A 57671-nucleotide genomic window follows, 5' to 3' on the forward strand; every position below is an offset into this window, starting at 1 on the left:
GGGTGTGCACCGGCCGCCCCTCACGCGGTCCTGCGGAAGTCCTGCCGAAGTCGTACGGGGCTCAGGCCTCGGCGCTCGCCGGCTCGCGGGTCGCGGTCGCCGTCGTCGTGACCTGGTGCACCGGGTGGGCTTCCTTCGGCATGCCGAGGCCCATCGCGCGCATGATGCCGCCGACGACACCGCCGAGGGCCACGATCACCATGCCGGCCCAGAAGCCGAGCGGCTCGGCCATCACCATGAACGCGCCCGCGACGGTGAACCCGATGAAGACGATGATGACACCGGTCCAGGCGGCCGGGGTGTGTCCGTGGCTGCTGCCCGCCATGACTTGCTCCTCATTGCTGTCTCTGTGTCCGTCCGAGCCGGACGCTCGTCGTCCATTGTCCCGTACCCGCGGGCGTGGCGGACGCTGGGGTGGCCTCCGGTCGCGTCTGATTCACCACATCGGGAACCGTGCGACCGGACGGGGACCGGGCTGCGCGCGGTCGGGTCAGGCGGGATCCGCGCCCGTCGGGTCCTCGCCCCGGTCCAGGGCCTTCCACATGTCCTCGGGCCGGTCCGGGTCGAGGGGCTTGGCCGCGCGCCGGGGCCGCGGGGTGCCGTCGCGTTCGTAGCGGCCGGACATCGCGGGCCACAGGCGGCCGTAGCGCAGGGCGAGCAGGCCGGCCAGGAGGATCAGGGCGCCGCCCGCGGCCGCGGCGTAGGGCCAGGCGGTGTGGGTGAAGGAGGCGACGGTCGCCGAGGTGTCGCCGGAGGCCCGGGCGGCCTGCTCGTCGAGCGCGGAGCCGTCGGAGGCGCCGAACAGGGAGGCGGCCGTGATGCCGGCGCCGGAGAGCGCGAGCAGCGCGGAGACCGCGAAGCGGCCGGTCCTGCGGACGGCGAAGACGGCGACGAGCGCGGCGAGGGCCGCTATGGCGAGCGCCGCGGGCACGCCCGTGACGTCGCTGCCCCTGGCGGTCAGCGGGAAGGCGCCGCCGGCCACCGTGGCCGTGCCCTCCGACCAGCGCTGCCGGGTGGACAGCAGGGTCACCGCCGAGCCCAGCGCGCCGAACAGCAGGGCGAGCGCGAGGCTCCGGCGGCCGGACCCGGCGGGGGCGGCGGCTTCGGATCGGGGGTGCGGAACGGCAGTCACGTACTCCACTATCGCCTGAACCCCGGGCGAACCGTCACCCGGGGTTCACGTGAGACGCGTCCTATCTTCGAAATCTGCCCCGCCCGTCCGCCCGGAAGCGCCCTATTTCGCCAGTCGGTTGGCGGTGTGGACGGCGCGCAGGACCGCCGCCGCCTTGTTGCGGCACTCCTGGTCCTCGGCGACCGGGTCGGAGTCGGCGACGATGCCCGCGCCGGCCTGGACGTAGGCGGTGCCGTCGCGCAGGAGGGCCGTACGGATGGCGATGGCGGTGTCGGAGTCGCCCGCGAAGTCCAGGTAGCCCACGCAGCCGCCGTACAGGCCGCGTCGGGACGGCTCCAGTTCGTCGATGATCTGCATGGCGCGCGGCTTGGGGGCGCCGGAGAGGGTGCCGGCGGGGAAGCAGGCGGTGAGGACGTCGAAGGCGGTGCGGCCCGCCGCGACCTTCCCGGTGACCGTCGAGACGATGTGCATCACGTGCGAGTACCGCTCGACGGACATGAAGTCGACGACCTCGACCGAGCCCGGTTCGCAGACCCGGCCCAGGTCGTTGCGGCCGAGGTCGACGAGCATGAGGTGCTCGGCGCGCTCCTTGGGGTCGGCGAGCAGTTCGTCGGCGAGGGCCTGGTCCTCCTGCGGGGTGGCCCCGCGGTGCCGGGTGCCGGCGATGGGGTGGACCATGGCGTGCCCGTCCTCGACCTTGACGAGGGCTTCCGGGGAGGAGCCCACGACGTCGAAGCCGTCGAAGCGGAACAGGTACATGTACGGGGACGGGTTCGTCGCCCGCAGCACCCGGTAGACGTCCAGCGCGCTCGCCGTGCACGCCGTCTCGAAGCGCTGGGAGGGGACGACCTGGAAGGCCTCGCCCGCGCGGATGCGCTCCTTGATGTCCTCGACGGCCCTCTGGAAGTCGGGGCCGCCCCACAGGGCGCTGTACTCGGGGAGTTCGGAGGGCGGGAGGACGGCCGGGGGCTGGGCCACCGGGCGGGAGAGGTCGGCCTCCATGGCGTCCAGGCGGGCAATCGCGTCCGTGTAGGCCTCGTCGACGCCCGTGTCGAGGTCGTTGTGGTTGATCGCGTTGGCGATCAGCAGGACGGAGCCCTCCCAGTGGTCCATGACGGCGAGGTCGCTGGTCAGAAGCATGGTCAGCTCGGGCAGCCGCAGGTCGTCGCGCTCGCCGGGTCCGATCCTCTCCAGGCGGCGCACGATGTCGTAGCCGAGGTAGCCGACCATGCCGCCGGTGAAGGGCGGCAGGCCCTCCTCGTGGGGCGTGTGGAGGGTCTCGATGGTGGCGCGCAGGGCGGCGAGCGGGTCGCCGTCCCGCGGGACGCCCACGGGCGGGGTGCCGAGCCAGTGGGCGTGGCCGTCGCGCGCGGTGAGCGTGGCGGCGCTGCGGACGCCCACGAAGGAGTACCGGGACCAGGAGCGGCCGTTCTCCGCGGACTCCAGCAGGAAGGTGCCGGTGCGCTCGGCGGCGAGCTTGCGGTAGAGCGCGACCGGGGTGTCGCCGTCGGCGAGGAGCTTGCGGGTGACCGGAACGACGCGGCGGTCGGTGGCCAGCTTGCGGAACGTCTCGAGGTCCATGGCGGCTGACCTTACTGATCCGTGGCGGGTACGCCGGAATCGGCGTTCTCGATCAGCACATCGGCGTCGAAGCAGGTGCGGGCGCCGGTGTGGCAGGCGGCTCCCACCTGGTCGACCTTGACGAGCACGGTGTCGGCGTCGCAGTCGAGGGACACGGACCTGACCCACTGGAAGTGGCCGGAGGTGTCGCCCTTGACCCAGTACTCCTGGCGGCTGCGCGACCAGTAGGTGCAGCGGCCGGTGGTGAGCGTGCGGTGCAGCGCCTCGTCGTCCATCCAGCCGAGCATGAGCACCTCACCGGTGTCGTACTGCTGGGCGATGGCGGGGACGAGCCCGTCGGCACCGCGCTTGAGGCGCGCGGCGATCTCGGGGGCGAGGTGACCGGACGGGGAACTGTGGGGCGAGGCGGGGGCGGTGGTGGGGCGACGGGCGGGCTGGGGCGTGCTGGTCATGTCTGCCATTGTGCCGCCCGCCACTGACGGTGACGGGCCGTGTCCACTGGGCGGACCTTCCCCTCGGTCGTAGGCTGACGGCATGTCGACTTTCGCCAAGCGTGAACGACTCCTTCTCGCCGACCTCTTGGAAACGGCGGGCCCCGAGGCTCCGACCCTGTGCGAGGGCTGGCAGACCCGGGACCTGGCCGCGCACGTGGTGGTGCGCGAGCGCCGCCCGGACGCCGCCGGGGGCCTCCTGATCAAGCAGCTCGCCTCCCGCCTGGACAAGGTGATGGAGGAGTTCGCCGCCAAGCCGTACGAGGAGCTGATCCAGCTGATCCGCACGGGTCCGCCGCGCTTCTCGCCCTTCCAGCTCAAGCAGCTCGACGAGGCGTCCAACACGATCGAGTTCTACGTCCACACCGAGGACGTCCGCCGCGCCCGGCCCGAGTGGACACCGCGCGCGCTCGACCCGGTCTTCCAGGACGCCCTGTGGTCCCGCCTGGAGCGCACCGCCCGCCTGATGGGCCGCGGCGCCCCGACCGGCCTGGTGCTGCGGCGCCCGGACGGCCGTACGGCGGTCGCCAACCGGGGCACGCCGGTCGTGACGGCCACCGGGGAGCCGTCGGAACTGCTGCTCTTCCTGTACGGCCGGCAGAGCGCCGCCGAGGTGGAGCTGGACGGCGAGAAGGACGCGATCACCCGGCTGCACGGCGGCAAGCAGCTCGGGATCTGAGAGGACCGCACATGATCAAGGTCGCCATGACGAGCGTGTACGTCGACGACGTCACGAAGGCCCACGCGTTCTACACCGAGGTCCTGGGGTTCGAGACGCGTCTGCACATGGATCTCGGCGAGGGCACGCTGTTCGTCACCGTGGGCGCGGCGGAAGGGGCCCAGCGGGATCTCCAGCTGCTGCTGGAGCCCGGCCAGGGCCCCATCGCGGAGCCGTACCGGGCGGCCCTGCGGGAGGCGGGGCTGCCGTGCATCGTCTTCTCGGTCGACGACCTCGATGCGGAGTACGAGCGGCTGCGGCGGCTGGGTGTGCGCTTCACCCATCCCCCGCAGGACCAGGGTCCGGTCGTCGCGGCCGTCCTGGACGACACGGTGGGCAACCTGGTGCAGCTGGCTCAGCCGAAGGCGTGAGGGGGTCAGCGGGGCAGTTCGGCACGGCGCAGGTGCCCGAAGCACAGGATCACCACGCCTCCGAGCCCGCAGACCACCGCGCTGACGACGAAGACCGGGCCGGTGCCCCAGACGCCGATGGCCGCGGCGGACAACGGCATGCCGAGGGGAGCGAGTCCGAGGCTGACCAGACTCGCGACGGCGGTGACGCGGCCCAGGTAGGCGGGGTCCGACCGGGTCTGCAGCAGGGCCGCGCACAGGGCGCCGCTGAGTCCGGCGAGCAGTCCGACGAGTACGGCGGTGCCGACGGCCGCGAGGACGCCCGGCGCGTAGGCGAGGGCGCCGATCGCGACGGAGCCCGCGAGGATCGCGTAGGCCGCGACCTGCCCGGCGTGCGGCACGCGCCCGCGCACGGCCAGCAGCAGGGAGGCGGTCCCCGCGCCGGCGCCGAACCCGGCGAGCGTCCAGCCCATCCCTGAGGCGCCCCAGCCGCGTTCGTCGGCGAGCAGGGCCAGTCCCACGTTGAGCGGCCCGACGAAGCCGAGGTCTCCGAGCGCGATGACCAGCATCAGCGGGGCGAGGACACGGTGGCCGCGGACATAGCGCAGACCGCCCACCAGATCCCGCCAGGCGGTGCCGCCGCGGGCCACCGCCGACTCGCCGGACGGATCGCGGGACCCGACGGCCACGGACTGCTCCTCGACGGACGGATCGCGAGGCCCGACGGCCACGAACTGCTCCTCGACGGACGGATCGCGCAGCTCGACGGCTTCCGCCCGGTCGGCGGCCGAGGACTCCCGCTCTCCGACGCCCCACCCCCGGTCGTCGCCCGGGAAGTCCCGCTCCCCAACACCCCGCCCCCGGTCGTCGCCCGGGAAGTCCCGCTCCCCAACACCCCGCCCCCGGTCGGCGGCCGAGGACTCCCGCTCTCCAACACCTCGCGCCCGGTCGCCGCCCGGGAAATCCCGCTCCCCAACACCCCGCCCCCGGTCGCCGCCCGGGAAATCCCGCTCCCCAACACCCCGCCCCCGGTCGCCGCCCGGGAAATCCCGCTCCCCAACACCCCGCCCCCGGTCGGCGGCCGAGGACTCCCGCTCTCCGACGCCCCGCGCCCGGTCGCCGGACAGCTCCCCCTTTCCGACGGCCCCCGCCGTGTCCCCGGCGGGCAGCTCCCCCGGCCTGTCGTCCGCCGGCAGTTCCCGCACGCGTACGGACACCAGCAGCGGTATCGACACGGCGATCAGCAGCGCGGCCAGCCCGAAGGCGGTCGCCGCACCGCCCAGGGCCACCCCGAGACCGCCGAGCGGGCCTCCGACGACACTCGCCAGCCGGGCCCCGAGGCCCCGCATGCCCTGCACGCGCGCGAGTTGGCTCCGGCCGGTCACGCGCGCGGGGAGAGCGCCCACGGCCGGTACGAACACGGCGTCGACCGTGCCGAAGGCCACGGCGAGCGCCGCCAGCGGCCACAGCCCGGGGTCGGTGGAGAAGCACAGGACGGCCACGGTGAGGACGGCCGCGCAGCGCACGGCGTCACTGCCGATGACCACCCGGCGCGGCCCGAACCGGTCGGCGATCACTCCCCCGCCCAGCATCAGCAGCGCCCGCGGCACGGCACTCACCGTCATCACCAGGCCCGCCTGCGCGGGGGAACCGGCTCGTACGGCCGCCCAGGACAGCGTGAGGTAGTAGACGTTGTCGCCGATCATCGATGCCGTGTAGGCGGCGAGCCAGCGCAGGACGTTGCCGTCGCGATGGGCGGGGCGCTCGGCGTCGGCCCGTGCGGGTGTGACAGGCGCGGTGACGGTCACGGAGGTGGTCTCCCTCAGATGCGGAACGGGACCTCGGATGCGGAGCGGGAATCCGTACACGTGCAGCGTGACGTTCTCCCGCCCCTCGGTGTCGCCCGCGGCGTCGGCGGCCCGGCCCCTCTCATGCGTCCCGGAAGTCCTTGTCGCGGATGCACACGCCGTACGAGGAAGGCTGCCCCCGGCGTTCCCGGCCGTCCGCGCTCTGCGTCCCGGCCTCCTCGATGAGGCTGTGCTGTCACCACTGCGCAAGCAAGAGCCCCGGCACCCGTCGGGCGACCGGGGCTCGCTCCGCAGCAGACGGCGTCACCTCACCGGGTGACCCGCCCCTCGCAGCGCGTCCTTGACCTGGCCGATCCGCAGATCGCCGAAGTGGAACACCGACGCGGCGAGCACCGCGTCCGCGCCCGCCTCGACGGCCGGCGGGAAGTCGGCGAGCTTGCCGGCGCCGCCGGAGGCGATCACCGGGACCGTCACGTGCCTGCGGACGGCGGCGATCATCTCCAGGTCGTAGCCGTCCTTCGTGCCGTCCGCGTCCATCGAGTTGAGCAGGATCTCGCCCGCGCCCAGCTCGGCCGCGCGGTGCGCCCACTCGACGGCGTCGATGCCCGTGCCCCGGCGGCCGCCGTGGGTCGTCACCTCGAAGGTCCCCGCGGGGGTCCGCCGGGCGTCCACCGAGAGCACCAGCACCTGGCTGCCGAACCGCTCGGCGATCTCCTTGATCAGTTCCGGGCGGGCGATGGCCGCCGTGTTGACGCCCACCTTGTCCGCGCCGGCCCGCAGCAGCTTGTCGACGTCCTCGGGGGCGCGCACCCCGCCGCCGACGGTCAGCGGGATGAAGACCTGCTCGGCGGTGCGGCGCACCACGTCGTAGGTCGTCTCGCGGTTGCCCGACGAGGCGGTGATGTCCAGGAACGTCAGCTCGTCGGCGCCCTCGGCGTCGTACACCTTGGCCATCTCGACGGGGTCGCCCGCGTCGCGCAGGTTCTGGAAGTTGACGCCCTTGACGACCCGGCCGTTGTCCACGTCCAGGCAGGGGATGACTCGTACGGCGAGGGTCATGCCGAGGACCCTCCTCGATAGGCCTCCACCTCGACCTCGACGACCAGGCTGGGGTCCACGAGGCCGGAGACGATGAGCATGGACGCGGCGGGCCGGACGGAGTCGAACAGCTCCTTGTGGGCGCGTCCGACGTCGTCCACGTCCCGCGCGTGGGTGAGGTACAGGCGCGTGCGCACGACGTCGTCGCGCCCGAGGCCCAGCTGCTCCAGCGCCGCGAACGCGACGTTGAAGGCGTTGACCGTCTGCTCGTACGGACCGCCGCCGGCGATCTCGCCGTCCACGATCGAGGTGCAGCCGGAGACCAGCACCAGGCCGTTCGGCAGCTCCACCGCGCGGGAGTACCCGAAGGTCTCCTCCCAGGGTGCGCCGGTCGTCACACGTCGGACCTCGCTCACTGGGCGACCGCCTCCAGCGCCTCTTCCAGGGTGAACGCCTCGGCGTACAGGGCCTTGCCGACGATGGAGCCCTCGACGCCGAGGGGCACCAGCTCGGCGATGGCCCGCAGGTCGTCGAGGGAGGACACCCCGCCCGACGCCACGACCGGCCGGTCCGTCACGGCGCAGACGTTCTTCAGCAGCTCCAGGTTCGGGCCCTGGAGTGTGCCGTCCTTGGCGATGTCGGTGACGACGTAGCGCGCGCAGCCCTCCTTGTCGAGACGCGCCAGCGTCTCGTAGAGGTCGCCGCCGTCGCGGGTCCAGCCGCGGCCGCGCAGGGTCGTGCCCCGTACGTCCAGGCCGACCGCGATCTTGTCGCCGTGCTCGGCGATGACCTTGGCGACCCACTCGGGGGTCTCCAGGGCGGCCGTGCCCAGGTTCACCCGGGTGCAGCCGGTGGCCAGGGCGGCGGCGAGGGTGTCGTCGTCGCGGATGCCGCCGGACAGCTCCACCTTGATGTCCATCGCGCGCGCGACCTCGGCGATCAGCGCGCGGTTGTCGCCGGTGCCGAACGCGGCGTCCAGGTCGACCAGGTGCAGCCACTCGGCGCCCGAGCGCTGCCAGGCGAGGGCGGCCTCGAGCGGGGAGCCGTAGGAGGTCTCGGTGCCCGACTCGCCGTGCACGAGGCGGACGGCCTGGCCGTCGCGGACGTCGACGGCGGGGAGGAGTTCGAGCTTGCTCACAGTGTTCCGATCCAGTTGGTGAGGAGCTGGGCTCCGGCGTCGCCGGACTTCTCGGGGTGGAACTGCGTGGCCCACAGGGCGCCGTTCTCCACGGCGGCCACGAACGGCTTGCCGTGCGTCGACCAGGTCACCTTCGGCGCCCGCAGCAGCGGGTTGTGCACGTCGAGGGACCAGTCCTGCACGGCGTAGGAGTGCACGAAGTAGAAACGCGCGTCCGCGTCCAGCCCGGCGAACAGCTCGGAGTCGGCCGGAGCGTCGACGGTGTTCCAGCCCATGTGGGGCACGATCCCGGCCTGGAGCGGCTCGACCGCGCCGGGCCACTCGTCGAGGCCCTCGGTCTCCACGCCGTGCTCGATGCCCCGCGCGAACAGGATCTGCATGCCGACGCAGATGCCCATCACCGGGCGCCCGCCGGACAGCCTGCGGCCGATGATCCAGTCGCCGCGGGCCTCCTTCAGGCCTCGCATGCAGGCGGCGAAGGCGCCGACGCCCGGTACCAGCAGCCCGTCGGCGTTCATGGCCGTGTCGAAGTCACGCGTGATCTCGACGTCGGCCCCGGTGCGCGCGAGGGCCCGCTCGGCGGAACGGACGTTGCCGAAGCCGTAGTCGAAGACGACGACCTTCTTCGGGCTTTTCGAAGCGGTGCTCAATTCCACACCTCCAGCCGCACGACGCCGGCGACGAGGCACATCGCGGCGCCGATCGAGAGCAGCACGATCAGGCTCTTCGGCATCTGTTGCTTGACGAACGAGTAGATGCCGCCGGCCAGGAAGAGGCCGACGACGATCAGGATGGTCGACAGTCCGCTCATGGCTCTACAGGGCGCCCTTCGTGGAGGGGAGGATGCCCACCGCGCGCGGGTCGCGCTCGCAGGCGTAGCGCAGGGCCCGGGCCAGCGCCTTGAACTGGCACTCCACGATGTGGTGCGCGTTGCGTCCGTAGGGCACGTGCACGTGCAGCGCGATCTGCGCCTGGGCGACGAAGGACTCCAGGATGTGCCGGGTCATCGTGGTGTCGTACTCGCCGATCATCGGCGCCATCTTCTCGGGCTCGGTGTGCACGAGGTAGGGCCGGCCGGAGAGGTCGACGGTGACCTGGGCGAGGGACTCGTCCAGCGGGACCGTGCAGTTGCCGAAGCGGTAGATGCCCACCTTGTCGCCGAGGGCCTGCTTGAAGGCGGCGCCGAGCGCGAGGGCGGTGTCCTCGATGGTGTGGTGGGAGTCGATGTGCAGGTCGCCGTCGGTCTTCACGGTCAGGTCGAACAGACCGTGCCGGCCGAGCTGGTCCAGCATGTGGTCGTAGAAGCCGACACCGGTCGACACATCGACCTTGCCGGTGCCGTCGAGGTTGATCTCGACGAGGACCGACGTCTCCTTCGTCGTGCGCTCTACACGTCCTACGCGGTTCATGCGCTCTGCTCCTTCGGGGGCGTGGGGGTGCCCCCCACGAAACACTGCAACTCACGGACCGCGTCGAGGAACGCGTCGTTCTCTTCGGGGGTTCCGGCGGTGACGCGCAGCCAGCCGGGCACACCGTTGTCCCGGACCAGGACGCCCCGGTCGAGGATCTGCCGCCAGACCTCGTGGGCGTCTGCGAACCGCCCGAACTGCACGAAGTTGGCGTCGGACGCCGTGACCTCGTAGCCGATCGCGAGCAGCTCGCTCACCAGCCGGTCCCGCTCCGACTTGAGCTGCTCGACGTACTTCAGCAGCGTCTCGGTGTGCTCCAGGGCGGCCAGCGCCGTCGCCTGGGTGACGGCCGACAGGTGGTAGGGCAGCCGGACGAGCTGGACGGCGTCCACGACCGCCGGGTGCGCGGCGAGGTAACCGAGGCGCAGGCCGGCCGCGCCGAAGGCCTTCGACATGGTGCGCGAGACGACGAGATTCGGCCGACCTTCGAGCAGCGGCAGCAAGGAGTCGCCGTGGCTGAACTCGATGTACGCCTCGTCCACGACCACCATCGACGGCCTGGCGGCCTGCGCGGCCTCGTACAGCGCGAGGACCGTCTCGGCCGGGACCGCGGTGCCGGTGGGGTTGTTGGGGGTGGTGATGAAGACGACGTCGGGCCGGTGCGCGGCGATGGCCTGCTCGGCCGCCGCCAGGTCGATGGTGAAGTCCTCGTCGCGGGGACCCGCGATCCAGCCGGTTCCCGTGCCGCGCGCGATGAGCCCGTGCATCGAGTACGACGGTTCGAAGCCGATCGCGGTACGGCCCGGTCCGCCGAAGGTCTGGAGCAGTTGCTGGATGACCTCGTTGGAGCCGTTGGCGGCCCACACGTTCGCCGGGCCGACCGCGTACCCGGAGGTGTCCGTCAGGTATTCGGCGAGCCGCGTGCGCAGCTCGACGGCGTCCCGGTCCGGGTAGCGGTTGAGGTTCCGTGCGGCCTCGCGCACCCGCTCCGCGATCCGCTCGACGAGCGGCTCGGGCAGCGGGTAGGGGTTCTCGTTGGTGTTCAGCCGTACGGGGACGTCCAACTGGGGCGCGCCGTAGGGGGACTTGCCGCGCAGCTCGTCCCGTACGGGGAGATCGTCGATTCCGAAGCTCACTTGCTCGTCGGTACCTTCCAGTCGAACCGCGCCTTGATCGCCGCGCCGTGCGCGGGCAGGTCCTCCGCCTCGGCCAGCGTCACCACGTGGTGCGCGACCTCGGCCAGCGCGTCCCGCGTGTAGTCGACGATGTGGATGCCCCGGAGGAACGACTGCACGGACAGCCCGGATGAGTGGCAGGCGCAGCCGCCCGTCGGCAGCACGTGGTTGGACCCGGCCGCGTAGTCGCCCAGGGACACCGGCGCCCAGGGGCCGACGAAGATCGCGCCCGCGTTCCTCACCCGGTCGGCCACGGCGGCGGCGTCGGCCGTCTGGATCTCCAGGTGCTCGGCGCCGTACGCGTCGACCACCCGCAGGCCCTCTTCGACGCCGTCGACCAGCACGATCGCCGACTGCCGGCCGGCGAGCGCCGGGACGATCCGGTCCTCGACGTGCTTGGTGGCCGCGACCTGCGGTTCCAGTTCCTTCGCGACCGCGTCCGCCAGCTCGGCGGAGTCGGTGACCAGGACGGCGGCCGCCAGCGGATCGTGCTCGGCCTGGCTGATCAGGTCGGCGGCGACGTGGACGGCGTCGGCGGTGGAGTCCGCGAGGACGGCGATCTCGGTCGGTCCCGCCTCGGCGTCGATCCCGATCTTGCCGGCGAAGTAGCGCTTGGCGGCGGCGACCCAGATGTTGCCGGGGCCGGTGACCATGTTGGCGGGCGCGCAGGACTCGGTGCCGTACGCGAACATCGCGACGGCGGTCGCGCCACCGGCCGCGTACACCTCGTCGACGCCGAGCAGGGCGCACGCGGCGAGGATCGTCGGGTGCGGAAGGCCGTCGAACTCGGCCTGCGCCGGCGAGGCGAGCGCGATCGACTCCACGCCGGCCTCCTGGGCCGGGACGACGTTCATGACCACGGAGGACGGGTAGACCGACCGGCCGCCGGGCGCGTACAGCCCGACCCGATCGACCGGCACCCACTTCTCGGTCACGGACCCGCCGGGCACGACCTGGGTCGTGTGCGTCGTACGGCGCTGCTCGCGGTGGACGAGACGGGCGCGGCGGATGGACTCCTCCAGGGCCGCGCGGACGGCCGGGTCGAGCCGCTCCAGCGCCTCGGCGAGGGCCCGCGCCGGCACGCGTACGGATTCCAGCCGCACGCCGTCGAACTTCTCGGCGAAGTCGATCAGCGCCGCGTCGCCCCGATGATGCACGGCCTCGCAGATCGGACGCACCTTCTCGAGGGCGGCCGAGACGTCGAAGTCGGCTCGGGGCAGCAGGTCGCGCAGGGCGGGTCCCTCGGGGAGGGCGTCGCCGCGCAGATCGATTCGGGAGATCACGCCGTCAATTCTCTCAGACCGGGATCGGGCGTCGTCCGCGCGTATCAATGGCTGATACAGAACCTGGCCGCGATCCGGAGGATCACCTTCACGTCTAGCGTTCGGGGGGTCACTCACCGGGCATGAACAGTTGTGCGAATCTGCGGGTGACGAAGGGGGTGCATGGTGTGACCGAGGGAGCGGCCGTCCGTACGGGAAACGACCCGGGAGATCTGCCGGACGACCTGACCGCCGCCGAGGCCGGCATGTGGCAGGCCTTCCGCAACGGCAGCGTGTACGACCTGAGCAGCGGGGACACGGTCGTCGACGACCCGCACGGCGGGCATCCGTGGGGGGAGTCGCGGACCGTGCGGGCGCGGATCGTCGCCTGGCTGCTGCTGGCCGGGCCCCCCGCGCTGGCCGGCCGGGTCGCCTCGCTGAAGCTGGCGGGCGTACAGATCAGCGGCACCCTGGACCTCGCGGGCGGCACGGTGGTGCCGTACCTGGAGATGAAGCGCTGCCGGTTCGAGCGGGAGGTGCTGCTGCCGGAGGCGCGGTTCACCACCCTGCGGATGGTGGACTGCTCGGTGCCGCGCCTGGAGGCCGCCCGGGTGCACACCGAGGGCGATCTGCACCTGCCCCGCTGCCGCTTCCACAACGGCGTCCGGCTCACCGACGCGCACATCGGCACGGACCTGCTGCTCAACCAGGCGATCGTCTACCGCGACCGCAGCGGCCGCTCGATCGCCGCCGACGGCATGACGGTCGGCCAGGACCTCCAGGCCGAGCTGCTCGAATCGCACGGCGAGCTGAGCCTGCGCAGCGCCAAGATCGGCGTGTCGCTGAGCCTGCGCGGGGCGCGGCTGGCCAACCCGTACACGCGGCTCGCGCTGAACGCGCCCCAGCTGACGGTGGAGCGCTCGCTGTACCTGACCCCGGCCGGCGTCGGCGGCCAGGCGCTGAGCGGCACGACACCCGCGCGCGGGACCCGCATCCAGCGCTTCGAGTGCCGGGGCGGGGTGCGCCTGGACGACGGGCGGTTCGGGGACGCCGTGGACCTGGAGCGGGCCCGGTTCGTGTTCACGGAGGACCAGGAGCTGTCGCTGCGCCGGGTGCAGACGCCCGAGCTGCGTTTCCTCGGGGAACGGCCGCCGCGCGGCAAGGTCGTGCTGTCGGGCGCCCGGGTGATCAACCTGGTCGACCGGGCGAGCGCCTGGCCGGGCCCCGGCAGTGTGCACATGGGCGGCTTCGCGTACGAGAACCTGGTGCCGCAGGGCCCGTTCCCGCTGGCCGAGCGGCTGCGCTGGGTGACCGCGGCGACCGCGGAGTACGCCCCGGAGCCGTACGAACGGCTGGCCGCCGTGCTGCGGACCGGCGGGGAGGACGAGGACGCCCGCGAGGTGCTGCTGGCCAAGCAGCGGCGGCGCCGCGAGACCCTGCCGCCGGCCGCGAAGCTCTGGGGCTACGTCCAGGACTGGACGGTCGCCTACGGTTACCGGCCGGGCCGCGCGGCGGTGTGGATGGCGGTGCTGTGGGCGGCGAGTTCGCTGGCCTTCGCGCACGCCGCGCATCCGCCCGTCCACCGGGACGGGCACCCGCCCTGGAATCCCGCCCTCTTCGCCCTCGACCTGCTGCTGCCGGTCATCGACCTCGGGCAGGTCGGCGAGTGGCAGCTGCGCGGGGGCTGGCAGTGGCTGTCGTCGGCGCTGATCCTGCTGGGCTGGATTTTGGCGACGACGGTGGCGGCGGGGGCCACGCGACTGCTGCGCCGGGGATGACCGGCGACGCGAGAAGCTCACCGACAGTCGCCGCACGGTCACCTTTTACCGTCCCTTGACCGTACGGTGTACAACTTTCGTGAAGGTCTCCGAAGCCTCTGGCGCAATGTGAACCTGCGGCTTTTCAATGGTCGGCACCATGGCTCTGCTGCCCCCGTTCATCCGCGCCTCCCGGACATCCCGGGCGGCACGGAACGCCGCCGCCCCCCACAGCGCCGCCGGGCTCCCCGCCGACGACGAGGTGCTCCTCGACGTGCCCGACGACCGACTCGGTCCCGCCCTGGTCGCCGCCGGCCTGGGCGCCTACGCACCCGCCGCCCAGCTCATGGCCCGGACCAGGGAACGCGCCGAGTGGGAGTACCGCGACCGGTACGCGACCCGGCTGGCGTCCTTCGCGCACTCCCGGTCGGAGTGGTTCGAGGAGTGGCGCGCCGCCGCCCCGCGCGACCCGGACGTGCTGCTCGTCACCGCCCAGCTCGCGGTCTACCGGGCCTGGCACTCACCGGCCCGGGCCGAGCTGCTGCGCGAGGTGAGCCCGCTGATCACGGCCGCCGCGCAGAGCGACGTCCGCGACCCGGTGCCGTGGCGGATCGCCCTGGACCACGCCCGCGGCACGCGCGCCGGGCACAAGTACTTCGGCGAACTGTGGTCGGCCGCGGTCCGGCGCGCCCCGCACCACTACGGCTGCCATGTCGCCGCCAAGCGCTATCTGGCCGAGTCGTGGCACGGCTCCCACCGGGAGTGCTTCGACTTCGCCGACCGGGCCGCGCAGGACGCGCCGGCCGGCTCCCTCGTCCAGGCGCTGCCGACGCGGGCCGCCTTCGCGTACCTGACCGACGGCTGCGGGCCCGAGGTGCCGCGCGAGCGACTGGACGCGGCGGCCGACCGCGCCATCGCGCTCTCCGCCCGTTTCCCGTCCGTCGACCCGTGGCCGGCCGAGATCCGCAATGTGCTGACGTACGTCCTGGTCCGCCTGGACCGCCGCGACGACGCCCTCGCGCAACTGCGCCTGATCGGCCCGTACGCCACGTCCTTCCCCTGGGGCCGGCTGTCGGACGACCCGCTCGGCCACTTCCTGGCCGTGCGCGAGGAAGTGCGCTCCGGACCGTCCGGACAGCCCCCCTGGCATCCAGGGATCGGGCACGGCGAACGAGCCCACCCCAGGGACCATTAGGCTTCTGCGTCGTGACCACCGTCCGTCTGCCGCTCTTCCCGCTGAACTCGGCGTTGTTCCCGGGGCTCGTGCTCCCGCTCAACGTCTTCGAGGAGCGCTATCGCGCCATGATGCGCGACCTGTTGAAGACCCCCGAGGACGAATCACGCCGGTTCGCCGTCGTGGCCATCCGCGACGGCCATGAGGTGGCCCCCAGCTCCCCCGGCCTGCCCGACCAGACCGCGCTGCCCGAGCGCGGCCCCGCGGCCGGCTTCGGCGACGCCCCGCTCAAGGCGTTCCACGACGTCGGCTGTGTGGCCGACGCGGCGACGATCCGCGAGCGCGCCGACGGCACCTTCGAGGTGCTGGCGACGGGCACGACCCGCGTGAAGCTGCTGTCGGTGGACGCGTCGGGCCCGTTCCTGACCGCCGAGCTCCAGGAACTGCCCGAGGACCCGGGCGACGAGGCGGGCGCCCTCGCGGAAGGCGTGCTGCGCGCCTTCCGCCAGTACCAGAAGCGCCTGGCGGGCGCCCGCGAACGCTCACTGACCACCGGCGCCGATCTCCCGGACGACCCGTCGGTGGTGTCGTACCTGGTGGCGGCCGCGATGATGCTGGACACCCCGACCAAGCAGCGCCTGCTCCAGGCCCCCGACACAGCCTCCCGCCTGCGGGACGAGCTGAAGCTGCTGCGCGCGGAGACCTCGATCATCCGCAGCCTGCCCTCGCTGCCCGCGTCGGACCTGACGCGCGGCCCGACGAGTCTCAACTGAAGGCCCGCGTGGCGAAGAAGCCGAGGAAGCAGCAGCAGTCCGCGGGCACGCCCGCGACGGTGGCCCTGACGGCGGCGGGCGTGGACTTCACGGTCCACGCCTACGACCACGACCCGAGCCACCCGTCCTACGGCGAGGAGGCGGCCGAGGCGATGGGCGTCTCCCCCGACCGGGTCTTCAAGACCCTGGTCGCGGAGGTGGACGGCGCCCTGACGGTGGCCGTGGTCCCGGTGGCCGGCTCCCTGGACCTGAAGGCCCTGGCGTCGGCGGTGGGCGGAAAACGGGCGGCTATGGCCGACCCCACCCTCGCGGAACGCACCACGGGGTACGTCCGAGGCGGCATCTCCCCGCTGGGCCAGCGCAAGAAGCTCCCCACGGTCCTGGACGCCTCGGCCTCGGCCCACCCCACGATCTGCGTCTCGGCAGGCCGCAGAGGCCTGGAGGTAGAACTCACCCCGACGGACCTGGCCGGCCTCACAGGAGCAACCCTCTCCCCGATCGCCCGCCCCTAGTCAGCCCGTCCGGGGGGTCCCCCTCCGGGGGAGCTTGAGGACGAGGCCGTTCGGGGCGAAAGCGTGGGTCCGGGGGCAGCCCCCAGGAACGGAAGCAGCCCCCAGGAGCAGAACGGGAAAGGGCGGCGGGGGCGAGAAACCCGCCCCTAGGCCATCGGTGCCCCGTACCCGTCCTTGGGCACACCCATGTGCGCCTGATACGGATCAGGATCCCGAGGCCCGAACAACGCAGTGAGCCCCAGATGCACCAGCGCCGCGGCGAACGACCACGCCAGCAGCGCCCCCTTGGCCCCGAGCTTCAGCGGAGCCGAGAACGCGACCCCCTTGCCCGCCGACTGCGCATGCGCGATCACATCGGAGTCGGGCCCCAGCCACACCCCCAGCCGCCACGCCAGCAACGACCCGAGGAACCCCCCGACGGCGAGGGCGATCACCAGCGGCACTCCACCACGGCGCCGCCACAGGAACACGGCAGCCGCGCTCACGGCCCCGCACGCCAGGGCCAGCAGCGTGAACGTGCCGTCCACGCCGATCGCCTGCTCCCCCTCGGTGTCCTTGAAGTAGACGACCCAGCTGTCGTCCACCAGATCACCGACGAGCGGCACCTTCGGCGCCAGCCACACCCACAGCAGCCCGAGCAGCGCCCCGGCGAGCGCGACCGCCACCGTGATCACGGCGGCCTCCCGCAGTTCGGTCTTCATGCCGGGCCCGTCCTGTCCGTACGCGACGTCATGGGGCGCGGCGGCCATCCCCGCGTACCCGCCGGGCGACGGCGGCCAGGCCGCGTGCGGAGACGGATCGTGCGGCGGCGGAGGCGGAGTCAGCGGTGCGGTCACCCTGACATCGTGCCAGGCGCGCCTGTACCGCGCGTCACCGGACGGCGGCTCGGCGGTACGCCCAGGTGGCGACGGCCAGCGATACGACGCCGACACCGGCGCACACGGCGAGGTCACCGAGGACGAACGCCCAGTCGGGACTGGCCCGGAAGGTCCGGGCGAACGCCTCGACCCCGTACGTCGACGGCAGCAGATCGCGGGCGAACCGCACCGCCTCCGGCATCCGGTCCGGCGGCAGCACCCCCAGCAGCAGCGCGGCCGACATGCCGAGCTGCCCCAGCACGGTGGCCAGCTCCGGCCGCGGCGCGAGCAGCCCGAAGGCCGCGCCGAGCCCGGACAGCGCGGCGCCGGCCAGCGGGATCACGGCAACGAGCACCCACAGATGGGTGAAGGGCAGCCCGAACAGCACGCATCCGAAGACCGCGGTCACCAGGGTCCCCGGCACGGTGAAGGACGCGTACGCCCCCGCCGCCCCGAGCACCACGGCCGCCGGCGGCACCGGAAGGGTCGCGTAGTGATCCAGTCCGCCGCTCGCCCGCAGCTGTCCGAAGTACTGCGCGAGCAGGTTCAGCGCGACGAACGCGACGACGAGGACCGCGGAGCCCGCCACCACGGCCTCCGCCTCGCGGCCCCCGTCCACCACGCCGCGCATCATGATCAGGATGCCGACCGACTGGAAGGTCGCCACGAACAGCAGCGGGATGCGCGCGACCCGGGCCCGGGACAGCTGCGCCCGGTACACGGCCACCAGCGAAGGCCACAGCCGCGCGCGGGGGGCCAGCTCGGCGGCGGCGGCGCGGGGCACGGTCTGTGTGACGGCCCGGGCGCTTCCCGGCAGAACCTCGGCGGGTACGACACTCACGTGACGTTGCTCCTCTTCCCTACGGTGCCCCTACCGTCCCATACGGGCCCGGAGGCTCGCGCGCTCACCTCTGCGCCCCGCGCTCTCGGCGCCCTCATGCCCGCACCAGCCCCTGCCGCGCCGCCCCGCCCAGCGCCAGATAGACGTCCTCCAGGCTCGGTGTGGCCAGGGTGAAGTCGTCCAGGGCGGCGAAGGCGGCTCCTCCGGTGACGGTGGCGACGACCGCGCGGGCCTCGTCGGGCGCCAGCCGCAGTGTCCAGCGACGGCCCGACTCCACGGCCCGCTCGCGCAGCGCGGCGACCTCGGGCACGTCCAGCGGCGCCCGCTCCCGCCACACCAGTTCCACCCGCACTTCGTCGGCGACCTGTTCCTTGAGCCCCGTGGGGGTGTCGCAGGCGATGACCCGGCCCTGGTCGAGGACGGCGACCCGGTCGAGGACGGTCTCCGCCTCGATGACGTTGTGGGTGACGAGCAGCACGGTCGTCCCGCGCTCGGCCCGCCGCCGGTCCACGGAGGCCCACACGGCCCGCCGTGCCACCGGGTCCATGCCGGTGGTCGGTTCGTCCAGCACGAGCAGGGGCCGCTCCCCCACCAGCACGGACGCGAAGCAGGCCAGCCGCCGCTGTCCGCCGGACAGCTTGCGCAGCGGCCGTCCGGCGATCGGCGTGAGACCCAGCTCGTCGAGGACGGCGTCCCGCTCCCGGCGCGCCGCGCGCACGTCGAGGCCGCGCAGCCGTCCGGTGGTCTCGGCGGCCAGCGAGACGGTGAGTTCGTCGAGGGCGGTGGACTCCTGTCCGAGGTAGGCGAGGATCCGCGCGGCCCGCTCGGGGTGGCGCACGATGTCGTGCCCGAGGATCTCCACGCTGCCCGTGTCGGGCCGCATCAGCCCGGTCATCTGCCGTACGAGGGTCGTCTTCCCGGCGCCGTTCGGCCCGAGCAGCCCGAAGATCTCACCGCGCCGGATGTCCAGGCGTACGTCGTCGGTGGCCCGGACCTCGGGTGTCGCGGGAGTGCCGCGCCGGCCGCGGACCGCCCGGTAGGTCTTGGTCAGCCCGCGCACGGCACACACGACCTCGTCCCTGTGCCGAATGGGCGGTGCCGCGCGCGTACTCACAAAGGACGAGACTACGGGGTCACGGACCGCCGTACGCCGTCGGGGCGTCCCGGGCGGACGGTTCAGTCCCCGGCCGGAGCGTGCTCGGCGGCCGTCCGTACGTCGATCTCGCGCCAGAATCCCGCCCGGATGGCGTACCGGTCGTGTTCGTCGATCTGGTCGTCCTTGTGGGCGAGCAGTCCGAAGCGGGCCGCGTACCTCAGCAGCTCGCCGTCGATGCGGTGCGGGATCCGCGGGTACATGCCCGACAGCTTCTGGAGCTGGCCCTGCTCGCCGAGGCGCCCCATCCACCGGCGCGCGAAGACCTGCCCCACCTCGTACGGGTCTCCGCCGACGGTGGTGATGTCCTCCTCGCGGTCGGCCCACCGCTGCTCGGCCGTGGTGAGCTGCGCGAGCGTCGGCATCGCGGCGACCTCGGAGGGCTCGGCGGCGATCCCGGGACGGTCGACCCAGCCCTTGTCGGAGGACCAGCGCAGGGTCGCGGTGGTGGGGTGCTGGACGGCCTGGGCGCCGGGTGCGCGCAGGGCGGCCAGGTCCTTGGGGGTCGGCACGCCCCCCTTCGGGGCGGCAACGCGCTCCTCGGCGCCGTTCTCGGAGGGGCCGGCCCCGGAGGGGTGCTCGGTCTCGTCGACGGTCCGCTCGGCGGCGCGGGCGAGGCCGGAGTCGGGCAGCGGCGCGGAGAGGATCGCGGCGATCTCGGGCCGGGGCACGGGCGGCGGCGCGCAGGTCCCGCCGAGGTCCTTCGCGCGTACGGCCTTGGTGATCCAGGTGCGGTCCAGGACGCGCCGTTCGTCGGCCTCGGCGACCAGGTCCTCGGACTGGTTGTAGTCGCCGTCGGCGGCCTGGACGGCCCACAGGTGGACGGCGACGCCGTGCTCCTTGGCTGCCATCATGCCGGGCAGCAGATCGCCGTCGCCGGTGACGAGGACGACGTCGGAGCAGGCGCGGTTACGGGCCAGCTCGGTCAGCTCGGCGTGCATGGCGGCGTCGACGCCCTTCTGCGCCCAGCGGCCGTCGCTGCGGGTAAGCGCCCCCAGCCGGACGGTCACCCGGGGCATCACGCGCAGTCTGCGGTGCTCGGGCTGGGGTACGCGGTCCGGGGCGCCGTCGAACCAGTAGATGCGCAGCAGCGGCCGCTCGGTCTCGGACTCGGCCTGTTCGCGCAGGCCCTGGACGAGGGCGGAGTGGTCGACGGTGATCCTCGATCGCGAGGGCTCTCCGGCGAGGAGGCTGGCGGCGGCTCCCAGCAGATACCCGGCGTCCACCAGGACGATGCAGCGGTCCACACGACTCACCCTCTTTCCCGGAGGTTTGCTTCGGGCTTTCTTCGAGTCTGCCCGACCGCGCGGAGGTTAACGGCCGGAACTCGATCTTCGGCGTGGCGTTTCGGGGGCTTGCGCTCCGACAACCCCCGTTACAGACGGTAATTATCCGAAATGCGTTGTAAGTCAGCCTATGTGAGTCTGGTCCCGTCGATGGCCCTCAGATCCTCCCAGGAGGCAGATCACCATGGCCAAGAACAAGAAGCAGGAACGTAAACAGCCGCAGTCCGAGCGCGGCCAGCAGGCGGCCCAGCAGTCCTCGATGGAGTCGCAGGCCGAGCAGCGCATCGCACAGGTGACGCCCGCCGACGTCGCCCGCAAGGGCCGGCAGAAGCGATTCGGCCACAACTGACATCCAGGCGACGGGCCGTTGCGGCTCGGACGCACCGAGGGGCGCATCCGGTACCGGATGCGCCCCTCGGTGCGTGTCTTCCTCGAATTCCCCCGTCGTCTCCCGGCTTCGGCCGCGCTCAGCCGGCCAGGCAGGACGGGCCGAGCAGCACCTTCAGATCACCGAACAGCGCGGGGTCGGGCTTGACCCGGTGCCGGTCGAGACGCAGGACGGTCGTCTTGGTCGGGCCCTGGAGCCTGATCCGGACCTCGCTGTCACCCCGGTGGTGGGTGAGGATCTCCCCGAGGCGGTTGATCATCGGCGGGGTGACCCGGGTGGCCGGGATGGTGAGGATCACGGGGGCGTTGGTGCCCGCGTTGGACAGGTCGGGGACCTGGAGCTCCATGGCGACGAGCCGCGGCACGTCCTCCCGCTTGTCGAGGCGGCCCTTGACGAAGACGACGGCGTCCTCGACGAGTTGGGTCGAGACGAGCTGGTAGGTCGCCGGGAAGAACATGCACTCGATGGAGCCCGCGAGGTCCTCGACGGTGGCGATCGCCCAGGCGTTGCCCTGCTTGGTCATCTTCCGCTGGAGACCGGAGATGATGCCGCCGATGGTGACGACCGCGCCGTCCGCGTGCTCGCCTCCGGTGAGCTGGGCGATGCCCGCGTCGGCCTTGTCGGACAGCACGTGCTCCAGGCCGAAGAGCGGGTGGTCGGAGACGTACAGACCGAGCATCTCCCGCTCCTGGGCGAGCAGATACGTCTTCTCCCACTCGTCGGTCGTGAACTCGACGTCGAGTCCGAAGCCGGGCTCGCTCGTCTCCTCCTCGCCCATGCCGCCGAAGAGGTCGAACTGGCCCTCGGCCTCCTTGCGCTTGACCGCGACCACGTTGTCGATCATCGGCTCGAAGTGCGCGGTGAGGCCCTTGCGGGTGTGCCCCAGGGTGTCGAACGCGCCCGCCTTGATCAGCGACTCCGTGGTGCGCTTGTTGCACGCGACCGCCTCGACCTTGTCGAGGTAGTCGGGGAAGGAGCCGTACTTGCCCTTGGCCTTGCGGCTCCTGATGATCGACTCCACCACGTTCGTGCCGACGTTGCGCACGGCTTCGAGGCCGAAGAGGATCACGTCGTCGCCCTGCGCGGCGAAGTTGTGCACCGACTCGTTGACGTTCGGCGGGAGCACCTTGATGCCCATGCGCCGGCACTCGTTGAGATAGACGGCCGACTTGTCCTTGTCGTCCTTGACCGAGGTGAGCAGTCCGGCCATGTACTCGGCGGGGTGGTTCGCCTTCAGGTAGGCGGTCCAGTACGAGACCAGGCCGTACGCGGCGGAGTGCGCCTTGTTGAAGGCGTAGCCGGCGAAGGGGACCAGCACGTCCCACAGTGCCTTGATCGCCTCGTCGCTGTAGCCGTTCTTCTTGGCGCCGGCCTGGAAGATGGTGAAGTTCTTCGCCAGCTCGTCGGGCTTCTTCTTGCCCATCACGCGGCGGAGGATGTCCGCCTCGCCGAGCGAGTACCCGGCGATGATCTGGGCGGCCTTCTGCACCTGCTCCTGGTAGACGATCAGGCCGTAGGTGACGGCCAGGACCTCTTCGAGCGGCTCCTCGAGCTCCTTGTGGATCGGGGTGATCTCCTGGAGCTTGTTCTTGCGGAGCGCGTAGTTGGTGTGCGAGTCCATGCCCATCGGGCCGGGACGGTAGAGCGCCGAGACGGCGGAGATGTCTTCGAAGTTGTCGGGCTTCATCAGGCGCAGCAGCGAGCGCATCGGGCCGCCGTCGAACTGGAAGACGCCGAGGGTCTCACCGCGCTGGAGCAGTTCGAAGGTCGTCGGATCGTCGAGCGGCAGGGCCAGCAGGTCGAGATCGATGCCCTTGTTGGACTTCACCATCTTGACGGCGTCGTCCATGATCGTCAGGTTGCGCAGGCCGAGGAAGTCCATCTTCAGCAGGCCGAGCGACTCGCACTGCGGGTAGTCCCACTGGGTGATGGTCACGCCGTCCGTGTGCCGCACCCAGATGGGGGCGTGGTCGACGATCGGCTCGCTGGACATGATCACGCCTGCCGCGTGCACACCCATCTGCCGGACCAGGCCCTCGACGCCCTTGGCGGTGTCGATGACCTTCTTGACGTCCGGCTCGTTCTCGTACATCGCGCGGATCTCGCCCGCCTCGCTGTAACGCGGGTGCGAGGGGTCGGTGATGCCGTTGAGGTCGATGCCCTTGCCCAGGACGTCGGCGGGCATGGCCTTGGTGAGGCGGTCGCCCATGGCGTACGGGTAGCCCAGCACGCGCGCGGAGTCCTTGATGGCGTTCTTCGCCTTGATCTTGCCGTAGGTGCCGATCATGGCGACCTTGTCGGCGCCGTACTTCTCCGTCACGTACCGGATCACCTCGACGCGCCTGCGCTCGTCGAAGTCGATGTCGACATCGGGCATGGAGACGCGCTCGGGGTTGAGGAACCGCTCGAAGATCAGGCCGTGCGGGATCGGGTCGAGGTCGGTGATGCCCATCGCGTAGGCGACGATCGAGCCGGCCGCGGAACCACGGCCCGGACCGACCGCGATGCCCTGGTTCTTGGCCCACATGATGAAGTCGGCGACGACGAGGAAGTAGCCGGGGAACCCCATCTGGATGATGACGTCCATCTCGTACTCGACCTGCTTCTGCCGGTCCTCGGGGACGCCGCCCGGGAAGCGGCGGTCCATCCCCAGGCGGACCTCCTCCTTGAACCAGGTGACCTCGGTGAAGCCGTCGGGGATGTCGAACTTCGGCATGAGGTTTCTCGCCTCGAACATGCCGGTGGTGTCGATCTGCTCGGCCACCAGGAGGGTGTTGGCACAGCCCTCCTGCCAGGCGTCCGAGGAGTCGATGGCGTACATCTCGTCCGTGGACTTCAGGTAGTAGCCGGTGCCGTCGAAGCGGAAGCGGTCCGGGTCGGAGAGGTTCTTGCCGGTCTGGATGCACAACAGCGCGTCGTGCGCGGTCGCCTCGTGCGCGTACGTGTAGTGCGAGTCGTTGGTGACCAGCGGCGGGATGCCGAGCTTCTTGCCGATCTCCAGGAGGCCGTCGCGGACCCGGCGCTCGATCTCGATGCCGTGGTCCATCAGCTCCAGGAAGTAGCGGTCCTTGCCGAAGATGTCCTGGTACTCGGAGGCCGCCTTCAGCGCCTCGTCGAACTGGCCGAGGCGCAGTCGGGTCTGGAGCTCGCCGGAGGGGCAGCCGGTGGACGCGATCAGCCCCTCGGACCACTGGGAGATCGTCTCCTTGTCCATCCGGGGCCACTTCTGGAGCCAGCCCTCGGCGTACGCGTCCGAGGAGAGCCGGAAGAGGTTGTGCAGGCCCGTCGCGTTGGCCGCCCAGATCGTCTTGTGGGTGTAGCCGCCGGAACCGGAGACGTCGTCGCGCTTCTGGTGCGGCTGGCCCCACTGGATCTTGCGCTTGTTGCGCCGCGACTCGGGGGCGACATACGCCTCGATCCCGATGATCGGGGTGACTCCGGCCTTCTTGGCCGTGTGGAAGAAGTCGTACGCCCCGTGCAGGTTGCCGTGGTCGGACATGGCGATATGGGTCATGCCCATCTCGTTGCACGCGTCGAACATGTCCTTCAGCCGCGCGGCACCGTCCAGCAGCGAGTACTGGGTGTGGACGTGCAGGTGCGTGAACGGCGGCTTTGACACGGCTGCGGCCTCCAGGGGAAACAAAGGTTGACAGGCGTCCCACGGGTTGCGGGCGGTCCGGGGGACAGCGTCGAAGTCTATGCCTCGCGACTGACACCGGGGACGCTCCCCCGCGTACCTTCACCGGAGGGAAACGGGCACTCCCGCGTCCCTTCGTCCGTTGGAGACGGCAGAGACGCTGTCGTCCATGCACTGCACCAGGAGGCACCCAGCGATGTCGGTTCCGCAGCTCAACGACGAGCACCGCGGCGAGGAGATCCTCGCCGTCTTCGACACCGCGTTCGGCGAGCTCCTGGCCGCCGACCCGGCCGCGTTCCGGGTGAAGTTCCGGAAGATGGCGGCCTCGGCGTTCGCGTTCTACCGGGGTACCGCGGGCCTCTTCTACCACGATGCCGACCCCGAGAAGCGGGGCGGCCCGTTCCTGGACGAGCGCACCTCGCGCGTGTGGATCCACGGCGACCTGCACGCGGAGAACTTCGGCACGTACATGGACGCGACAGGCCGGCTGATCTTCAACGTCAACGACTTCGACGAGGCGTACGTCGGCCCCTTCACCTGGGATTTGAAGCGCTTCTCCGCGTCCATCGCCCTCATCGGGTACGCGAAGGCGCTCGGCGACGAGCAGATCAGCGAGCTGGTGGAGGTGTACGCGGGCGCGTACCGGGAGCGGATCCACGCGCTGGCCACCGGCGCCAAGAGCGACGAGGTGCCGCCCTTCACCCTGGACACCGCGCAGGGCCCGCTGCTCGACGCGCTGCGCGACGCCCGGTCGCTGACCCGCTTCGGGCTGCTGGACTCGATGACGGAGATCCGTGACTTCGAGCGCCGCTTCGCGGCGGGCGGCGGCTCCATCGAGCTGGACGCGGCCACCCGCTACAAGGTCCTCGCGGCCTTCGACGGCTACTTGGAGACGCTGCCGGAGACCTCCCTGACGCGCCCGGACTCCTACCGCGTGAAGGACGTCGTCGGCCGCCGGGGCATCGGCATCGGCTCGGCCGGTCTGCCCTCGTACAACATCCTCCTCGAGGGCCACAGCGACGCCCTGGAGAACGACGTCGTGATCTACATCAAGCAGGCCCAGACGCCGGCCGTCTCCCGGCACATCTCGGACCCGGCGATCCGCGACTACTTCCAGCACGAGGGCCACCGCACGGTGATCTCCCAGCGCGCCCTCCAGCAGCACGCCGACCCGTGGCTGGGCTGGACCGAGCTCGGCGGCGCCGGCCAGCTGGTCGCCGAGGTCTCGCCGTACGCGGTCGACCTGGACTGGGGCGACATCGACGACCCGGACGAGATCGCGGGTGTCGTCGCCGACCTGGGCCGGGCCACGGCCACGATGCACGCGGCGGCGGACGACACCTCCGGCGAGTCCCTGGTGCCCTTCTCCACCGAGCGGGCCATCGACGCGGCGATCGCGGCCGACGAGGACGGCTTCGCGCCTCTCCTGGTCGACTTCGCGCACACCTACGGCGCACGCGCGCGTGCCGACCACCAGATCTTCGTCGACCTGTTCCGCAACGGCCGGATTCCAGGTCTCTAACGGTCCGCCTTCTCACAGGGACCCTTTAGGGGTCTCCTACAGGAGCACGTGACACACTCTCCTCCGCTATGGACATATCCGGGACCCGCCTCAGAGCCGTACGCGCGGCGCTGTTCACGGCATGCGTCGTGACGCTCAGCACCGCGTCGCACGTGCTGCTGTCCCGGGCACCGCTGCCGCTCAACACGGTGGCCGCCGTCGCGGCCGCCGTGTTCGCCCTCGCGTACGTCCTCGCGGGCCGCGAGCGCGGCTTCGGGCGGATCGCCGCCCTGCTGATCCCGCTGGAGCTGGCGGCCGACACCGTCTTCACCACCGGCCAGCACGTCTGCTACGGGCGTGCGGGCGGCCCGGTCGCCGGCCCGCTGGCCTCGGTCGGCTGGGACGTGCTCTGCGGCGACGGCACACCCGTCGGCACCCCGCTGGCCCAGGTCACCGGCACCGACACCGACCAGCTGGGCGGGCTCCTCGCCCACCCCGACCCGGCCGCCGCGTGGCTGCTGCTCGGCGCGCACCTGTGCGTCGGCCTGATCGCGGCCGCCTGGCTGCGCCGGGGCGAGCGGGCGCTGGCCCAGCTGCTGCGCGCGGCGGGCGCGACCACCTTCCGGCCGCTGCTGCTGGCCGTCGCCGCCGTGACCGTACGACGCGCCCCGGCGCCCCGCCGCCTGCCGCGGCCCACCCGCCGGTCGACCACCGTCCTTGAGCGGATTCTCGTGCACTCCTTGGGACGGCGTGGACCGCCGTGCTCGCTCGCCGCGGCCTGAACAGACCCTCACGTCTGGCCAGGCCCGGGCACCCGCACCAGCTCGGTCCCCCAGTCCCCACACGAACTTCCGCGTACGACGAGTGCGCGTCCCCTTTGGAGAAGACACATGAGCAAGCGGAACAGCGCGGCCTCGAAGACGGCGGCCCGCGAGCGGCTGCGCATCGAGCGTGAGCGCGAGGCCAAGCGGTCCAAGGTCAGGCGGCAGATCATCGTCGCCTGCTCGGTCGTCGCCGTGCTCGCCGCGGCCGGCGGCATAGGTTACGCCGTCGTCCAGGCCAACAAGCCCGGCTACTGGGAGGACGCCAAGGACGCAAAGGTCGTCGCTCCTGCCAACACCTCCGGCACGAACGGCACTACCGTCGTCCTCGGCAAGAGCACGGCCAAGAAGGTCCTCAAGATGTACGAGGACCCGCGCTGCCCGGTCTGCGCCTCGTTCGAGCAGACCGTCGGTTCCACGGTCAAGGCGGACTTCGACGCCGGCAAGTTCAAGATCCAGTACATCGGCGGCACGTTCCTGGACGGCGACCAGCTCAAGGACGGCACGATCGGGTCGCGCGGCGAGGGGTCCAAGAACGCGATGAGCGCCATGGGCGCGGCTCTGAACGTGAGCCCGGAGGCGTTCCTGGAGTACAAGACGGCGCTTTACTCAGCCAAGTGGCACCCGGACGAGTCGGAAGACAAGTTCAAGAGCGACAGCTACCTCATCGAGGTGGCCGACACGGTCTCCGCCCTGAAGGGCAACACAAAGTTCCAGACCGCCGTCAAGAACGGCACCTACGACGCATGGGCACTGGCCATGTCGAAGACCTTCGACACCAACAAGGACGACGTCAGCGGTACGCCGACCTTGGTCATGGACGGCAAGAAGCTCACCGACTCCGGCGGCCAGAACGCCCCGATGTCGGTCGCCGACTTCAACACGGCGATCACGGCGGCGCTCAAGGGCTGATGCAGCCACCCCACCTCGCAAGGACAGGCAAACGCCGCCCTGTCGGCTGTTTATGACCTTGTTCAACCTCCGCCTTACTCAGTAACGTGATCACCCAACCTGAAACTCGCACGTCAGTTCGGGTTGGGTGTACTGGGAAGAACAAGTTGAATCGGGGTGGACTCCAAGTTGACCGACTGGAGCAGAAACATCAAGCGCGCACTCACGGGAGTCGGCGTGGCTGCGGCGGTGGTAACACTCAGTGCCGCGCCGGCCTTCGCAGGAACCAATCTTCACCTCAAGTCGTACAGCGAAAGTTGTGGAGCCCTCGGCTGCACGACCGTTGAGCACGCAGACGGCTACTTCTACCACGACGGCGACCACTGGAAAGTCTGCGACAACTATGCAGACGGGCACCGAGCAGTGCTGGAAGTCCAGTGGGGTGACGCCGGCGGAAGCCACGTGCTGCGGATTCAGGACACGAACGGATCCGGAAACTCGTGCGCCGAGGGCAACAAGAACCTGACTGAAGGCCAGAAGGTCACAGTCATCACCTGGCACCAGGACGGGGCAAGCGGATCGCCCAAGAACATGGTCCGAGGTACGGCTACCGCCTGATCCTCAGGAATTATTGACCGTCCCTGCGGCTGCTGCGGGACCAGGCAAGGACCAACCAGCGTGAAGAGCGGGCGAACTTTTGGGAGTTCGCCTGCTCTTTTGTCGTACTGGTCAGTAATCTGATCGTCCGTGACCAGTCGATACAGATCCTCCGAGAGCGCCGACACCCCGTCAGAGCGCCCCAACTCGCTGTCGCCGCGCCGCCGTACGGCGCTCAAGGCCGTGGCCGCCACGGCCGTGCTGGCCGGCCCGCTCGCCGCCGCGCTGCCGGCCCGTGCCGCCGAGGCTCCCGTCTTCCTGCACGGCCTCGCTTCCGGCGACCCGCTGCCCGACGGCGTCCTGCTGTGGACCCGGGTGACGCCCACCGCCGAGGCGATACCCGGCTCCGGACTCGGTCCGGCCACCGACGTGAGCTGGGTCGTCGCCACGGACAAGGCACTGACGAACGTGGTCTCCAAAGGCTCCACCACCGCTTCCGCCGCGACCGACCACACCGTCAAGGCCGACATCCGCGGTCTCGCGCCCGCCACCGACTACTGGTTCCGCTTCTCGGCCGGCGGCACCGACTCCCCGGTGGCGCGCACCCGCACCGCGCCGGCGGCGGACGCCGCCGTGCCCGGCCTGCGCTTCGGCGTGGTCTCCTGCGCCAACTGGGAGGCCGGCTACTTCTCCTCGTACCGTCACCTCGCGGCCCGTGGCGACCTGGACGCCTGGCTGCACCTCGGCGACTACATCTACGAGTACGGAACCGGCGAGTACGGCACGCGCGGGACCGTCGTACGGCAGACGGCGCCCACGCACGAGATCCTCACCCTCGCCGACTACCGCACCCGGCACGGCAAGTACAAGACCGACCCGGACCTCCAGGCCCTGCACGCGAAGGCGCCGGTCGTCGCGATCTGGGACGACCACGAGTTCGCCAACGACACCTGGTCGGGTGGCGCCGAGAACCACACCGAAGGCGCCGAGGGCGCCTGGCCGGCTCGTCAGGCGGCCGCCAAGCAGGCCTACTTCGAGTGGATGCCGGTCCGGCCGGCCATCGCCGGCACCACCTACCGCCGGCTGCGCTTCGGCAAGCTCGCCGATCTGTCCCTGCTGGACCTGCGGTCCTTCCGCTCGCAGCAGGCCGCCGTGGGCAACGGCACCGTCGACGACCCGGACCGCACGCTCACCGGCCGCGCCCAGCTCGACTGGCTGAAGGCCGGGCTGAAGTCCTCCGACACCACCTGGCGGCTGGTCGGCAACTCGGTGATGATCTCGCCGTTCGCGATCGGCTCGCTCTCCGCGGACCTGTTCAAGCCGCTCGCCAAGCTGCTCGGCCTGCCGCAGGAGGGCATCGCCCTCAACACCGACCAGTGGGACGGCTACACCGACGACCGCCGTGAGCTCCTGGCCCATCTGCGCTCCAACGCCATCCGCAACACCGTCTTCCTGACCGGTGACATCCACATGGCGTGGGCCAACGACGTGCCGGTGGACGCCGGGACATACCCGCTGTCGGCCTCGGCCGCCACCGAGTTCGTGGTCACCTCGGTGACCTCGGACAACCTCGACGACATCGTGAAGGTCCCGGAGGGCACGCTCACCGCGATCGCCTCCCCGATCATCCGGGCCGCGAACCGGCACGTCCACTTCGTCGACACCGACCGGCACGGCTACGGCGTCCTGGACATCACCGCCGAGCGCGCGCAGATGGACTACTACGTGCTGTCCGACCGCACCAGCAGCACCGCGACCTCCGCCTGGTCCCGCTCGTACCGCACGCGCAGCGGCACGCAGAAGGTGGAGCGGACCTACGACCCCGTCTAGTTCCAGGTCCATGCCCGGGTCCATGCCCATGCCCGGGTCCGGGTCCGGGTCCGGGTCCTCCTAGAGCGTCTCGAGGAAGCCGAGTGCCACCCGCCAGGTGGCCTCGGCGGCCTCCTCGTCGTAGTCGGGCAGGCCGGGGTCGGTGTACAGGTGCCCGGCTCCCGCGTACCGGTAGACCTCCACGTCGGCGCCCGCTCTGCCCATCTGGAGATACCAGGCGCTCAGCCAGTCGTCGGTCTCGAACTGATCCGGCTCCGCGACATGCAGCTGCACCGGGAGGTCGTCCACCGAGACGTTCGGCGCGAGGTCCGAGGTGCCGTGCAGGAGGAGCAGCCCACGCGCCCTGGCGTCGCCGAGGGCGAGGGTCTGGGCGATCGACGCGCCGAGCGAGAACCCGGCGTACACCAGCCCGCGCTCCGAGTAGGGCGCGGCGGCCATGACGGCTCTCTTCAGCAGCTCGTCCTTGCCGATCTCCTCGTTGTACGCCATGCCCTCCTCGACCGTGTCGAACGTGCGTCCCTCGAAGAGGTCCGGCGTCCACACCTCGTGCCCGGCGGCGCGCAGCCGGTCCGCCGCGGCGCGCACCGCGGGCCGCGGACCGTAGGTCGAGTGAAAGAGCATGATGTTCATGTGCCCATGGTGCCAGCCTGCGCCGACAACGCCGGACGTGCGCCTCCTCACAGAAACCGCATGTTCAGGACCCCTCCGACCCGGTTACGTTCGAAGGCATGGAGAACCTGCTCCGCCCCGTGATCGTGGTCGGCGGTTCGGTCGTGCTGACAGTCCTCATCGGCTGGGCCACCGACCGCCTGCTCTGCAAGGCCGACCAACGGCACCCCGAGACCCCGATGTGGGGTCTGCTGCGCCGTGGCCGCATCCCCTATCAGCTCGTGCTGTGCGCGGCGATGCTGAGAGGGTCGTACGACGCCGCCCAGATGCTGGAGGACCATCGGACCGGCATCGGCCAGTTCCTCACCCTGGTGCTGATCGGCTCGGCGGCCTGGCTGGTGATCAGGATCGCGGCGGCGATCGTCGAGACGTCGTACTCGCGCTACGCGCGCATGCACCGCGATCCGGCCCGGGTCCGGCGGGTGCGGACCCAGGTGTCGCTGATCATGCGGGTGGTGTCGGCCGTCGTCGGGGTCGTCGCGGCGGCCTCGATGCTGCTGACGTTCCCCGCCATGCGCGCGGCGGGCGCCTCCCTGCTGGCCTCGGCCGGGATCCTCGGCATCGTCGCCGGTGTGGCCGCCCAGTCGACGCTGAGCAACATGTTCGCCGGCCTCCAGATCGCCTTCGGCGACATGGTGCGCATCGGCGACACGGTCGTGGTGGACGGTGAGTGGGGCACGGTCGAGGAGATCACCCTGACCTTCCTGACCGTGCGGACCTGGGACGAGCGCCGGATCACGATGCCGGTGTCGTACTTCACCTCGAAGCCCTTCGAGAACTGGTCGCGCGGCACCCCGGAGATGACCGGCATCGTCTACTGGCACGTCGACCACGCGGCGCCGGTGGAGGCGATGCGCGAGAAGCTGCGCGACATCCTGCGGGAGTGCCCGGCCTGGGACGGCCGCGCCTGCGGGCTCGACGTCACCGACACCACGCCCAACACCATGCAGGTGCGGGCCCTGGTCACGGCGAAGGACGCCGACGACATCTGGACGGTGCGGGTCAGGGTCCGCGAGGAGATGATCCGCTGGCTGTCGAAGGAGCACCCGTACGCGCTCCCGAGGGTCAACACGGCCGATGCCGCGCTGGCCCCGGGCCGTCTGCCGGGCCCGTCCTCCTCCCCCGACGGTGCCACCCGTCGCGTCCACGAACCGCCGCGGACGGGCCGCTGACCGTCAGTTCCCGCGCTCCGCACCGCCGTTGACCTGGACGACCTGCGAAGTGACGTGACCGGCGCCCGGGGAGGCCAGCCAGTGCAGGGTGGCGGCGATGTCCCCGGGCGTCCCGGCGCGCCCGGTGAAGGTCTCGCCGACGAGCCGCTCACGCCGCGCGGGCTCGATGGCGTCCCCGAAGAACCCGGTGTCCTCGACGTAGCCGGGGGCGACGAGGTTCGCGGTGATGCCCCGGGGCCCCAGCTCCCGGGCGAGATCACGGGCGTACGGGTGCAGCGCGGCCTTGGCGCCGCCGTAGGCCCCGCTGCCGGACCCCCGGTAGGCGGCGATCGAGCTGACGAACAGCACCCGGCCGCCCGGTGAGGCGAGCCGCTCCTTCAGGGCCTCGGTGAGCAGCGCGGCGCTGAGGGTGTTGCTGCGGAAGTTGACGGTCCAGTCGTGTGCGACACGGTCCAGCGGATCGGCGCTGTCGCCCGGCGGCTCCAGATGCCCGGCGCCCCCGGCACTGTGGATCAGCACGTCCACGGTCCCGAACTCCGCCTCCACGAACCGGGCGACCCCGCGTACCTGCTCCGGCTCACTCAGGTCCGCGGCGTAGGTGAGCGCCCCGGCCACCCCGGCCTTCTCCAGCACCTCGGCCCGCCGCCCCAGCAGCAGCACCTGGTCCCCGTCCGCGGCGAAGACCTGCGCCGCCGCGAGCCCGATTCCTGTCCCGCCTCCACTGATCACCACGTTGCGTGCCATGGTCCGAGCGTAACGAGGAGTGCCGACAGGGATCGTGGCGGTTTACGCGACTGCCACGAACCGGGCAGCCGCAAACGGCGGGCCCGGTCGCCTCACTTGAGGCTGCGCACGTCCAGATGCCGCAGCACCCGGTCCACGATCTCCGGATCGGAGCCCGGTTCGCTGCGCGCCGCGACCACCTCGTGCCGGGCCGCGCTCAGCATCTCCGCCTGGATCCGCCGTACCCGCTTCAGCCTCCGCACCCGCTGATCGTGCCCCTCCCGCCGTTCGTCCTCCCCGACGTCCGGGCTGATCCGCAACCCGATGTCGAAGGCCCGCCGCAGCATCTGCTCGGACAGCTCCTCCGGCAGGTTCTCCTCGGCCTCGATCTCCCGCAGCCGCCGCTTCGCCGCCTTCGCCGCCCGTACCGCGAGCTCCTTCTCGAACTCCTTCTCGCGGTCGGTGTCCGACTGCACGCCGAGGCGCTTCACCAGCCACGGCAGGGTCAGTCCCTGAAGGACCAGGGTCGCCATGATCACGCCGAACGCGATGAAGATGATCTCGTCACGGTCGGGGAAGGGTCCACCGTCGTCGGTCTCCAGCGGAACGGCCAGCGCCAGCGCGACCGAAGCCACCCCGCGCATCCCGGACCACCACATGACGAGGGTCTCCCGCCAGTTCGTCGGAATGTCCTCGAGGTGGTCCTGTCTGGCGTGCAGCCGTTGCGTCAGCCAGGTCGCCGGCAGCAGCCACAGCAGCCGTACGACGACGACCACGGCCACGATCACCGCCGCCCAGCCCAGCATCTCCCCCCACCGCCCGGACGCCGTCCGGATCGCGTTGTGCAGTTCCAGGCCGATCAGCCCGAACGCGACGCCCGTGACGAGGGTGTCGATGATGTCCCAGAAGGTGTGGCCGGCCAGCCGGGTCAGCACGTCGTCGGGGTCGGTGGCGTACTCGGCGAGGAACAGGGCGGTGGTCAGGACGGCCAGCACCCCGGACCCGTGGAACTCCTCCGCCAGCACGTACGAGGCGTACGGCACCAGGAGCGTCAGCCCGATCTGCAACGTCGTGTCCCCGAGGACGTCCAGCAGCCTGTTCGCGCCCCAGCCGAGCCCGACGCCCACCGCCACCGCCACCACCGCGGACAGCACCAGGTCGAGACCGGCCTGCCACGGCGAGAACGACCCGCTCACGGCCGCGGCGATCGCGACGTGGTAGAGCACGATGGCCGTCACGTCGTTGAACAGCCCCTCGCCCTCCAGGATGGAAACCAGCCTGCGGGGCAGCCCGAGCTGTCCGGCCACGGCGGTGGCGGCCACCGGGTCGGGCGGCGCGACCAGCGCGCCCAGCGCGACGGCCGCGGCGATCGGCAGCCCCGGCACGATCGTGTGGGCCACGGCCGCCACGCACACCGTCGTGACGAACACCAGCGCCACGGCCAGCAGGAAGATGGGCCGCACGTTCGCCGCGAACTGCCGCCACGAGGTCCGCCGTACCGCCGCGTACAGGAGGGGCGGCAGCAGGAGGGGCAGGATCAGGTCCGGCGGGATCTCCACGTTGGGCACGAAGTCGAGCACCGCGAGGACGATCCCGAGCAGGGTCATCAGCACCGGAGCCGGCAACCCGAACCGGTCCCCGACCGGAACGCTCACCACGGCCCCGAGCAACAGGACGAACAACAGGGCCAGCTGGTCCACGGTCAGCGCTCCGGGTCTAGACGATCAGGAACATCCAGAGCTCCAGCGTCGCACGGCCACCGTCCGCTACAGAGAACGCCGCATGGACCGGTGCGGAATCCCCGCCTCCATGTCCTCCGGCCCGTACGCCACATACCCCAGCCGCTCGTAGAACCCCAGCGCCTGCGTCTGTGCGTGCAGATCCACGGCCGCGAGCCCCAGCACGCGTGCCGCCTCCTCGATGGCCCGCACCAGCGCGACCCCGACGCCCAGCCCGCGCGCCTCGCGTGTCACGGCGAGCCGCCCCAGCGAGCCCACCGACGGGTCGCCGCCGGCCCTGGCAGCGGCCGCCTCGCCGTACAGCAGCCGCCCGGTGCCGAGCGGCAGACCGTCGTCCTCCCGGACCGCCAGCACATGGACGGCGCCGGCGTCGTGCGCGTCGTACTCCAGGTCCTCGGGTACGCCCTGCTCGCCGACGAAGACCTCCTTGCGGACCGCGAAGCACGCCTCCCGGTCCGCGGGGTCCTCGGCGACCCGCACCGCGTACCCCTGGGTGCTCATCCGTAGGTCTCCTCGCGGACCTGTTCCAGGGCCTTGGCCAGGTCCTCGGGGTAGTCACTGGCGAACTCCGCCCACTGCCCGTCCCCTGGGTGCTCGAAGCCCAGCCGCACGGCGTGCAGCCACTGCCGGGCCAGGCCCAGCCGCTTGGCGAGCGTCGGGTCGGCGCCGTACGTCAGGTCGCCGACGCAGGGGTGGCGGTGGGCGGCCATGTGGACGCGGATCTGGTGGGTACGGCCCGTCTCCAGCTTCACGTCCAGCAGGGAGGCCGCGCGGAAGGCCTCGATCAGGTCGTAGTGCGTGACGGACGGCTTGCCCTCGGCCGTGACCGCCCACTTGTAGTCGTGGTTCGGGTGCCGGCCGATGGGCGCGTCGATCGTGCCGCTGGTCGGGTCGGGGTGGCCCTGGACGAGCGTGTGGTAGCGCTTGTCGACCGTGCGCTCCTTGAACTGGCGCTTCAGCGACGTGTACGCCCGCTCCGACTTGGCGACCACCATCAGCCCCGAGGTGCCGACGTCGAGGCGGTGCACGATGCCCTGGCGCTCGGCGGCACCGGAGGTGGAGATGCGGTACCCGGCGGCGGCGAGCCCGCCGATGACGGTCGTCCCGCTCCAGCCGGGCGACGGGTGCGCGGCCACGCCGACCGGCTTGACGATCACGACCACGTCGTCGTCGTCGTGCACGATCTCCATGCCCTCGACCGGCTCGGCGACGATCTGCACCGGCGCCGGCGCCGGCGGCATCTCGACCTCCAGCCAGGCGCCGCCGATCACCCGCTCGGATTTGCCGACCACCGAGCCGTCGACCGTGACCTTCCCCGCCGCGGCCAACTCGGCGGCCTTCGTACGGGAGAAGCCGAACATGCGGGAGATGGCGGCGTCTACGCGCTCGCCCTCCAGGCCGTCCGGCACGGGCAGGGTACGGGTCTCGGGAATCGTGCTCACCCGTCGAGTATGCAGGACGGCTCCGGTACCGCCGTACGGCCCTGTGGACAACCGCTGTGGACAACCGCCGGGCGGTCAGTCCTTGTGGACGGTCCCGTCGGGGTCCAGACCCTTGAAGGACAGCAGCACGATCAGGATGCCGCCGCAGACGATCGCCGAGTCGGCGAGGTTGAAGACCGCGAAGTGCTTCGGGGCGATGAAGTCCACGACCGCGCCCTCGAGGACACCCGGCGCACGGAAGATCCGGTCGGTGAGGTTGCCCAGCGCGCCGCCCAGCAGCAGCCCCAGGGCGATCGCCCAGGGCAGGCTGTAGAGCTTGCGGGCGAGCCGGGCGATCACCACGATCACGGCCGTCGCGATCACCGTGAAGATGATGGTGAAGGCCTCGCCGAAGCCGAAGGCCGCGCCCGCGTTGCGGATGGCCTCGAACTTCAGCCAGTCCCCGATGATCTCGATCGGCGCGTGATGCTCCAGCTTGGCGACCACGATCATCTTGCTCACCAGGTCGATCACGTACGCGAACGTGGCGACGGTGAAGAGCACGGCGATCCGGCGCTTGCCCCTGGACCTCGCCCCGGTGCTCTCCTGCCCGTCCGGGCCGGACGACTGCTCCGGCTCGGATCCCGCCTCTGGGGTGTCCGGCGTACCGATGACGCGCTCCGCCTCTGCCACGTGAGTCCCTCAACCTAGGTACCTGACTGTGGACGAGGGTACGGCACACCCCCCGGCAGCCAGGTGATCAGTACCGGCGCTCCTGCTTCTGCTTGCACTCGACGCACAGCGTGGCCCTCGGGAAGGCCTGCATCCGGGCCTTGCCGATGGCCTGGCCGCAGTTCTCGCACAGGCCGTAGGTGCCCGCGTCCAGCCGTTCCAGGGCGTGCTCGGTCTGGACCAGCATCTCGCGCGCGTTGGCGGCCAGCGCCAGCTCGTGCTCGCGCGTGATGTTCTTCGTCCCGGTGTCCGCCTGGTCGTCCCCTGCGCCGTCCCCCGAGTCCCGCATCAGCCCCGTGAGGGCCGCCTCGGACGCGGCGAGCTCCGCTCGCAGCCGCCCCTGCTCGGACTCGAGCTCCGCGCGGGCCTCCTCGACCTCCCCAGGCGTCCACGGCTCCTCGCCGGGGCGCACCGCGAGCTCGCCGGGCTCCACCGCCGCCAGACGTGCCTTGGGAACAGCGGTCTTCGCCGCCGTGGCCGTACCCGGAGTCTTCTTCGCAACCACAGTCGTGGCTCCCGTCTGCTCCGCGGCCGAGGCCGCGCCCACCTTCTTGGCCGTGCTCTTCCTGCCCGCACTCGTCCCGCTCACGCCTTCGGCGCCGGCGATCTTCTCGACCGCCGCCTTCCCGGCGGTGACCTTCCTGGCAGCCGTCTTCGTGGCAACCGCCTTCTTCGCGGTCGTCGTCTCCGCCGCAACCGCCTTCTTCGCGGTCGTCGTCTCCACCGCGACCGCCTTCTTGGCCGCGGCCTTCTTGTCGACCGTCTTCTTGGCGACCGTCTTCTTGGCGACCGCCTTCCTGGCCGCCTTCTTCACCGCGCTCTTCTTCGCGGCGGGCGCCTTCCTGGCCGGCCCGCCCCTCTCGGCCGGCTCCGGGGACGCAGCCTGCGCCGCTTCCTCCTCCTCAGGTCTTCGGGCCACCGCCTTCGTGGCCGCCGCCTTCTTCGGCACCCCGGCCGCGACGGACCGCGCCGTCTTCACGGCCCTGGGGCCGTCGGCCGCGCCGCCGGAGGCACCGGAGGACCCGGAAGACCCGGAGGCACTCGTGGAGCTGCCGGACGCCGACTGCTGTACGGCGGTCTTCTTCGCCACCATGGCCGCGGCCCCTTCACACATTGTGATCTTGCACGCGAATCGTGCTGGGACGATAAATCGACTTGGAGCCCGCGGCAACGGGGCGCACCGCCCGATTCGCCCGCCTCGCGCACGCTGCGCGGCAGGCCTGCATCCGTTGTGCCCAGCTCCCCGCCGGGTAATCCGCCGAGTCGGGCATCCCGGAATCCGAGCGACCATACCCTCACACAAAGCCACCATTCGGGTCATCACGGACCGGGCGGTTCGCCAGGCCCCCACGCCCCCGAAAACCCGTCGGCCGCTGTCGCCGGGGAGCCGTACACTGGGCGAAGCGAAAAGCGTGGATGGGGACGAGTAGCGGCGTACGCAGCCCAGAGCGACCCGGGGACGGTGGAAGCCCGGGGGCGAGCGCGACGTGAAGATCACCCCGGAGCCGCCGGAGGAAAGCCGCAGCCGACAGGCAAGGCCAGTAGAACCGGCATCGCGACCCCAATGAGGGGGCTCACCGGCGCGCAGAGCGCACCGGAGGGCCAAGGAGGGTGGTACCGCGGGAGCGCGCCGCACACGGCGTAGACAGGCAAGTCGGCTCTCGTCCCTCCGACGGAAGGCAGTATGTCCGCCGGAGGAAGCTCGTTGAACACGCAGCCGCAGTACCGCCAGGTGCCCGCCCAGGTCGACCTGCCCGCCCTCGAGCACGCGGTGCTCGACTTCTGGCGCGAGCAGAAGATCTTCGCCAAGAGCCTGGAGCAGTCCGAGGGCCGCCCCGAGTGGGTGTTCTACGAGGGCCCGCCCACCGCCAACGGCATGCCGGGCGCCCACCACATCGAGGCGCGCGTCTTCAAGGACGTCTTCCCCCGCTTCCGCACCATGCGCGGCTACCACGTGGCCCGCAAGGCCGGCTGGGACTGCCACGGCCTCCCGGTCGAGCTGGCGGTCGAGAAGGAGCTCGGCTTCTCCGGCAAGCAGGACATCGAGACGTATGGCATCGCCGCCTTCAACGACAGGTGCCGCGAGTCCGTGCTCCGCCACACCGACGCGTTCTCCGAGCTGACGACCCGCATGGGCTACTGGGTCGACCTCGACGACGCCTACGTCACGATGGACCCCGAGTACATCGAGTCGGTCTGGTGGTCGCTGAAGGAGATCTTCAACAAGGGTCTGCTGGTCCAGGACCACCGCGTCGCCCCCTGGTGTCCCCGGTGCGGCACGGGTCTGTCCGACCACGAGCTGGCCCAGGGCTACGAGACGGTCGTCGACCCGTCCGTGTACGTCCGTTTCCCGCTCACCTCCGGTCCGCTCGCCGGCGAAGCCGCCCTCCTGGTCTGGACGACGACGCCCTGGACGCTGGTCTCCAACACGGCCGTGGCCGCGCACCCCGAGGTCCCCTACGTCGTGGCGACCAACGGCGAGGAGAAGCTCGTCGTCGCCGAGCCGCTGGTCACCAAGGCGCTCGGCGAGGGCTGGGAGACCACCGGCGAGACCTTCACCGGCGCCGAAATGGAGCGCTGGACCTATCAACGTCCGTTCGAGCTGGTGGAGTTCCCGGAGCCCGCCCACTATGTGGTGAACGCCGAGTACGTCACCACCGAGGACGGCACCGGTCTGGTCCACCAGTCCCCCGCCTTCGGTGAGGACGACCTCAAGGTCTGCCGCTCCTACGGCCTGCCCGTCGTCAACCCGGTCCGTCCGGACGGCACCTTCGAGGAGTCCGTCCCGATGGTCGGCGGCGTCTTCTTCAAGAAGGCGGACGAAAAGCTCACCGAGGACCTCCAGCAGCGCGGCCTCCTCTTCAAGCACATCCCGTACGAGCACAGCTACCCGCACTGCTGGCGCTGCCACACCGCGCTCCTCTACTACGCGCAGCCGTCCTGGTACATCCGCACCACGGCCGTCAAGGACCGTCTCCTCCAGGAGAACGAGAAGACCAACTGGTACCCGGAGACGGTCAAGAACGGCCGCTTCGGCGACTGGCTGAACAACAACATCGACTGGGCGCTCTCCCGCAGCCGCTACTGGGGCACCCCGCTCCCGATCTGGCGCTGCGAGGAAAACCACCTCACGGTCGTCGGCTCCCGCGCGGAGCTGACCCAGCTGACGGGCACCGACCAGTCGGGCCTGGACCCGCACCGCCCGTTCATCGACGCGGTCACCTTCGCCTGCCCCCAGGGCGACTGCGGACAGCCGGCCACGCGCGTGCCGGAGGTCATCGACGCCTGGTACGACTCGGGTTCGATGCCGTTCGCGCAGTGGGGATACCCGTACAAGAACAAGGAACTGTTCGAGTCCCGCTACCCGGCGCAGTTCATCAGCGAGGCCATCGACCAGACCCGCGGCTGGTTCTACACACTGATGGCGGTCGGCACGCTCGTCTTCGACAGGTCGTCGTACGAGAACGTGGTCTGTCTCGGCCACATCCTCGCCGAGGACGGCCGCAAGATGTCCAAGCACCTGGGCAACACCCTTGACCCGATCCCGCTGATGGACCGGCACGGCGCGGACGCGGTGCGCTGGTTCATGGCGGCCGGCGGTTCCCCGTGGGCGGCCCGCCGAGTCGGCCACGGCACGATTCAGGAGGTCGTCCGCAAGACGCTCCTCACGTACTGGAACACGGTCGCCTTCCAGGCCCTGTACGCGCGTACGTCGAACTGGGCCCCCTCCGCGGCGGACCCGGCCCCGGCCGACCGCCCGGTCCTGGACCGCTGGCTGCTCTCCGAACTCCACGCGCTCACCGACCAGGTGACGCAGGCTCTGGAGGCGTACGACACCCAGCGCGCCGGCAAGCTGCTCTCCGCGTTCGTCGACGACCTGTCCAACTGGTACGTCCGCCGCTCCCGTCGCCGCTTCTGGCAGGGCGACAAGGCCGCTCTGCGCACCCTGCACGAGGTAGTCGAGACGGTCACCAGGCTGATGGCCCCGCTGACGCCGTTCATCACCGAGCGCGTCTGGCAGGACCTCGTCGTGCCGGTCACCCCGGGCGCCCCGGACTCCGTCCACCTGTCCTCCTGGCCGGAGGCCGACCTCTCCGCGATCGACCCGGAGCTGTCGAAGCAGATGGTCCTGGTCCGCCGCCTGGTGGAGCTGGGCCGCGCGACGCGCGCGGAGTCGGGCGTGAAGACCCGCCAGCCCCTGAAGCGCGCCCTGATCGCCGCGAGCGGCTTCGACGCCCTCGACCGCGAGCTGCACGGGCAGATCACGGAGGAGCTCAACGTCGAGTCGCTGGCGTCCCTCTCCGAGGTCGGCGGCAGCCTGGTCGACACGACGGCCAAGGCCAACTTCCGTGCCCTGGGCAAGCGCTTCGGCAAGCGTGTCCAGGACGTGGCCAAGGCCGTCGCGAACGCCGACGCGGCCGCGCTCTCCCTCGCCCTGCGCGAGGGCACTGCCTCGGTGGAGGTCGACGGCGAGACGATCACCCTGGCCCCCGACGAGGTCATCATCACGGAGACCCCGCGCGAGGGCTGGTCGGTCGCCTCCGACTCCGGCGCGACGGTCGCCCTCGACCTGGAGATCACCGAGGAACTGCGCCGCGCGGGCCTGGCCCGGGACGCGATCCGGCTGATCCAGGAGGCGCGCAAGAACAGCGGCCTCGACGTCGCCGACCGCATCGCGCTCCGCTGGACCGCGACCGACCCGGCGACCGCCGACGCCCTGTCCGGCCACGCCGGCCTCATCGCCGACGAGGTCCTCGCCACGGACTTCGCCCAGGGTGAGGCGGAAGACACATACGGCACGCCGTTCACGGACGACGGCCTGACGCTCACGTTCCGCCTGCGCAAGGCGTAGGACCTGTCCGCGAGGGCCCGGTTCCCCTGAGGGGGCCGGGCCCTCCGCATGTCCGGCGAACGGATCCGGGGCGGGCTCACGGCGCAATCACGGCGGGCTCACGAACCAGGGCGCGCCCGTGATCGTCGTCAACACGCGTAAAAAGGGCGGGACCCCGGATGGTGATCCGGGGTCCCGCCCTTTGAACGCAGCCGACGCCTAAGGCGTACTACAGGCCGTCAGTTGTCATCCTCGTCGATGAGGAAGCCGCGCATCGGCGAGGGAGCCTGGCCCATCGGGGAGGGGCCCTGCGGCCGTACCGGCGCCATCGGCTGGGTCATCGCCGGGGACATCTGCTGCTGCCCGCCGTAGGACGGACCGCCCTGGCCGGGAGCACCCATGCCCGGGTTGCCGCCGTAGGACGGAGCGCCGGCCGGAGCCATGGAAGGCGCCGGGGACGGCGGCAGCGAAGCCGTGGCCGGTGTGCGCGGCGGAGCGAGGGAGTCGTCGGCCTGGGTCTCCAGCTGACGCAGCTGGGACTCGAGGTAGGACTTCAGACGCGTGCGGTACTCGCGCTCGAAGCCACGCAGGTCCTCGACCTTGCGCTCCAGCGTGGCGCGGGCGGACTCCAGGGAGCCCATCGCGACGCGGTGCTTCTCCTGCGCGTCCCGCTCCAGGGCGTCGGCCTTGGCACGGGCGTCCCGCTCGAGACCCTCGGCACGCGAACGCGCCTCACCCACGATCTTGTTGGCCTCGGAACGGGCCTCGGCGATCGCCTGGTCGGCGGTCTGCTGGGCCAGCGAGAGGACACGGGCGGCGCTGTCGCCACCGGGGCCCTGACCGGGGCCGCCCATAGGACCGCCCATGGGGCCGCCCATCGGGCCACCCATCTGCTGCTGCATGGGGTTCTGGCCACCCATGGGGCCTTGGCCCATCGGACCCTGACCCATGGGGCCCTGGCCCATCGGACCCTGACCCATCGGACCCTGGCCCATGGGGCCCTGGCCCATCGGACCCTGGCCCTGCGGACCACCCTGGCCACCGCCGGGACCGGCGGGCAGCTGCGGCGCACCGCTCGGCAGCTGGGGCGGGCCACCCATGGGGCCACCCATCTGCTGCTGCGGCGGGCCCGATATGCCGGCGGGCACCGGGGCGCCCGGGCCTCGCATGCCCTGCTGCGGCATCCCCTGCGGAGGCATCCCCTGCTGGGGCATGCCCTGCTGCTGCATACCGCCCTGCTGCATGCCGCCTTGCTGCATGCCACCCTGCTGGGGCATACCGCCCTGCTGGGGCATGCCGCCCTGCTGCTGGTCCTGTTCGGGCGGCTTGCGCATGTTCTGCTGGTTCTGGGCAGCAGCGCGCGTGGCCGCGGCCAGTTTGGCCCGCAGGTCCTCGTTCTCACGAAGCAGGCGGGTCAGTTCGGCTTCGACCTCATCGAGGAAGGCATCGACCTCGTCCTCGTCATAGCCTTCTCGGAGGCGGACGGTCGTGAACTGCTTGTTCCGCACGTCCTCGGGGGTCAACGGCATCTCTTCACCTCAACGTAGTCGTCGGCATCGGCAAGACGGTAGTTCACATCGCTCACAGCCGGCTCACGATCGAGATCAGGATGTAGACGATGATCATCAGTACGAAGAAGGACAGGTCGAGCGCCACGCCCCCGAGACGCAACGGCGGGATTACCCGCCGCAGAAGCTTGAGCGGTGGATCGGTGACAGTGTAGGTGGCCTCCAGAACGACCACCATCGCCTTGCCGGGCTGCCATGAGCGGGCGAACTGGAAGACGTAGTCCATGACCAACCGGAAGATGAGCACGATGAGGAAGACCATCAGCGCGATGTAGACGACATCCAGGACCACGCTCATGTTCGGTGCTTCCCTCTCCCCTGTTCCGTGCTTCTCTGTACTGCTGCATCCGGTCTTGCGTCTCAGCTCTGGTTGAAGAACCCGCCCTCTGCGATGCGGGCCTTGTCCTCCGCCGTGACATCGACGTTAGCAGGCGACAACAGGAACACCTTCTGCGTCACCCGCTCGATGCTGCCGTGAAGACCAAACACCAAACCGGCCGCAAAGTCGACAAGTCGCTTCGCGTCCGTGTCATCCATCTCAGTCAGATTCATGATCACCGGGGTGCCCTCACGGAAGTGTTCCCCGATGGTACGGGCCTCGTTGTAGGTCCGGGGGTGGAGCGTGGTGATCCGGTACGGCTCTCGTTCCGACACGACCTTGGGCATGATCACCGGTGCGTTCTTCTCCATGGACTGACGTTCTTGTGTGATGGATGCCACGGGCGCGATACGCGCCGGACGCCCGGATTCCGCGCCTAGCGAAGCGGAACGAGCCACCGGCTCCCGCTGCGCCGGCGGCTGCACGATTCGCACCTCTTCGTCCCTTTGGGACTGATGCGCACCATGTGACTGGTGGGACGGCTCATGCCGCCGGTGGTCCCGCTCGGGTTCCGGGTCGAGCTCGGGTTCGAAGTCGTCGTCGGGGTCGAATCCCCGGCCGTCGTACCCATCGTCCTCCACGAGGCCGAGGTAGACCGCCATCTTGCGCATCGCGCCGGCCATTCTCTGAGTCCTCCGCTCTGTGGTGGATCGACTTTCAACTGCCAAGTCCCGCGATCCACGTGGCCCTTGTGTCCGCCCTTCGGCGGTAATGACCATATTTTCTGCTGTGGTCCGACTTCCTGGCGACGTTACCCGAGCCTGGGGCGGACTCCGAGTACCGCAGTGCCGACGCGTACATGTGTCGCTCCGGCCGCCACGGCCTCCTCGAGGTCCGCACTCATCCCTGCCGACACCATGTTCGCAGCAGGATGGGTCCGGCGCAGGTCAGTCGACAAATCCATCAACCGCCCGAAGGCCTCGCGTTGGCGCCCGGCGTACTCCCCGGTCAGGGGTGCGACGGTCATCAGTCCGTCAAGCCGCAGCCCCGGCGACCCGGCGACCAGAGCGGCCAACTCCTCGACACCGCCCGGGGCCACACCGCCCCGCTCACCCCGCTCGCTCGCCCCGGCGTCGAGCGCCACCTGAAGCAGACAGCCCACCTCGCGCCCGGCCCGCACGGCCTCCTTCGACAGAGCCGTCACCAGCCTGGCCCGGTCGACGGACTGCACCACATCCGCGTAACCGACCACGGAACGCACCTTGTTGGTCTGCAGCTGGCCGACGAAATGCCACCGCAGCGGCAGCTCGGCGCACTCGGCCGCCTTGGGCGCCGCGTCCTGGTCCTTGTTCTCGGCAACATGGCGCACACCGAGTTCCGACAGGAGCCGCACATCGCTCGCCGGGTAGGTCTTGGTGACCACGATCAGGGTCACCCCCTCCCGCTCACGGCCCGCGGCCGCGCATGCGGCGGTGATCCGCTCCTCCACCTTCGCCAGGTTTGCGGCGAGTTCACTCTTACGGTCCGTCATGCCCTATCAGTCCAGCCAGACATATCCCGCGAGTCGCCCTGTGGAGCGGTCGCGGCGATACGAGAAGTGATCGTTCGACTCCCGTGTGCACATCGGCGACCGTTCCCGGTCGTGCACTCCGAGCCGGTCGAGCTGTGCGTGCACTCCGGCGATCACGTCGACGGCGGGAGTGCCCCAGCTCGTCTCGGCGCTCGCCGCCGGCTCGACGGCGGCCACCTCGGCGCGCATCGCCTCCGGCACTTCGTAGCACCGCCCGCACACGGCGGGTCCGGTGCGGGCGACGATCCGGGAGGGGTCGGCGCCGAGCGACTCCATCGCGTCGATCGCGGCGGGCACGATCCCCTTGACCATGCCGGGCCGCCCGGCGTGGGCGGCCGCGACCACCCCGGCGACGGGGTCGGCGAGCAGTACGGGCACGCAGTCCGCCGTCAGCACGGCGAGGGCCAGTCCACGGGTCGCGGTCACCAGACCGTCGACGGGCGGGGTGAGCGGGGTGGTCCACGGTCCGTCGACCTCGGCGACGTCGTTGCCGTGCACCTGGTTCATCCAGACGACCAGGCCGGGGTCCAGACCCAGCGACTTGGCGGCCCGTTCACGATTTGCGCGTACGGCGTCGGGGGCGTCGCCGACCGCTCCGCCGAGATTGAGCTCCTCATACGGAGCGGCGCTCACTCCGCCCCACCGGTCGGTGAAGGCGAAGTGGGCGCCGCTCACGCTCTCGCGCTGTCCTATCACTTCAGGAAGTCCGGCACGTCCAGCTCCTCGGCCGCGCTGTCCGAGTAGGACCGCGACGGCGGCACCGGCGGCGAGACCGGGAGGTCGGCCACCGGCTCGGGCGCCGGCTGCGGGTCCTCCTTGGGGGTCACGCTGCCGAGCGAGCCGAAGGACGGCCGGCCCTCGGGCTGCCGTACCGGAGTGGGCTCCTCGCGGCGTGCCGAGGACGAGGACGACCCCATGACGGTCTCCCGGCGCGCCGGGGGCTGGCCCCCGTCGAAGCCGGCCGCGATGACGGTGACCCGCACCTCGTCGCCGAGGGCGTCGTCGATGACCGCGCCGAAGATGATGTTGGCCTCGGGGTGCGCGGCCTCGCTGACCAGCTGGGCGGCCTCGTTGATCTCGAACAGGCCGAGGTCGGAGCCGCCGGAGATGGAGAGCAGGACGCCCCGGGCGCCGTCGATGGAGGCCTCCAGGAGCGGCGAGGAGATCGCCATCTCGGCGGCGGCCACCGCGCGGTCGTCGCCGCGGGCCGAGCCGATGCCCATGAGGGCCGAACCGGCCTCGGACATGACCGACTTGACGTCGGCGAAGTCGAGGTTGATCAGGCCGGGGGTGGTGATGAGGTCGGTGATGCCCTGGACACCGGAGAGCAGGACCTGGTCGGCCGACTTGAAGGCGTCGAGGACCGAGACCTGGCGGTCCGAGATGGAGAGCAGCCGGTCGTTGGGGATGACGATGAGGGTGTCGACCTCTTCGCGGAGTTCGGCGATGCCGTCCTCCGCCTGGTTGGCGCGGCGCCGGCCCTCGAAGGTGAACGGGCGGGTGACCACGCCGATGGTGAGGGCGCCGAGGTTGCGTGCGATGTTGGCCACGACGGGCGCGCCGCCGGTGCCGGTGCCACCGCCTTCGCCGGCCGTCACGAAGACCATGTCGGCCCCCTTGAGGACCTCCTCGATCTCCTCGCGGTGGTCCTCGGCGGCCTTACGGCCCACGGCCGGGTTGGCGCCGGCGCCGAGTCCGCGCGTGAGTTCACGGCCGACGTCGAGCTTGACGTCGGCGTCGCTCATCAACAGCGCCTGCGCGTCGGTGTTGATGGCGATGAACTCGACGCCCTTGAGACCGACCTCGATCATCCGGTTGATGGCATTGACACCACCGCCGCCGACACCGATGACTTTGATGACTGCGAGGTAGTTCTGCGGTGCTGCCACGTCGAAGGCCTCTCGCCTCGAGTTACGTGTCGTCGCCTCGCAGGTGATGCGATCCGACGACTGATGCCGAATGGGACGGTCCGTTTCGCCGACCCGAACCCTAACGCTGAAGTTTAGGGTTACCAGTGTGTCCGTTCCTTGGAGTCTTCTGAACAGGACACTAAGTCGACAAGTGGCGCCCGTTCAACGAACACGCCGAACCTCCCGTTTTTCTTTTCACCCTATGTGATCAGCCGTGTCGCTGCCCAACCAGGGTGCTGGCCTGCGCGGATGTGCGTCAACTCCCCGCTGACGCAGGGGCGGTGGGAGCGCTGACATCGAAGTGCCGCGCAGCCGGGGCGGCTTTCATGAGAGCGGTGAGTGTACGGCCCTTCGCGGCCGCTTTCTCGGCACTTCCCCACGAGACCGTACGGCCGCCGCTCAGCTGCAGCGAGATGTCGTCGTAGGAACGGACCTTGACGACCCGGGTGGCCCGCACGACGGCGGGGGGCAGGGAACCGGCGGCCTTCACCGCCTCCCGCACCAGCCGGGCCTCGCCGAAGCGGCGCAGGCTCGCGGCGGCGGAACGCGACGAGGAGACGGACATTTCCAGCAGCGGGACACCTTTCGGGGCCTCGGAAACCGTGGCGAAACGGACGCCTTCGTCGTCCACTTCCACGAATTTCGACCCCTTTTGCACCAACAGAACCGGTGTGCGCTCTGTCACTTTCAGGCCGATTCCGTGGGGCCACGAACGCTCTACGTCGACCGATTGAATCCGGGGCAATTCGGTACGCAGCCGGGCCTCGATCACGTCGATGTCGACCGAGACCAACGGCGATCCGACCGGTACGGCGGCGGCTTCGCGCACCTGCTGCGGTGTCAGCACCTTCGTGCCGGACACGGAGACGCGCTCCACGCGCAGCCACTGCGAGCCGTACAGCACCCAGCCGGTGCCGACGCCGAGGAGCACGACGGCCAGCGCGAGAATGATGATCGTACGAAGTCGGCGCGGCCCCAACCACCGGACAAGGGGCGGGCCGGACGACTCCTGCTGGCGTGCACCGCGCTCGGCGGTGGCGGATCCGGCCACGCTCCCTGCCCTTTCGTCACACGTGCCTAGCGGCGTGCACGGGAGGCGGCGATCGCCTCGTACACCATGCCGACGAGCAGCTCGTCGGCGTCCCGGCGGCCGAACTCGCTGGCGGCGCGGGACATCTCGTACAGCCGGTGCGGGTCGGCGAGGACGGGCAGCACGGTCTCCCGGACCCACTCGGGGGTCAGTTCCGCGTCGTCGACCAGCAGTCCGCCGCCCGCCTTGACCACCGGCTGGGCGTTCAGCCGCTGTTCGCCGTTGCCGATGGGCAGCGGGACGTAGGCGGCCGGGAGCCCGACGGCGGAGAGTTCGGCGACGGTCATCGCGCCCGCGCGGCAGAGCATCATGTCGGCAGCGGCGTACGCGAGGTCCATCCGGTCCACGTACGGTACCGGGATGTAGGGGGGCATCCCCGGCATCTGCTGCACCTGCGGCAGTTCGTTCTTCGGGCCGACCGCGTGCAGGATCTGGATGCCGGCCTGCTGGAGCCAGGGCGCGACCTGCTGGACGACCTCGTTGAGGCGGCGGGCGCCCTGCGAACCGCCGGAGACCAGCAGGGTGGGCAGGTTGGGGTCGAGCCCGAACAGCGCGCGGGCCTCGGGGCGCACGGCCGCGCGGTCCAGGGTGGCGATGGAGCGGCGCAGCGGGATGCCGATGTAGCGGGCGTCCCGGAGCTTGCTGTCGGGCGTGGAGACGGCGACGCGGGCCGCGTAGCGCGAGCCGATCTTGTTGGCCAGGCCCGGGCGCGCGTTCGCCTCGTGGACCACGATCGGGACGCCGAGGCGCTTGGCGGCCAGGTAGCCGGGCAGCGCCACGTAACCGCCGAAGCCGACGACGGCGTCCGCCTTGGTGCGCTCCAGGATCTGCTCGGCGGCCTTGATCGTGCCGCGCAGCCGGCCCGGGACGGTGATCAGTTCGGGAGTGGGCTTGCGCGGCAGCGGCACGGCCGGGATCAGCGCGAGGTCGTAGCCCCGTTGCGGAACGAGCGTGGTCTCCAGGCCGCGCTCCGTGCCCAGGGCCGTGATCCCCACAGTGGGGTCCTGCCTGCGCAGGGCGTCCGCGAGGGCGAGCGCGGGCTCGATGTGGCCGGCGGTCCCCCCACCAGCGAGTACGACATGCACCGAAATTCACCGCTCTCCGGACGGACGCGCCGCCGAGGCACGCCGTCTCATCGTGTTCCATCTCCGGGGGCTCCGGTCGAACGCGGAGCCCCCGGCCCCCCGCTTTCTACCAAAGCGGGGGTGCCGCATCGCAAGCGCCGCCCGCGCACCGGGCTCGTCGCGTGCGAAAGCGATCAGCAGCCCGATGGCGAACATGGTCGGCAGCAGGGCGGAACCCCCGTAGGAGAACAGCGGGAGCGGGACGCCGGCGATCGGCAGCAGGCCGAGCACCGCACCGATGTTGATCACCGCCTGAGCGGTGATCCAGGTGGTCACACCTCCCGCGGCATACCTCACGAAGGGGTCCTCCGTGCGTCCGGCCACGCGGATACCCGCATAGCCTAGAGCCGCGAACAGGGCGAGTACCGACAGCGTCCCCGCGAGGCCCAGTTCCTCACCGGTGACGGCGAAGATGAAGTCGGTGTGGGCTTCGGGCAGTTGGCCCCATTTCTCCACACTCGCACCCAGTCCCGAACCGAAGATGCCGCCGGAGGCCAGGGCGTAGATCCCGTGCACGGCCTGCCAGCAGGCGTCGCCGGGTCCGGGGTCGGTCGCGCCGATGCACTGAAGCCGGGCCATCCGGTTCGGGCTGGTCTTGATGAGGATCACACCGAGGGTGGCGGCGATCGACAACACCCCGACGAAGAGCCGGGTGGGCGCCCCCGCCAGCCACAACAGCCCGAACAGGATCGCCGTCAGGATGATCGCCGTGCCCATGTCGCCGCCGAGCATGATCAGCCCGAGCAGCATGAACGCGACCGGCACCAGCGGCACCAGCATGTGCTTCCACTGCGCGAGCAGTTTCCTGTCCTGTTTGCGGGCGAGCAGATCGGCGCCCCACAGCACCAGCGCGAGCTTGCCGAACTCGCTGGGCTGGATCTGGAAGGAGCCGCCGAGCGAGATCCAGTTCTGGTTGCCGTTGACCGACATCCCTATCCCCGGCACCTGCACCAGCGCCATCATGAAGACGGCGCCCGCGAGGATGGGGTAGGCGAGCCCCCGGTGCAGTTTCACCGGCATCCGGGAGGCGACCAGCAGCAGCGCGCCCCCGATGGAGGCGGCCAGGAACTGTTTGCGGAAGAAGAACGATCCCGGCAACGACATCTGCAGCGCGGTGATCTGCGAGGCCGAGTAGACCATCACGAGGCCCAGGACGGTGATCAGCAGGCTTCCGCCGAAGATCAGGTAGTACGCGGTCAGCGGCCGGTCCCAGGCCTTCTGGGCCCGCGTGCAGAGCCGTCGTACGGGGTTGTCGCGGGGCGGGCGGGAGGATGCCGCGGGTCTGCGGACGGTCCGCTGGACAGGCGGACGCCCGGTACGGCTACCGGGCATCAGCTGCTCCCTGGTGCGCGGCGCAACCGCTGTGCTCGGCTGCCGCGCCGTACGTCGGCCGTGACGGTCCCACGCGTCCCTCCCAAGGTCGCCCGGCAGGCGGCCGGATCAGGTTCCGAGTTCGCCAACCGCCTGGGCGAACATGTCACCGCGCTGGTTGTAGTTGACGAACATGTCCATGGAGGCGCAGGCCGGGGCGAGGAGCACCGTGTCGCCTTCCACGGCGAGGCGCCGGGCCTCCTGGACAGCCGCGAGCATCGCCCCAGTGTCCGTCCGGTCGAGGTCGACGACGGGTACTTCCGGGGCGTGTCGCGCCAGGGCTTCACGGATCAGGGCGCGATCCGCGCCGATGAGCACCGCCGCGCGAAGTCGCTTCGCCGACTTGGCGACCAGCTCGTCGAAGGTGGCGCCCTTCGCCAGTCCGCCCGCGATCCAGACGATCGACTCGTAGGCCGCCAACGAGGCTTGCGCCGCGTGCGTGTTGGTCGCCTTGGAGTCGTCGATGTACGCGACGCCGTCCACGTCCGCCACGTGGGCGATGCGGTGGGCGTCCGGTGTGAAGGCCCGCAGGCCGTCCCGTACGGCCTTGGCGGGCACCCCGAAGGCGCGTGCGAGGGCCGCCGCGGCAAGGGCGTTGGCGATGTTGTGCGGGGCGGGCGGGTCGACGTCGGAGACCTCGGCCAGTTCCTGGGCGTTCTGCTGCCGGTTCTCGACGAAGGCGCGGTCGACCAGGATGCCGTCCACGACGCCGAGTTGGGACGGCGCGGGGGCGCCGAGCGTGAAGCCGACAGCCCGGCAGCCCTCCTCGACGTCCGCTTCCCGCACCAGGTCCTCGGTGGCCTTGTCGGCGACGTTGTAGACGCAGGCGACCTGATTGCCCTCGTAGACGCGGCCCTTGTCCTTGGCGTACGCCTCCATGGAGCCGTGCCAGTCGAGGTGGTCGGGGGCGAGGTTCAGGACGGTGGCCGAGTGGGCGCGCAGGGAGGGCGCCCAGTGCAGCTGGTAGCTGGAGAGCTCCACGGCGAGGACGTCGTACGGCTCATCGCCGAGGACGGCGTCCAGCAGCGAGACACCGATGTTGCCGACGGCCGCCGTGCGCAGGCCGGCCGCCTTCAGGATCGACGCCAGCATCTGGGTGGTGGTCGTCTTGCCGTTGGTACCGGTGACGCACAGCCAGGGCGCGGCCTTCCTGCCGTCCAGTTCCCTGAGCCGCCAGGCGAGTTCGACGTCGCCCCAGACCGGTACTCCGGCCTCGTGGGCCGCCGTGAACAGCGGCTTGTCGGGCTTCCAGCCGGGTGCGGTGACGATGAGTTCGGTGCCCTCGGGCAGGGTCGCCCCGTCACCGAGGCGCACGGTGACGCCCAGCGCCTCCAGCTCGGCGGCCTGCCCACGCGCGCGTGCGTCGTCGCCGTCGTTGACGACGGTGACCTTCGCGCCGAGCCCGTGCAGCACCTTGGCCGCCGGGATGCCCGAGACGCCGAGCCCGGCGACGGTGACGTTCTTCCCCTGCCAGTCGGTCACTTGTCCGCTGCCCATCCCGCGTAGAAGATGCCCAGTCCGACGATCACACAGATGCCCTGGATGATCCAGAAACGGACCACCACCAGGACTTCGGACCAGCCCTTGAGTTCGAAGTGGTGCTGCAGTGGCGCCATCCGGAAGACGCGCTTGCCGGTGAGCTTGAAGGAGCCGACCTGGATGACCACCGACATGGTGATCAGCACGAACAGGCCGCCCAGCAGGGCGATCAGCAGCTCGGTGCGGGAGCAGATCGCGAGACCCGCGAGCACGCCGCCGAGCGCCAGCGAACCGGTGTCGCCCATGAAGATCTTGGCCGGCGAGGTGTTCCACCACAGGAAGCCGAGGCAGGCCCCCATCAGCGCGGACGCGATGACCGCGAGGTCCAGCGGATCGCGCACCTCGTAACAGGCGCTGGGGTTGGTCAGGGTCTCGCCGTTGGCGCAGGACTCCTGGAACTGCCAGACGCCGATGAACGTGTAGGCGCCGAAGACGAGGACGGAGGCGCCGGTGGCGAGGCCGTCCAGACCGTCCGTCAGGTTCACGCCGTTGGACATCGCGAGGATCATGAACAGCGCCCAGACGACGAACAGCACCGGGCCGATCGTCCAGCCGAAGTCCGTGATGAACGACAGCTTCGTGGAGGCCGGGGTGTTGCCGCGCGAGTCGGAGAACTGGAGCGAGAGCACCGCGAAGGCGATCCCGACGATCAGCTGTCCGGCCATCTTCGCCTTGGCCCGCAGACCCAGCGAACGCCGCTTGACGATCTTGATGTAGTCGTCGAGGAAACCGACCAGACCCATGCCGCACATCAGGCCCAGCACCAGCAGACCGGAGTAGGTCGGCGGCTTGCCCGTGATCACCTTGGACAGGAAGTACGCGGCGACCGTCGCGAAGATGAAGGCGATGCCGCCCATGGTCGGCGTACCGCGCTTACTGGCGTGCTCGCGCGGGCCGTCGTCGCGGATGTACTGGCCGTAGCCCTTGCGCGCCAGCAGCTTGATCAGCAGCGGCGTACCGCCCAGCGTCAGGAAGAGGCCGATCACACCCGCGAACAGGATCTGATTCATCATCGGGCGGAGACCTCACCCTCGGTGCCGGTCGCGAGCAACGCCTGCGCGACACTCTCGAGGCCGACCGAACGGGACGCCTTCACGAGCACGACGTCCCCCGGGCGCAACTCGCTGCGCAACAGGTCGACCGCCGCCTGTGCGTCGGACACGTGCACCGACTCCTCACCCCACGAACCCTCGTTATATGCGCCCAGTTGCAGCCAGGCGGCTTCCCTGCCCCCGACCGCGACGAGCTTGCCGACATTGAGCCGGACGGCGAGCCGTCCGACCGCGTCGTGCTCGACGAGCGCCTCGTCCCCGAGCTCGGCCATCTTGCCGAGCACCGCCCACGTCCGGCCCCCCTTGCCCATGGCCGCGAGCGCGCGCAGAGCGGCTCGCATGGACTCGGGGTTCGCGTTGTAGGCGTCGTTGACGATCGTCACGCCGTCCGGGCGCTCGGTGACCTCCATCCGCCAGCGGGAGAGGGAGCCCGCCTCCGAGAGCGCGGTGGCGATCTCTTCCGCGGACATGCCCAGCTCATGGGCGACGGCGGCCGCTGCGAGCGCGTTCGACACGTGGTGCTCACCGTACAGGCGCATGGTCACATCGCTGCACCCGGAGGGTGTGTGAAGGCTGAAGGCGGGCTGTCCGCTGTCCGTGAGTCGCACGTTCTCGGCCCGAACGTCCGCTTCGCCGGACTCTCCGAAAAAGACCACCTTCGCCTTCGTACGGGAGGCCATGGCCCGCACCAGCGGATCGTCGGCGTTGAGGATCGCGGCGCCGCCCGCACTGGCCGGCGGCAGGCTCTCGACGAGCTCGCCCTTTGCCTGTGCGATCTGTTCGCGGCCGCCGAACTCGCCGATGTGCGCGGTGCCGACGTTGAGCACGAGGCCGATCCTCGGGGGCGTCAGATCGGCGAGGTAGCGGATGTGGCCGATCCCGCGGGCCCCCATCTCGAGCACGAGGAACTTCGTCTCCTCGGTCGCGGACAGGGCGGTCAGGGGCAGCCCGATCTCGTTGTTGAGCGAGCCCGGCGTGAAGACGGTGGGCGCCTTGCGCCGCAGGACCTGCGCGATGAGGTCCTTGGTGCTGGTCTTGCCGGCCGAGCCGGTGAGCGCGACGAGGGTCGCGCCGAGCTTGTGCACGACGTGCCGGGCGAGGGCGCCCAGCGCCGCCTGGACGTCGTCCACGACGATCGCGGGGACGCCGACGGGGCGGGAGGCCAGTACGGCCGCCGCGCCCGCCTCGACGACCGCGGCCGCGTAGTCGTGGCCGTCCACGCGTTCGCCGACGAAGGCGACGAAGAGGCTTCCGGGCACCACTTCCCGGGAGTCCCGGACGACCGGTCCGGTGACTTCCGCGGACGGATCCGGTATGTCGTACGTCTGCCCGCCGACGACTGCTGCGATCTCGGCGAGGGAGAGGGCGATCACAAGTTCATCCCTGGGTCTGCTGGATAGCTTCGCGAAGCACCTGGCGGTCGTCGAACGGACGGACCACCCCGGCGATGTCCTGGCCCTGCTCATGGCCCTTGCCCGCGACCAGCACGGTGTCCCCGGCGTGCGCGCGGGCGACGACCGCGGCGATCGCGGCGGCCCGGTCCTCGAACAGCAGGACGTCACCCCGCTCGTGCGCGGGCACGGACGCCGCGCCCTGGAGCATCGTCGCGAGGATCGCGAGGGGGTCCTCGGAGCGGGGGTTGTCGGAGGTCAGTACGGCGGTGTCGGCGAGCCGGGCCACGGCGGCGCCCATCGGGACGCGCTTGGTGCGGTCCCGGTCACCGCCGCAGCCGAGGACGACGTGCAGCCGGCCCTTGGTGACCTTGCGCAGCGCCTTCAGGACCGACTCGACGGCGTCCGTCTTGTGGGCGTAGTCGACGACCGCGAGGAAGGCCTGCCCCGCGTCCACGCGCTCCAGCCGGCCCGGCACGCCCGGCACCGCGGCGACACCGTCGGCGGCGGTCCGCGGGTCGATGCCGGCGACGGCGAGGGCGACGATCGCGGCGAGGGTGTTCGCGACGTTGAAGGAGCCCGGCAGTGGCGCCCTGGCGGCGACCCGCACCCCGTCCGGGCCCACGACGGTGAACGTCGAGTCCATCGGACCGATCTCGACGTCGACCGCGCGCCAGTCGGCGTCCGGGTGGCCCTCGGCGGAGAAGCTGACGACCGGGACCTCCGCCTCCCGGATCAGCCGGCGGCCGTACTCGTCGTCGAAGTTGACCACGCCGAGTTTGCTGCGTTTCCGCGTGAACAGCTGCGCCTTGGCCTGGAAGTAGTCCTCCATGCCGGAGTGGAACTCCATGTGCTCCGGGCTGAGGTTGTTGAAGACCGCGATGTCGAAGACGCAGCCGTCGACCCGGCCGAGGACCAGGGCGTGGCTGGAAACCTCCATGGCGACCGCCTCGACACCGCGCTCGCGCATGACCGCGAACAGCGCCTGGAGGTCGGTGGCTTCGGGGGTGGTGCGCTCGGACTTGATCCGCTCGTCGCCGATGCGCATCTCCACGGTGCCGATCAGCCCGGTGGACCTGACCGGCTTGAGGCCGCCCTCGATGAGATACGCGGTGGTGGTCTTGCCGGAGGTGCCGGTGATGCCGATCTGGAGCAGGTCGCCGCCCGGGGCGCCGTAGATCGTGGCCGCCAGTCCGCCCATCCGTCCGCGCGGGTCGTCGGCCACCAGGACCGGCAGGCCGGTCGCGGCGGCGCGTTCCGCGCCGGTGGGGTCGGTCAGGACGGCGACCGCGCCCAGGCCGGCGGCCTGGGTGACGAAGTCGGCGCCGTGCAGGCGGGCGCCCGGCAGGGCGGCGTACAGGTCGCCGGGGCGGACCGCGCGCGAGTCGTGGGTGATGCCCGTGACCTCGACGGCGGCGCTCACCGGCTGCGCGGCACCCAGCTGATCGGCGAGCTCCGCGAGGGGTGTGGCGGAGACCTGGGCCGGTCGCGGCGGTCCCGGATATGTCACGGAAGCGCCCTTCTGGGTGGTTTGGGACTGATCAGCGTGTGGCACGGCGGTGAGCGTACCGGGCGTACCCGCCTGCGGGCGAAGCGAGGGCGGGGCCGCGGACGACGATGCGCGCGGTGCGGGGTTCCCGGGCTCGGGAGTGATCATGGTCACGGGCTGGTTCCTGGCTTGTTCGGCGCTGAACAGTGACGGGACGGGGGTCGGAGGCGGGCGGTGCGGGACGGTCAGGGGGTGAAGGTGACGGGGAGGTTCGCGGCCTTGGCGCCGGTCGGTGGGATCTGGAGGGTCTTCAGGGCGAACTCCATGACCTGCTTGAAGACGGGACCGCAGATCTGGCCGCCGAAGTAGCTGCCCTGGGTGGCGTTCTGGATGGCGCAGTACACGGTGACCCGGGGGTTGTCGGCGGGCGCGAACCCGGCGAACGACGAGGTGTACCCCTTGTAGGTGCCGGTGGCCGGGTCCACCCGGTTGGCGGTACCGGTCTTGCCCGCGACGCGGTAGCCGGGGATACGCGCCTTGGCGCCCGTGCCCTCCTGGTCGTCCACTACCGACTCCAGCATCCGGGCGAGGGTCTTCGCCGTCTTCTGGCTGACGACGCGGGTCTTCGCGGGCGCCTCGGCGGGGCTGAAGCGTCCGTCCGGGCCCTTGGTGCCGCGCACCAGGGTGGGCTCGACACGGACCCCGCCGTTGGCGATCGTCGAGTACACGGAAGCCGCCTGGAGCGCGTTGAGGGACATCCCCTGCCCGAAGGGGATCGTGTACTGCTGCGAGGTCGACCACTTGCCGGGCTGGGCCAGGATGCCCTTCGTCTCGCCTGGGAAGCCGAGCCCCGTCTGGCTGCCGATGCCGAACTTGCGCAGGTACGAGTAGAGCACCTGGTTGGCCTGGGCCTGCGTCTTGCCGAGCTGGCCGGTGGCCAGGATGGTGCCGATGTTGCTGGACTTGGCGAGCACGCCGTTGAGCGTGAGGGACCAGGTGGGGTGGTCGATGTCGTCCTGGAAGAGCCGGTCGCCGCGGTGCAGCCGGTTGGGCACGGTGACGTGCGTCAGCGGCGTGGCGGCGTTCTCCTCCAGCACCGCGGCCATCGACATGACCTTGGCCGTGGAGCCGGGTTCGTAGGCGTCCTGGACGGAGGCGTTGCCCATGTCCGCGGAGTCGGCCTGCGAGAGGTCGCCCGGGTCGAAGCCGGGCGAGTTGGCCATGGCGAGGATCTCGCCGGTGCGGTTGTCCTGGACGATGACGTAGCCGCGGTCCGCCTCGGACTCCTCCACCTGCTCGGAGATGGCGTTCTGCGCGGCCCACTGGATGTCCCGGTCGATCGTCAGCTCGACGTCGGAACCGGGCACCGCGGGGGTCTCGGTGGAACCCACGGTGGGCACCTGACGGCCGCCGGACTGGGCGTAGCGGATCTTGCCGTCCTCGCCGGCCAGGGTCGATTCCAGCTTCTGCTCGACCCCGCCGCCGCCCTTGCCGTCGGCGTTGACCCAGCCCAGTATCCCGGCGGCGAGGTTCCCGTTGGGGTACACGCGCTTGCTGCTGGGAACGGAGAAGACGCCGGCGAGGACGTTGACGGTGGAACTGTCCGTCTCCGCCTTGGTGGACAGGGCGGACCTCAGGTCCTTGATCTGCTTCCAGACCTGCGGCGTCTGCCGGCCGGCCAGCTTGACGTAGCGCAGGCTCGCGTCCTTCGGCCGCAGCTTTCTGACGAGCGCGGACTGCTCCTGGCCGAGGATCGGCGCGAGGAGGGCGGCCGCCTGCTCGGGGGCGTCGTCGACCTTCAGCTGCCCGCGCGTGAACATCGTGGGGTCGGCCGTGATGTC

General features: G+C 70.9%; 52 protein-coding genes and 3 pseudogenes (1 of these 55 running past the window's edge). 14 read left to right on the forward strand and 41 right to left on the reverse strand.

What is annotated here, in order from left to right; all coding sequences use genetic code 11:
- Window positions 1-61: 61 nt before the first annotated feature.
- From ACFWBD_RS32030 to hisI, 4 genes are all read right to left on the reverse strand, one after another.
- Window positions 62-325, reverse strand: a complete 264-nt coding sequence (locus ACFWBD_RS32030; RefSeq protein WP_385674503.1) for an HGxxPAAW family protein — start codon at window positions 323-325, stop codon at window positions 62-64.
- Window positions 326-490: 165 nt separating this feature from the next.
- On the reverse strand, window positions 491-1141 hold the full coding sequence (locus ACFWBD_RS32035; RefSeq protein WP_385674506.1) for a TIGR02234 family membrane protein: 651 nt from the start codon (window positions 1139-1141) through the stop codon (window positions 491-493).
- Between the two features lie 93 nt (window positions 1142-1234).
- Complete coding sequence (locus tag ACFWBD_RS32040; protein WP_385674509.1) at window positions 1235-2713, reverse strand: anthranilate synthase component I; 1479 nt, start codon at window positions 2711-2713, stop codon at window positions 1235-1237.
- Window positions 2714-2724: 11 nt separating this feature from the next.
- A complete protein-coding gene (hisI, locus tag ACFWBD_RS32045) occupies window positions 2725-3165 on the reverse strand; it encodes a phosphoribosyl-AMP cyclohydrolase (RefSeq protein ID WP_385674512.1) in 441 nt (146 codons plus the stop codon).
- 82 nt (window positions 3166-3247) lie between these two features.
- On the opposite strand from hisI, the gene ACFWBD_RS32050 reads away from it, so the two are divergent.
- Together ACFWBD_RS32050 and ACFWBD_RS32055 are read left to right on the forward strand one after the other, a co-directional pair.
- Window positions 3248-3883: a TIGR03085 family metal-binding protein gene (locus tag ACFWBD_RS32050; protein ID WP_385674515.1), complete on the forward strand. Its 636-nt coding sequence runs from the start codon at window positions 3248-3250 to the stop codon at window positions 3881-3883.
- Between the two features lie 11 nt (window positions 3884-3894).
- Entirely contained in the window at window positions 3895-4293 is a 399-nt protein-coding gene (locus tag ACFWBD_RS32055) for a VOC family protein (RefSeq protein WP_385674518.1), read from the forward strand.
- Window positions 4294-4298: 5 nt separating this feature from the next.
- On the opposite strand, the pseudogene ACFWBD_RS32060 reads toward ACFWBD_RS32055, so the two are convergent.
- The 11 genes and pseudogenes from ACFWBD_RS32060 to hisD form a co-directional block, all read right to left on the reverse strand.
- Window positions 4299-4919, reverse strand: a pseudogene (locus tag ACFWBD_RS32060) (MFS transporter); the annotation flags it as partial.
- A 573-nt stretch (window positions 4920-5492) separates the two neighbouring features.
- Window positions 5493-5978, reverse strand: a pseudogene (locus tag ACFWBD_RS32065) (MFS transporter); the annotation flags it as partial.
- A 138-nt stretch (window positions 5979-6116) separates the two neighbouring features.
- Window positions 6117-6315, reverse strand: a pseudogene (locus tag ACFWBD_RS32070) (hypothetical protein); the annotation flags it as partial.
- Window positions 6316-6383: 68 nt separating this feature from the next.
- Window positions 6384-7139, reverse strand: coding sequence for an imidazole glycerol phosphate synthase subunit HisF (gene hisF / locus ACFWBD_RS32075; RefSeq protein WP_385674521.1), 756 nt, complete (start codon window positions 7137-7139; stop codon window positions 6384-6386).
- Window positions 7136-7534, reverse strand: coding sequence for a RidA family protein (locus ACFWBD_RS32080; protein WP_385674524.1), 399 nt, complete (start codon window positions 7532-7534; stop codon window positions 7136-7138). Before ACFWBD_RS32080 ends, hisF begins: the two co-directional genes overlap by 4 nt.
- Entirely contained in the window at window positions 7531-8256 is a 726-nt protein-coding gene (gene priA / locus ACFWBD_RS32085; protein WP_385674527.1) for a bifunctional 1-(5-phosphoribosyl)-5-((5-phosphoribosylamino)methylideneamino)imidazole-4-carboxamide isomerase/phosphoribosylanthranilate isomerase PriA, read from the reverse strand. The genes ACFWBD_RS32080 and priA overlap by 4 nt, the downstream gene beginning before the upstream one ends.
- A complete protein-coding gene (gene hisH, locus ACFWBD_RS32090; RefSeq protein WP_385674530.1) occupies window positions 8253-8912 on the reverse strand; it encodes an imidazole glycerol phosphate synthase subunit HisH in 660 nt (219 codons plus the stop codon). Before hisH ends, priA begins: the two co-directional genes overlap by 4 nt.
- Window positions 8903-9067, reverse strand: a complete 165-nt coding sequence (locus tag ACFWBD_RS32095) for a hypothetical protein (RefSeq protein WP_355707124.1) — start codon at window positions 9065-9067, stop codon at window positions 8903-8905. Before ACFWBD_RS32095 ends, hisH begins: the two co-directional genes overlap by 10 nt.
- A gap of 4 nt (window positions 9068-9071) precedes the next feature.
- The gene (hisB, locus tag ACFWBD_RS32100) at window positions 9072-9665 is read right to left on the reverse strand and encodes an imidazoleglycerol-phosphate dehydratase HisB (protein WP_385674533.1); all 594 of its coding nucleotides are present in this window, start codon (window positions 9663-9665) and stop codon (window positions 9072-9074) included.
- A complete protein-coding gene (locus ACFWBD_RS32105) occupies window positions 9662-10801 on the reverse strand; it encodes a histidinol-phosphate transaminase (RefSeq protein ID WP_385674536.1) in 1140 nt (379 codons plus the stop codon). Before ACFWBD_RS32105 ends, hisB begins: the two co-directional genes overlap by 4 nt.
- A complete protein-coding gene (gene hisD / locus ACFWBD_RS32110) occupies window positions 10798-12123 on the reverse strand; it encodes a histidinol dehydrogenase (protein ID WP_385674539.1) in 1326 nt (441 codons plus the stop codon). The genes ACFWBD_RS32105 and hisD overlap by 4 nt, the downstream gene beginning before the upstream one ends.
- Window positions 12124-12290: 167 nt before the next feature.
- Here hisD and ACFWBD_RS32115 point away from each other — a divergent pair, with 167 nt between their 5' ends.
- The 4 genes from ACFWBD_RS32115 to ybaK all read left to right on the forward strand — a co-directional run bounded on the left by ACFWBD_RS32115 (window position 12291) and on the right by ybaK (window position 16318).
- A complete protein-coding gene (locus ACFWBD_RS32115) occupies window positions 12291-13880 on the forward strand; it encodes an oxidoreductase (RefSeq protein ID WP_385674543.1) in 1590 nt (529 codons plus the stop codon).
- Window positions 13881-14007: 127 nt separating this feature from the next.
- Window positions 14008-15054 (forward strand): hypothetical protein, encoded by a 1047-nt coding sequence (locus ACFWBD_RS32120; RefSeq protein WP_385674546.1) that lies wholly within the window; start codon window positions 14008-14010, stop codon window positions 15052-15054.
- 11 nt (window positions 15055-15065) lie between these two features.
- Entirely contained in the window at window positions 15066-15806 is a 741-nt protein-coding gene (locus ACFWBD_RS32125; protein WP_385674549.1) for an LON peptidase substrate-binding domain-containing protein, read from the forward strand.
- A gap of 8 nt (window positions 15807-15814) precedes the next feature.
- Window positions 15815-16318: a Cys-tRNA(Pro) deacylase gene (ybaK, locus tag ACFWBD_RS32130; RefSeq protein WP_385674552.1), complete on the forward strand. Its 504-nt coding sequence runs from the start codon at window positions 15815-15817 to the stop codon at window positions 16316-16318.
- A gap of 146 nt (window positions 16319-16464) precedes the next feature.
- On the opposite strand, the gene ACFWBD_RS32135 is transcribed toward ybaK, so the two are convergent.
- From ACFWBD_RS32135 to ACFWBD_RS32150, 4 genes are all read right to left on the reverse strand, one after another.
- Window positions 16465-17154, reverse strand: a complete 690-nt coding sequence (locus tag ACFWBD_RS32135; RefSeq protein ID WP_385674555.1) for a DUF2567 domain-containing protein — start codon at window positions 17152-17154, stop codon at window positions 16465-16467.
- A 34-nt stretch (window positions 17155-17188) separates the two neighbouring features.
- A complete protein-coding gene (locus ACFWBD_RS32140; RefSeq protein ID WP_351752532.1) occupies window positions 17189-18016 on the reverse strand; it encodes an ABC transporter permease in 828 nt (275 codons plus the stop codon).
- Between the two features lie 94 nt (window positions 18017-18110).
- The gene (locus tag ACFWBD_RS32145) at window positions 18111-19085 is read right to left on the reverse strand and encodes an ABC transporter ATP-binding protein (RefSeq protein WP_351752535.1); all 975 of its coding nucleotides are present in this window, start codon (window positions 19083-19085) and stop codon (window positions 18111-18113) included.
- Window positions 19086-19192: 107 nt separating this feature from the next.
- The gene (locus ACFWBD_RS32150) at window positions 19193-20416 is read right to left on the reverse strand and encodes an NYN domain-containing protein (RefSeq protein WP_385674558.1); all 1224 of its coding nucleotides are present in this window, start codon (window positions 20414-20416) and stop codon (window positions 19193-19195) included.
- 223 nt (window positions 20417-20639) lie between these two features.
- On the opposite strand from ACFWBD_RS32150, the gene ACFWBD_RS32155 reads away from it, so the two are divergent.
- The gene (locus ACFWBD_RS32155; protein ID WP_020129908.1) at window positions 20640-20804 is read left to right on the forward strand and encodes a hypothetical protein; all 165 of its coding nucleotides are present in this window, start codon (window positions 20640-20642) and stop codon (window positions 20802-20804) included.
- Window positions 20805-20922: 118 nt separating this feature from the next.
- Here the strand turns inward: ACFWBD_RS32155 and dnaE are convergent, their stop codons facing one another.
- On the reverse strand, window positions 20923-24462 hold the full coding sequence (gene dnaE, locus ACFWBD_RS32160; protein ID WP_385674561.1) for a DNA polymerase III subunit alpha: 3540 nt from the start codon (window positions 24460-24462) through the stop codon (window positions 20923-20925).
- Window positions 24463-24676: 214 nt separating this feature from the next.
- Between dnaE and ACFWBD_RS32165 the strand changes: the two genes are divergently transcribed.
- The 5 genes from ACFWBD_RS32165 to ACFWBD_RS32185 all read left to right on the forward strand — a co-directional run bounded on the left by ACFWBD_RS32165 (window position 24677) and on the right by ACFWBD_RS32185 (window position 30120).
- Window positions 24677-26002, forward strand: a complete 1326-nt coding sequence (locus ACFWBD_RS32165) for a DUF2252 domain-containing protein (RefSeq protein ID WP_385674564.1) — start codon at window positions 24677-24679, stop codon at window positions 26000-26002.
- 68 nt (window positions 26003-26070) lie between these two features.
- On the forward strand, window positions 26071-26763 hold the full coding sequence (locus ACFWBD_RS32170) for a hypothetical protein (RefSeq protein WP_385674567.1): 693 nt from the start codon (window positions 26071-26073) through the stop codon (window positions 26761-26763).
- A 108-nt stretch (window positions 26764-26871) separates the two neighbouring features.
- The gene (locus ACFWBD_RS32175; protein WP_385674570.1) at window positions 26872-27714 is read left to right on the forward strand and encodes a thioredoxin domain-containing protein; all 843 of its coding nucleotides are present in this window, start codon (window positions 26872-26874) and stop codon (window positions 27712-27714) included.
- Between the two features lie 168 nt (window positions 27715-27882).
- The gene (locus ACFWBD_RS32180; RefSeq protein WP_385674577.1) at window positions 27883-28311 is read left to right on the forward strand and encodes a hypothetical protein; all 429 of its coding nucleotides are present in this window, start codon (window positions 27883-27885) and stop codon (window positions 28309-28311) included.
- Between the two features lie 129 nt (window positions 28312-28440).
- Window positions 28441-30120 (forward strand): alkaline phosphatase D family protein, encoded by a 1680-nt coding sequence (locus ACFWBD_RS32185; protein ID WP_385674580.1) that lies wholly within the window; start codon window positions 28441-28443, stop codon window positions 30118-30120.
- A 60-nt stretch (window positions 30121-30180) separates the two neighbouring features.
- On the opposite strand, the gene ACFWBD_RS32190 is transcribed toward ACFWBD_RS32185, so the two are convergent.
- Window positions 30181-30750 (reverse strand): dienelactone hydrolase family protein, encoded by a 570-nt coding sequence (locus ACFWBD_RS32190; protein WP_385674583.1) that lies wholly within the window; start codon window positions 30748-30750, stop codon window positions 30181-30183.
- 98 nt (window positions 30751-30848) lie between these two features.
- On the opposite strand from ACFWBD_RS32190, the gene ACFWBD_RS32195 reads away from it, so the two are divergent.
- Window positions 30849-31961: a mechanosensitive ion channel family protein gene (locus tag ACFWBD_RS32195; protein ID WP_385674586.1), complete on the forward strand. Its 1113-nt coding sequence runs from the start codon at window positions 30849-30851 to the stop codon at window positions 31959-31961.
- Window positions 31962-31964: 3 nt separating this feature from the next.
- Here the strand turns inward: ACFWBD_RS32195 and ACFWBD_RS32200 are convergent, their stop codons facing one another.
- From ACFWBD_RS32200 to ACFWBD_RS32225, 6 genes are all read right to left on the reverse strand, one after another.
- Window positions 31965-32705 carry an SDR family NAD(P)-dependent oxidoreductase gene (locus ACFWBD_RS32200; RefSeq protein WP_385674589.1) on the reverse strand — a complete coding sequence of 247 codons (741 nt, stop codon included), beginning with the start codon at window positions 32703-32705 and terminating at the stop codon, window positions 31965-31967.
- Between the two features lie 92 nt (window positions 32706-32797).
- A complete protein-coding gene (locus tag ACFWBD_RS32205; RefSeq protein ID WP_385674592.1) occupies window positions 32798-34384 on the reverse strand; it encodes a Na+/H+ antiporter in 1587 nt (528 codons plus the stop codon).
- Between the two features lie 66 nt (window positions 34385-34450).
- Window positions 34451-34924 (reverse strand): GNAT family N-acetyltransferase, encoded by a 474-nt coding sequence (locus ACFWBD_RS32210; protein ID WP_385674595.1) that lies wholly within the window; start codon window positions 34922-34924, stop codon window positions 34451-34453.
- Window positions 34921-35865 carry an RluA family pseudouridine synthase gene (locus ACFWBD_RS32215; protein WP_385674598.1) on the reverse strand — a complete coding sequence of 315 codons (945 nt, stop codon included), beginning with the start codon at window positions 35863-35865 and terminating at the stop codon, window positions 34921-34923. The genes ACFWBD_RS32210 and ACFWBD_RS32215 overlap by 4 nt, the downstream gene beginning before the upstream one ends.
- A gap of 75 nt (window positions 35866-35940) precedes the next feature.
- Window positions 35941-36537 (reverse strand): signal peptidase II, encoded by a 597-nt coding sequence (lspA, locus tag ACFWBD_RS32220; protein WP_385674601.1) that lies wholly within the window; start codon window positions 36535-36537, stop codon window positions 35941-35943.
- 67 nt (window positions 36538-36604) lie between these two features.
- The gene (locus ACFWBD_RS32225) at window positions 36605-37669 is read right to left on the reverse strand and encodes a TraR/DksA C4-type zinc finger protein (protein ID WP_385674604.1); all 1065 of its coding nucleotides are present in this window, start codon (window positions 37667-37669) and stop codon (window positions 36605-36607) included.
- Between the two features lie 591 nt (window positions 37670-38260).
- Here ACFWBD_RS32225 and ileS point away from each other — a divergent pair.
- Window positions 38261-41428, forward strand: a complete 3168-nt coding sequence (ileS, locus tag ACFWBD_RS32230) for an isoleucine--tRNA ligase (RefSeq protein WP_385674607.1) — start codon at window positions 38261-38263, stop codon at window positions 41426-41428.
- Between the two features lie 218 nt (window positions 41429-41646).
- Here the strand turns inward: ileS and ACFWBD_RS32235 are convergent, their stop codons facing one another.
- From ACFWBD_RS32235 to ACFWBD_RS32300, 14 genes are all read right to left on the reverse strand, one after another.
- On the reverse strand, window positions 41647-42936 hold the full coding sequence (locus ACFWBD_RS32235; RefSeq protein ID WP_385674610.1) for a DivIVA domain-containing protein: 1290 nt from the start codon (window positions 42934-42936) through the stop codon (window positions 41647-41649).
- Between the two features lie 52 nt (window positions 42937-42988).
- Window positions 42989-43273, reverse strand: coding sequence for a YggT family protein (locus ACFWBD_RS32240; protein WP_020129925.1), 285 nt, complete (start codon window positions 43271-43273; stop codon window positions 42989-42991).
- A 62-nt stretch (window positions 43274-43335) separates the two neighbouring features.
- Entirely contained in the window at window positions 43336-43977 is a 642-nt protein-coding gene (locus ACFWBD_RS32245) for a cell division protein SepF (RefSeq protein WP_385674613.1), read from the reverse strand.
- Between the two features lie 128 nt (window positions 43978-44105).
- Complete coding sequence (locus ACFWBD_RS32250; protein ID WP_385674616.1) at window positions 44106-44825, reverse strand: YggS family pyridoxal phosphate-dependent enzyme; 720 nt, start codon at window positions 44823-44825, stop codon at window positions 44106-44108.
- 6 nt (window positions 44826-44831) lie between these two features.
- Window positions 44832-45560: a peptidoglycan editing factor PgeF gene (gene pgeF / locus ACFWBD_RS32255; protein WP_385674619.1), complete on the reverse strand. Its 729-nt coding sequence runs from the start codon at window positions 45558-45560 to the stop codon at window positions 44832-44834.
- The gene (gene ftsZ / locus ACFWBD_RS32260) at window positions 45557-46753 is read right to left on the reverse strand and encodes a cell division protein FtsZ (RefSeq protein WP_385674622.1); all 1197 of its coding nucleotides are present in this window, start codon (window positions 46751-46753) and stop codon (window positions 45557-45559) included. The genes pgeF and ftsZ overlap by 4 nt, the downstream gene beginning before the upstream one ends.
- A 277-nt stretch (window positions 46754-47030) precedes the next feature.
- The gene (locus ACFWBD_RS32265) at window positions 47031-47825 is read right to left on the reverse strand and encodes a cell division protein FtsQ/DivIB (RefSeq protein ID WP_385674625.1); all 795 of its coding nucleotides are present in this window, start codon (window positions 47823-47825) and stop codon (window positions 47031-47033) included.
- Between the two features lie 26 nt (window positions 47826-47851).
- Window positions 47852-48949 carry an undecaprenyldiphospho-muramoylpentapeptide beta-N-acetylglucosaminyltransferase gene (gene murG / locus ACFWBD_RS32270; protein ID WP_351752593.1) on the reverse strand — a complete coding sequence of 366 codons (1098 nt, stop codon included), beginning with the start codon at window positions 48947-48949 and terminating at the stop codon, window positions 47852-47854.
- A 6-nt stretch (window positions 48950-48955) separates the two neighbouring features.
- The gene (gene ftsW, locus ACFWBD_RS32275) at window positions 48956-50320 is read right to left on the reverse strand and encodes a putative lipid II flippase FtsW (RefSeq protein ID WP_385674630.1); all 1365 of its coding nucleotides are present in this window, start codon (window positions 50318-50320) and stop codon (window positions 48956-48958) included.
- 108 nt (window positions 50321-50428) lie between these two features.
- On the reverse strand, window positions 50429-51856 hold the full coding sequence (murD, locus tag ACFWBD_RS32280) for a UDP-N-acetylmuramoyl-L-alanine--D-glutamate ligase (protein ID WP_385674633.1): 1428 nt from the start codon (window positions 51854-51856) through the stop codon (window positions 50429-50431).
- Window positions 51838-52911: a phospho-N-acetylmuramoyl-pentapeptide-transferase gene (gene mraY / locus ACFWBD_RS32285; RefSeq protein WP_351752602.1), complete on the reverse strand. Its 1074-nt coding sequence runs from the start codon at window positions 52909-52911 to the stop codon at window positions 51838-51840. The genes murD and mraY overlap by 19 nt, the downstream gene beginning before the upstream one ends.
- Window positions 52908-54323 carry a UDP-N-acetylmuramoyl-tripeptide--D-alanyl-D-alanine ligase gene (gene murF / locus ACFWBD_RS32290; RefSeq protein WP_385674636.1) on the reverse strand — a complete coding sequence of 472 codons (1416 nt, stop codon included), beginning with the start codon at window positions 54321-54323 and terminating at the stop codon, window positions 52908-52910. Before murF ends, mraY begins: the two co-directional genes overlap by 4 nt.
- A 4-nt stretch (window positions 54324-54327) precedes the next feature.
- A complete protein-coding gene (locus tag ACFWBD_RS32295; RefSeq protein WP_385674639.1) occupies window positions 54328-56004 on the reverse strand; it encodes a UDP-N-acetylmuramoyl-L-alanyl-D-glutamate--2,6-diaminopimelate ligase in 1677 nt (558 codons plus the stop codon).
- A 71-nt stretch (window positions 56005-56075) separates the two neighbouring features.
- Window positions 56076-57671 carry the 3' portion of a penicillin-binding transpeptidase domain-containing protein gene (locus tag ACFWBD_RS32300; protein WP_385674642.1) on the reverse strand. 372 nt of this gene lie beyond the right edge of the window, so 1596 of the gene's 1968 nt are visible here — the last part of the coding sequence; its start codon lies beyond the right edge, outside the window — the gene reads right to left on this strand; it ends in the stop codon at window positions 56076-56078.

Source organism: Streptomyces sp. NPDC060002 (assembly GCF_042737245.1).
Lineage (GTDB): Bacteria > Actinomycetota > Actinomycetes > Streptomycetales > Streptomycetaceae > Streptomyces.

Coding starts and splice junctions, on each gene's coding strand:
- ACFWBD_RS32190 (WP_385674583.1), bottom strand. CDS start 30,750: ATGAACATCATGCTCTTTCACTCGACCTACGGTCCGCGGCCCGCGGTG.
- ACFWBD_RS32170 (WP_385674567.1), top strand. CDS start 26,071: ATGGACATATCCGGGACCCGCCTCAGAGCCGTACGCGCGGCGCTGTTC.
- ACFWBD_RS32245 (WP_385674613.1), bottom strand. CDS start 43,977: ATGGCCGGCGCGATGCGCAAGATGGCGGTCTACCTCGGCCTCGTGGAG.
- ACFWBD_RS32175 (WP_385674570.1), top strand. CDS start 26,872: ATGAGCAAGCGGAACAGCGCGGCCTCGAAGACGGCGGCCCGCGAGCGG.
- ACFWBD_RS32195 (WP_385674586.1), top strand. CDS start 30,849: ATGGAGAACCTGCTCCGCCCCGTGATCGTGGTCGGCGGTTCGGTCGTG.
- ACFWBD_RS32050 (WP_385674515.1), top strand. CDS start 3,248: ATGTCGACTTTCGCCAAGCGTGAACGACTCCTTCTCGCCGACCTCTTG.
- ACFWBD_RS32055 (WP_385674518.1), top strand. CDS start 3,895: ATGATCAAGGTCGCCATGACGAGCGTGTACGTCGACGACGTCACGAAG.
- ftsW (WP_385674630.1), bottom strand. CDS start 50,320: ATGCCCGGTAGCCGTACCGGGCGTCCGCCTGTCCAGCGGACCGTCCGC.
- ACFWBD_RS32165 (WP_385674564.1), top strand. CDS start 24,677: ATGTCGGTTCCGCAGCTCAACGACGAGCACCGCGGCGAGGAGATCCTC.
- ileS (WP_385674607.1), top strand. CDS start 38,261: ATGTCCGCCGGAGGAAGCTCGTTGAACACGCAGCCGCAGTACCGCCAG.
- ACFWBD_RS32240 (WP_020129925.1), bottom strand. CDS start 43,273: ATGAGCGTGGTCCTGGATGTCGTCTACATCGCGCTGATGGTCTTCCTC.
- ACFWBD_RS32095 (WP_355707124.1), bottom strand. CDS start 9,067: ATGAGCGGACTGTCGACCATCCTGATCGTCGTCGGCCTCTTCCTGGCC.
- ACFWBD_RS32040 (WP_385674509.1), bottom strand. CDS start 2,713: ATGGACCTCGAGACGTTCCGCAAGCTGGCCACCGACCGCCGCGTCGTT.
- ACFWBD_RS32235 (WP_385674610.1), bottom strand. CDS start 42,936: ATGCCGTTGACCCCCGAGGACGTGCGGAACAAGCAGTTCACGACCGTC.
- murD (WP_385674633.1), bottom strand. CDS start 51,856: ATGGGCAGCGGACAAGTGACCGACTGGCAGGGGAAGAACGTCACCGTC.
- hisF (WP_385674521.1), bottom strand. CDS start 7,139: ATGACCCTCGCCGTACGAGTCATCCCCTGCCTGGACGTGGACAACGGC.
- mraY (WP_351752602.1), bottom strand. CDS start 52,911: ATGATGAATCAGATCCTGTTCGCGGGTGTGATCGGCCTCTTCCTGACG.
- ACFWBD_RS32225 (WP_385674604.1), bottom strand. CDS start 37,669: ATGGTGGCGAAGAAGACCGCCGTACAGCAGTCGGCGTCCGGCAGCTCC.
- ACFWBD_RS32155 (WP_020129908.1), top strand. CDS start 20,640: ATGGCCAAGAACAAGAAGCAGGAACGTAAACAGCCGCAGTCCGAGCGC.
- ACFWBD_RS32210 (WP_385674595.1), bottom strand. CDS start 34,924: ATGAGCACCCAGGGGTACGCGGTGCGGGTCGCCGAGGACCCCGCGGAC.
- hisB (WP_385674533.1), bottom strand. CDS start 9,665: ATGAACCGCGTAGGACGTGTAGAGCGCACGACGAAGGAGACGTCGGTC.
- ACFWBD_RS32250 (WP_385674616.1), bottom strand. CDS start 44,825: ATGACGGACCGTAAGAGTGAACTCGCCGCAAACCTGGCGAAGGTGGAG.
- hisI (WP_385674512.1), bottom strand. CDS start 3,165: ATGACCAGCACGCCCCAGCCCGCCCGTCGCCCCACCACCGCCCCCGCC.
- ACFWBD_RS32200 (WP_385674589.1), bottom strand. CDS start 32,705: ATGGCACGCAACGTGGTGATCAGTGGAGGCGGGACAGGAATCGGGCTC.
- ACFWBD_RS32120 (WP_385674546.1), top strand. CDS start 14,008: ATGGTCGGCACCATGGCTCTGCTGCCCCCGTTCATCCGCGCCTCCCGG.
- ACFWBD_RS32030 (WP_385674503.1), bottom strand. CDS start 325: ATGGCGGGCAGCAGCCACGGACACACCCCGGCCGCCTGGACCGGTGTC.